The sequence below is a fragment of the Lentzea flava genome, from assembly GCF_014648475.1.
GTDB lineage: Bacteria > Actinomycetota > Actinomycetes > Mycobacteriales > Pseudonocardiaceae > Lentzea > Lentzea flava.
The window spans coordinates 1-44548 of record NZ_BMRE01000060.1; the positions used below are offsets into that span (position 1 = coordinate 1).

Below are 44548 nucleotides of genomic sequence, written 5' to 3' on the forward strand. Positions count from 1 at the left end.
TAAGCTCCTGGCCCAAGCCAGTTGATCAGTTGTGTTGCGACGACCCCTAGAACTCGCCCTGGGAGGGGCCCTTTTCGTTGCGTTACTTGGCGCGCGTGCCCTTCGCCTTCACCAGTTCGGACTCGAAGAGCTCCTCCACGGTCGTGAGACCGCCGGGCGCCGACTTGTCGACCTTGGTGATGTACGACTGCGTGGACGAGGGCCGCCCCACGAGCGAGTAGTGCAGCGGACCGGTCAGCCCCTGGGTGTCCAGGCCGTTGGTGTCGTGGAACGCCTTCAGCACGCCGTCGCGCGAGAGGTCGCCGTTCTTGCACGCCTTCTCGACGACCGACAGGAACACCTTCGCGACGGTGTAGCCGTGGTCGACGTAGAGCGCGGGCTTGTCGTTGGGGTAGTTCTTCTTGAACGCCGCCGCCACCTCGCGCGGGCCGGGCTGGGTGCCGGTGAACGGGGCCACCGACGTCACCACGGACACCTGCTTCTCCACGGCCGCCGCGACCGGCGAGTCCAGCAGGGCCGGGTCGTAGCCCACGACGTTGACCATGAACGGCACGTCCCACTTCATCGCCGCGGCGACGCCCACCGCGGCGGCGGTCTGGGCGGGGGCGGTGCTCAGCACGACGGCCTTGGCGCCCTGGGCCTTCAGCGCGGCGATCTGCTGGGTGAGATCGGCGGTGGTCTCGTTGATGGGCTGCTCGGCGATCTTCATGTTCCACTGCTGGCCGACGAACCGGCTGCCCTCGACCGCGTTGTCGCCGTAGCTGCCCTGGACGAAGACGTGGCCGATGGTGTCGCCGTCCTTGATGACACCGCGGCGCTTGTAGTGGTCGAGCCCGTTGATCACGTCGAGGTCGTACGTGGTGCCGACGATCATCATGTGCGGGTTGCCGAGCAGCGACGCGGCCCACGAGGCGGGCGCGGTCAGGGTGCGGGTCTGCATGATGTCGGGCTCGATGGCCGCGGTCATCGGCGTGCCCGCGAGCTCCAGCAGGCCGAGGATCTGCGGTTCGAGCTCGAAGTAGGCGTCGAGCGCCTTCTGCACGTCGTAGGCGTGGTCCTTCTGCTTGAGCTCGATCCGGCGGCCGCAGATGCCCCCGCGGTCGTTGATTTGCTTGATGTAGAGCTCGTAGCCCTTCATGCGGGTCAGCGCGGACGCCTTGAACGGGCCCGTCATGTCCGTGAGGATGCCGAGCGAGATGGTGTCGGCTGTCACGCCTGGGCCGGTCTTGACCTGGACTTGCGCGTCTTCCTTCGCGCCACAGCCGGCGGCGAGCACGGCGAGCGCTAAGGCGGTGGGCAGTACACGGCGGCGGAAGGGCATGCAGAGTCCTTGTTCGAAAGATCGCAACATACTAAGCGGTAGCTCAGTATTCGTTGATCGGTCACATATTGCCTCTCTATGTGGTACGTGACACAACATTGTTAGGTTCATGTGACTACCGCTCGACTACTCGCTGTGCTAGTTCTTCGGCGCCGAACGAAATGAGATACGGCGTTGTTGATCACTTTTCGGGTATCCGAACGGCATGGCTAATGACGTGATCACGTTGCTGCACCGCCAGCACGAGAACATCCGGACGCTGTTCGCCGAAGTCGAGGCCTCGACGGGGGCTGAACGCACAGACGCGTGGCATCGGCTCGTGCGGCTGCTTTCGGTCCATGAAACCGCGGAGGAGGAGATCGTCCACCCGGCCATCGCACGCGTGAGCGGCGGCGAGCCGATCGTGGACGCACGGATCGCTGAGGAACGACGCGCCAAGGAACTCCTCAGCACGATGAACGACATGGGGCCTGAGGCCGAGGGCTTCGACACGCTGCTCGTGCAGCTGCGTGAAGACGTGCTCGCCCACGCGGACCACGAGGAACAGGCCGAGTTCCCGCTCCTGCGCAAGGTCCACGACCAGGAACGTCTCGAACGGATGGCGAAGGCCGTGGAAGCCGCCGAGGCCATCGCGCCGACCCGCCCGCACCCCGGAGTCGAGGGTCCCGTCGCGAACCTGGCGCTAGGCCCGCTCGTGGCCGTGGTGGACAGGGCCAGGGACGCGATCCGCAAGGTGCTCGGGTGAGGATCGTCGTCACCGGCGGCAGCGGCAACGTCGGCACCGCGCTACGGCGTCACCTCGACTTCGAGGACGTCGGTGTCGACGTGCGCACGCTGTCGTCGTTGCGCGACGCCATCCGCGGTGCCGACGTCGTGGTGCACCTGGCGTGGGCGATCAAACCGACGGACCGCGAGACCAACATCGACGGTAGCGAGCACGTGCTCGCTGCCTGCATCAAAGAAGAAGTGGGACACCTGGTCTGTGCGTCGTCGGTCGCCGCGTACGCACCGGCGGCGCGCTACAGCCGCGTGGACGAGTCGTGGCCGACCACGGGAATCCCCGGCAGCACGTACAGCGCGCACAAGGTGCGGCTGGAGCAGATGATCAGGCGGTATCCGTTGCCGTGCACGGTCATCAGGCCGTGCGGCATCGGGCAGGCCTCAGCGGCTGAGCAGCTTCGACGTTGGTTGCTCAGCCGCTGGCTCTCCCCGAAGCTGTTGCCGTTGCTGCCGATTCCGTTGTGGAACGGCCTGCGCCTGCAGCTCGTGCACTCCGACGACGTGGCGCGCGCGATCGTGGAGATAGTGCGTCTCAAGGCGTTCGGTGCGTTCAACCTCGCCGCCGAACCGGTGCTGACGGCACCGATGATCGCCGACCGCGTCGGCGCCGGCCGTCTCCCCGTGCCGTACCCGCTGGTGGAGAAGCTGGCGGGCGCGACGGCGAAGCTCGGGCTGCAGCCGCTCACGCCCGAGTGGGTCCGGATGGCCGATCAGGCACCGCTCGTGCGGACCACCCGAGCGCACGAAGATCTGAAATGGTGGCCCGAACACGACGCGCGTGATGTGCTGAGCGAAGTCGTCATGGCAATGGGGAGGCGTTCGTGAACGAGGTTGACGCGGTCGTCATCGGCGCCGGCCCGAACGGCCTGGTCGCGGCGGCCCTGCTGGCGGACGCGGGCTGGGACGTCCTGGTCCTGGAGCAGCGCGCCACGCCCGGCGGTGCCGTCACGTCCGCCGAGATCACCGCACCTGGCTTCACGAACGACGTCTACAGCGCGTTCTACCCCCTCGGCCTCGGTTCGCCCGTCATCGGCGCGTTGAACCTCGACGTGCAGTGGCAGCACGCACCGGCCGTGCTCGCCCACGTGCTGCCCGACGACCGCGTGGCGCTGCTCTCTCGTGAAGTGGAGACCACGGCGAAGTCCGTCGGTGCTTTCGCCGACGCGGACGCGGACCGTTGGCACGCCGAGTACACGCGCTGGATGTCCGTGCGTGACGCCGTGCTCGACTCGCTGCTGCGCCCGTTCCCACCGGTGCGTGGCGGCCTGTCTCTCTTGAAGGCCGCGGGTGTGGGAGACGCGCTCCGCCTCGCGCGCATGCTGACGTTGCCCGTGCGCCGCCTCGGCGAGGAACTGTTCGAAGGTGAGGGCGCGCGCGTGTTGCTGGCGGGCAACACGATGCACACGGACCTCGGCCCGGACCAGGCGGGCGGCGCAGGCTTCGGCTGGCTGCTGGCCATGCTCGCCCAGGACGTCGGCAATCCCGTGCCGCGCGGCGGTGCGGGCGAGCTCACGGCGTCGTTGGTGCGCCGTTTCGGTGGTCGCATCGAGACGAACGCGAAGGTGACCGGTGTGCTGCACGCGCGCGGTGTCGCCGTTGGTGTGCGTCTGGCCGACGGATCTGTTGTGCGCGCACGCCGAGCAGTCCTGGCCGACATTCCCGCGCCGTCGCTCTACCAGGACTTGATCGGCGTCGACGCGCTGCCCGCGAAGCTCGCTGAGGACCTGCGGAAGTTCCAGTGGGACGCCGACACGATCAAGGTCGACTGGGCGCTGTCGGGCCCGACTCCGTGGACCAACCCGGAAGCCGCGCAGGCGGGCACCGTCCACCTCGGCGGTGACGTCAACGGCCTCGCCACCACGGCGCACGAGCTGGCGTGCGGCAAGGTGCCGCGTACGCCGTTCATGGTCATGGGTCAGATGACGACGACCGACCCGTCACGCTCGCCCGCCGGCACCGAGGCCGCCTGGGCGTACACACACGTCCCGCTCGGCGGCAAGTGGACCGACGACCGCCTGAAGCGCCGCGCCGACCGCATCGAGCAGGTCATCGAGGAACGCGCGCCCGGTTTCCGCTCGCGCATCGTCAAGCGCTCGGTGCTGGGCCCCGAGCAGATCGGCACGGTCAACGGCGGCACGTCGGCGATCCACCAGCAGCTGATCTTCCGTCCCGTACCGGGTCTCGGCCGCGCGGACACCCCGTTCGACCGCCTCTACCTGGCGGGGTCGTCGGCCTGGCCGGGCGGTGGCGTGCACGGCGCGGCGGGAGCGAACGCGGCACGGGCGGCGCTGGCGCGGTGGGGTGCGGCGGGCGAGGTCTACCGGCTGCTGATGCAGGGGCTGCACAAGGCCCTCTACTGACGGGCGAGCTTGCGGTTCCGCGAGGCTCGCAGGTACCCCATCACCAGCGCCTCCAGGTCGGGATGCGTGCTGTCCCAACCGGAAGGCGCGGATCCGCCGCGCACCAACGCCGTGGTCTGCCGCGGGGTGTGCGAGGAGTCGACGACCACCCCGTCGGTCTCCAGCTCGACCTCCGCGGGCCCCACGACGACCCGGTGATCGCCCAGGATCTCGTCGATGTCGCCCACCACCTGCACGCGCCCCTCGTCGAGCAGCAGCAGGTGGTCGCACACGTCCCCGAGGTCGGTCAGCAGATGCGACGACAGCAGCACCGTCGTCCCCCGTTCCGCGACCTCGGTCATGACGATCCGCAACGTCTCGTCGCGCGCCAGCGGATCGAGATCGGACAACGGCTCGTCGAGCAGCAGCACCTTGGGCAACCGGCCCAGCGCGAACGCGATCGCGACCTGCGTGCGCGCCCCGGCGGACAGGGTGCGCACCTTGGCGTCGGGGTCCACGCCCGCCAGCAGGTCGAGCACCTCGAAGGCACGTGCGGCGGACCAGCGGTCGTTCATCGCCGCACCGGCCCGCATGATCTCGCGGACGGTGAACTGCTCGTACAACGGCCGTTTCTGGGTCAGCAGCGACACGTCGGGATGCATCCGGCCGCGCACCGGCGTGCCGTGCACGCTGACCTCACCGCGCGTCGGCCTGGCGAGACCCGCGATCAACGACAGCAACGTGCTCTTCCCGGCACCGTTCGGGCCGACCAGTCCGGTCACGCTGCCCTCCGGCAGCTCGAACGTGCAGTCGTCGAGCGCGCGCAGGCGGCCGAAGTGCTTCGCCAGCCCCTCCGCCCGCACCGGGCTCGCGTTCATCTCACTCCCAAGTAGACGTCCACAGTGGACATGATGGGAACACTAGTAGTGCGCCCCGCGCACGTCCGTGTAGATCGCGTCGACCTCGTCGGCCGACAGGCCCTCCTCCACCGCGCGGCCCATCCACCGGTCCAGGTCCTGCCGCAGCGGCGCGTCGGCCCGCGCGGCATCGGTGGCGAGCGAGGCCGTGATGAACGTGCCCATGCCCCTGCGGCCTTCGACGAGGCCCTCGTGCTCGAGCTCGCGGTACGCCTTCAGCACGGTGTTGGGGTTGACCCTGGTGGCCTCCACCACCTCCCGTGCGGTCGGCAGCTTGTCGCCGGGGCCCAGCAGTCCCATCCTCATCGCCTGCTTCACCTGCGCGGCGATCTGGAGGTAGGTGGACACCCCGGAGTGCCGATCGATGCGAAACTCGATCACGCCGCCCAGCATAGGTGCCCACCTCTTCCTCCCAGGTCACACCTGCCTGCGCACGGCCCACACCGAACCCAGCACGAACAGCACCGCGAGCCCGGCGAAGATCGACGCTTCGAGCAGGTGCAGAGTGGTCGCCTGCTCGGCGGGGATGATGTCCGCGTACGACTGGGCGAGACCGTTCTTGCGGTAGCAGGCGGCGAAGTCCGTCACCACGGGCTCGTCCCCGCGCGACGCGCAGTTCATCAGCGGCGCCGAGTCGGCCACCACAGCGCCTTTGGCGTCCAGGAAGCCGGAGTCCACCACCAGCGGGCCGGAGTCGGTGAGCGCCGGCTTCGACGGGTCGTCGGAGACGATCCTGGTCGGCGTGATCAGGAACTCCCGCGTCCCGGTGAGCACGAACCGCACCGCGATGAAGAGGCCGAGCGTCAACGACATCGCCACGAGCGTCCGCTTGAACAGCGCGCCCGCGAACATGCCGAACGTGTAGGCGAAGAGCGTGTACGCGACCGGCGACACGCCCTGAGCCTCGAAGGTCGTGAAGTAGAACGGTCCCGTCGCCAGCGGCCCGAGCTCGCCTGCTGCGTCCAGCCAGCTGTGCACCACGACCTGGAACACGATCACGAAGAGCAGCGCGGGCACCGCGGCGACCACGAACTTGGTCGCCATCCAGCGCGTCCGGCTGACCGACTGCGTGAACGCGAGCGCGTGCGTGCCCTGTTCGAACTCCCGCGCGAACAGCGGCGCCCCGACGAAGACGCCCATCAGCGCAGGCGCCGCGATGACCGCGCCCTGGGCGAGGTGCATCTTGTCGAACCAGGCGTTGAGGAAGTCGTTGGAGGCCGGGCCACGGCACGATTCCAGGCCCTTCACCGCGCAGTCCACCAGGTTGCGCGCGGTGAGGTCGGCGACCATTGCGGCCCGCAGCACCAGGACGGCCGCCACCGCCACGACCAGCCCGATCGCGAGCGTGATGAACACCGGGCGCTGCTGACGCCAGACGATCCACGTCATGCCGCCACCTCCTCGCGCATGTGGGCGAGCGCGAGCCGGCTGAGCCGCGATTCCCCGTGCTCCCGCAACAACCGGTCGACGTCACCGGCGAGCCGGACCTGCCCCGACGTCAGCAGCACCAGGTGGTCGCACACGTTCTCCAGCTCCGCCAGCACGTGCGAGGACAGCAGCACGGTGATGCCCTGCGTCCTGGCCTCCTCCACCAGCGTCTGCAGCACGGTCTCGCGCGCGAGCGGGTCGAGGTCGGCGAGCGGTTCGTCGAGCACCAGTAGCCGCGGCCGCTTGCCCAGCGCCAGGGCCAGAGCGACCCGCGTGCGCTGACCGCCCGACAGCGTCCCCACCCGCGCCCCGAACGGCACCTTGGCCTTCTCGACGAGCGATTCGGCGTACTCCTGGTCCCACCCCGGATTGGCGTTGCGGCCGTAGCGCAGCGTCTCGGCCACGGTGAACTGCGGGTACAGCGGCTTCGCCTGCGTCAGGAACGCCACCGCCGGGTGCATCCCCCGCCCGGTCGGCACGTCGCCGAACGCGGCGATCCGGCCGGTCGTCGGGCGGAGCAGTCCGGTGATCATGCCCATCAGCGTGCTCTTGCCCGCGCCGTTCGGCCCGACGAGCGCCACGATCCTGCCCGCCGGAATCTCCAGCGTGCAGTCCCGCAACGCCCAGCCCCGCGAGTACTTCTTCCCCAGGCTCTCCGCCACGACGGGCGGGTGCTCCCTCGGTTCCATGGGAGCAACCGTATCACCCTTTCACTACTTAACTAGTGAAAGGGTGCTGAGCGGCCGCGAGCCAGCGCGTCGAGGCGTCGCAAGGTTTCCCTGTTACGTGGAATCAGCATCATGTCCTGCACGAACGTCGGCAGGAACTTCGACGGCCCGCGTGCCACCTGCTCGCTCATCCGCACCTCGGTGAGCGCTTCCGACCGCGCCTGCAGCGTGAACGTGATCCGCGCGGCGCCCGCCGGCCACAGCCGGGCGTCGAGCTCCAGCAGCCGGGACGGCTCGCAGCGCACGACCTCGGTGGTGTCGTCGATGACCAGCGGCCACGGCCCCACGCTGTGGTGGATGCGCGTGCCGGGCTTGGGCCACCCGGTGTCCACGTCGCGGATGTGCGACGCGCCCACCACCCAGCCCGCGTAGGACCAGCCGTCGGCGAGCACCGCCCAGACGGCGTCGATCGGAGCTTCTACGTCCAGCGAGACTTCAGCCACGCATTCGAGGTACCCGCAGAATCAGGAGGCAATCCGGCGGGTGCGGCGGCTCTCCGCCTTGCGCTGCAGGTGGTCGGCGGTGAGCTCCAGCTCGTAGGTGCGCAGGGCCTGGTAGCGCGGCGAGATCCGGAGGGCGAACGTGCCGCTGAGCCGCTCGATCGCCGACGCCGCGCGATCGAGCCGCCTGCGGGCGGCGTCCAGGCCACCGGCTCGCAACATGCGCAGGCAGTTCTCGGCCTCGCAGTTGTACGAGCGGAGCATCAGCGCCGACCAGTCCTCGACGAGCCTGCGCCCGGTGGCGTCCGACCCGTTGTAGGTGACCTGCCCGCCGCCCTCGACCGCGGCGCCGGTCTTGATCAGCGTCTTCATCTCGTCGTGGATCAGGTCGAGCTGGGCCTGGTGGTCGGCGGCGGCGTCGGTGCGGAAGACACCGGCCCGCTGAAAGGTGAGCTCTTCTTTCAACGGCTGCAGCTCGGCGCGCGCGTTCTTGATCCGGTGCCGCAACGCCATCAGCTCGGCACCCGCGCGGTCGACCTCCTCCAGCGCGCTGGTTTGCGCTGTTCGGGCGTCACCGATTCGAGCGAGCAGCTCTTGCAGGCCTTCCACGGCCCGCTCCAGCTCAGCGATCCGGCGGTTCTTGCGCCCGAGCATGTCTACCTCCCCGAACAGCGACGAAAGGCCCACGACCGTTCCATCGCAAGGAGGAATCCACCGTTATCTCTCGCGCTATGCACTCACACCATCGAGTGAACCCACGAATCGGACGAATCCTTCCGGGTCCTCGCTCGTGGCGGACTGTTGCAAGATCACGCTGGTGGCGCCCGCTTCGGCCACCGACGCGACGAGGTCCGTGACGTACGCACGGTCCCGCGAGTCGGTCTCCACGTAGACGACGATCGGGTGATCACGGGTCGCCCGCGTCTCGCGCACGCGGTCGAGGTCGGCCGACGCGTCGAGGATCGTGCCGTCGCCCACCTGCCCGGCCAGCTCCAGCGTCCTGGGCCCGAGTCCGCCCACGTAGATCGGCATCGGCGCGGCGGGCGGCCAGTCCAGCGCCACGCCGGTCAGCGACACGTACTTGCCCGCGCAGGTCACGTTCTCCCCGGCCAGCAGCGCCTTCAACGCCTCGGTGTACTCGCGCAGCAGGGTCAGCGGCGACGACACCCGCGCGCCCACCTGGCCCATCCAGGTCTGCAGGCCGTGCCCGACGCCGATCGTGACGCGGCCGGGGAACAGCCGGTCGAGCGTCGCCGCCTCCATCGCGGTCAGCGCGACGTTGCGCAGCGGCACCGGCAGCAGCCCGACACCGACCTTCAGCCGCGACGTCCAGGCCAGCGCGGCCGACGCGCAGGCGATGCCGCTCTCCAGGAAGCAGTCCTCCCACAGCCACAGCGAGTCCACACCGGACTCCTCGGCGGCGAGGACGACCGAACGCAGGTTCTCTGGCGGGAGCTGGGGCCGGTAGACAGCGCCGAGTGTGGTCACCCGACAACTACTACCGGCCCGCGGCTCGTCTCAGCAACCGCCGCAGTTGTAGTACGTGACGTCCCAGTGGTTCGACTCGCGGTAGTAGATGTTGCCCGAGCCCGACTTCCACTTGTTGCCGCCGATGGACGTGAACGTCCGGGTGATGTAGTTCGTGACGCAGCTCGACAGCGAGAAGTCGACCTTGTAGCCGTTCCAGTGCGAGTAGGTGCCCGACGCGTGGCCGGTCTCGGTGCCACCGGTGATGTTGAGGGCGCAGCCCGACGCGCGCTTGAACGTCTTGGCGCCCGCGATCGTCGTCTGGTTGATCTGTTCGAACGACGTGCAGTTCGAACGGTTGCGGTCGCTGCAGTTGCCGCTGGAGGACCAGGTGATGCCGGCGGCGCGCAGCTGCGCGGTCGCCTGCGCGTGGGTGTACTTGGCCGGGGCCGCCGACGCGACGGACGCGCCCATCAGCAGAGCCGCGAACATCGCGATCACAGCGGCGATCGTGCGAACGAACATGCTCTCTCCTTATGCCCAAAGGTGCGGCGAAGTTAGGAAGGAGCGGTAAAGAGACGCCTAAACCGGCCTTAGGCCGATCTTTGGCGCCTCCGTGGACAGTCCCGGTCGTCACATCAAGTCGATCGGAGCTACAACGATGCGCATTCGCCACGCCGTCGCGGTGACCGCACTCTCGCTCGGACTGCTGTCCGGCATCTCCGGCGTCGCCCACGCGATGCCCGAGGGTCCCGCCGAGCAGGAAACGCCCATCTCGGAGGAGATGAGGGCCGCCGGATACGGGGGCGTCATCAAGCGGTCCGAGGTCATCAGCCGGGCCAAGGACTGGTGGAACCGCAAGGTTCCGTACTCGCAGAGCTCCTACGCGTGGGACGTCAACCACGGCAAGAAGTACCGCCAGGACTGCTCCGGCTTCGTCTCGATGGCCTGGAAGCTGACCAGCAGCCGCACCACGTCCACTTTGGACGAGGTCGCCACGCGGATCTCGTGGGCGAGCCTCGAGCCGGGCGACATGATCCTGCGCAACGGCCACGTGAAGCTGTTCGAGAAGTGGGCGAACTCGGCCCACACCTCCGTGTGGATCTACGAGGAGGGCAACACCCGCGACGACATGGACCACGAGACCATCTCGATCCAGGCGTTGAAGGACGGCGGCTACGCGCCGTGGGAGTACAAGAAGATCCGCGACTGAGTCAGCTGATCGCGAGGCTCCCCGGAAAGTGCCACTGAGCGCGCCACTGGTGCACCTCTCCGGCTTCACGGGTGCCCAGTCGCGCGAACAGCCCGGCGGCCTCACCCCAGCAGCGGTCCGCGCCTGACACATCCCCCCGACAGGCGTGGACCGCACCGAGGTCTCTGAGCGTTCGTGCCCGCCACAACGGCAGCCCCAGGTCGGACCACGACGCCAGGGCCTCGGTCAGCACCACCTGCGCGCCGCGGTGGTCGCCTGCCGCGAGCCGCCACTCCCCCAGCGTGCGGCGGACGAGCGCCTCGCCGAACCGGTCGCCGACGTCGCGGCAGCCGTCCATCGCGGCGGCCAGCAGCTTCTCGGCTGGACCGAACGAACCCTTGCGGATCAGCACCTTCGCCCACGCCTGGGCGGTGTAGCAGCCGAGCAGCTCGTCGCCGGTGCCCGAGACCATCTCGTGGGCGCGCACGATGTGCTCCTCCGCGAGGTCCAGCTCGCCGCGGGCGCGGTGCACGAGCCCGATTCCCCGCGCTGCGAGCGCTTCGCCTCTTCTGCTCTTGGCCGCGCGATAGGTGGTCTCCGCGAGCGCGAGGGTGTGCAGTGCTTCCTCGTCGTCGCCGAGTTCCCGTTTGATGGAGCCGATTCCGTAGAGCGCGTGCCCGACCCCCTCGGAGTCGTCGGACTCCAGCAGCTCGCGGGCCCTGCCGAGCGCCTCCAGCGCACACGGGTACTCGCCGAGATCGCGGCAGACCATGCCGATGCCGTTCATCGCGACGGCCTCGCCGCGCTTGTCGCCCAGGTTCACGAACAACGTCTGCGCGGTGTCGAACCACGACCGCGCCTCGACCAGGTTGTCGCGCTTGTAGTGCATCTGGCCGAGGCTGCAGCGCAGCACCGCCTCCAGCCTGAGGTCCCCCGTCTTCCACACGGCCTCCAGCGCCGCCATGTGTGTCCGTTCCCAGGCCTCGTACCGGTTCCTGAGCCCGAACCAGGCGAACACCAGCACCTCGGCGAGCTGCGACGCGATCTCCGCGAGCCCGAGCTCCGCCGCGCGTTCGACGAGCTTGGTCAGCAGGCTCTCCTCGCGCGCGAACCAGGCGTCCTTGTCGGCGGGGCGCGCCACCGTGGTGACGACGCCGAGGGAGTCCTGCATGCGCGGCACGGCCAGGAACAGCTGCTCGGTCAGGCCGTCCACTGTGGACAGGGCGGCGACCACGGCTCTCCTGACGAGATCCTCGCGTTGTTCCAGCGGGTCTTCTGCTTCGGCGAGCTCACGGGCGTGCAGCCGCACCAGCTCGTGCATCCGGTAGCGCGCGCTGCCGATGACGTCGAGCAGCCGCGCGTCGACGAGCTGGTCGAGCACGTCCTCGTCGAGCAGGTGCACCCACAGGAAGCTCGGCACCTCGGGCAGCCCGAGGAACCCGAAGATCCGGTAGGCGGCGCGGACGTTCTCGCCGAGCGCCCGGTACGTGAGCTCCAGGCTCGACCGCACCGCCAGGTCGTCCGCGACCAGCTCGTCCAGCCTGCTGCGTTCGTCGGAGAGCCTTCTGACCAGTTTGGACACCGGCCAGTGCGCACGCCCGGCCAGCCGCGCCCCGGTGATCCGCACCGCGAGCGGCAGGTACCCGCACAGCCGGGCCACCTCCTCTGCCTGCTCGGGTTCGGCGGCCACGCGGTCGTCGCCGAGGATGCGTTGCAGGAGGGTGACCGCTTCGTCGCTGCTGAGCACGTCCAGCGGAATCCGGCGCACGCCTTCCAGCCCGCACAGCCGGCTGCGGCTCGTGATCAGCGTCAGGCAGCCGGGACTGCCCGGCAGCAACGGCCGGACCTGCGCCACGCTTGTGACGCCGTCCAGCACGATCACCACGCGCCGTCCGCTGACCGTGGCCCGCCACAGCGCCGCGCGTTCCTCCGCGGACTCCGGGATCCGCTCGCTCGGCACGTCCATCGCGCGCAGCAACGAGTCCAGCGCGCCCGACGGCGAGTGCAGGTCGACGAACAGCTGCCCGTCGGGATACCGGTCCGCGATCCGATGCGCCGCGTGCACGGCCAGCGCCGACTTGCCGACCCCGGCCGGCCCCTCGATCCACCAGACGCCGCCGTCGCTGTCGAGAAGCCTGCTCAGCTCCTTGTCGCGCCCGGTGAAGTCACCCGCGTCGCGCGGCAGGTAGTTGCGCCGGCTGTCCCGCGCCCCCTCCAGCACGTCGCGGTAGAGCTGCTGCAGCTGCTCGCCCGGCTCGACACCCAGTTCGTCGACGAGCACCTTGCGCGTGTCGCGGAACACCCGCATCGCGTCCGCCCGCCGCCCGGCCCTGGCGAGCGCGGTCATGAGCTGGCCCCTGAGCCGTTCCGCCAGCGGGTACTCGGAGACGAAGATCCCGAGCGGGTCGATCAGCTCCGCGTGCCGTCCGAGCGCGAGCTCGGCGTCGACCCACGCCTCGGCGGCCGCGAGCCGTTGCACGTCCAGCGTCTGCGCGAACACCACCGGCGTGCCCCGCCAGAGCTGGAGCGCCTGGTGGAGCGTCTCGGCCTTGGCCTTGAGATCGGCCTGCTCGCCCGCTTCCGCGACCAGCCTGCGGAACAGGTGCAGATCGACGCTCTCGGGCTCGGCGTTGAGCACGTACCCGGCCGCCCGGTGCTCGACCGGCAACCCGGTCCGGCGCAGGCTGCTGATGTGCACCTGCAGCGACTTGCGGGCCTGCGGCGGCGGCTCCTCACCCCAAATGAGATCGATGAGGCGCTCGACGGGCACGATCTTCCCGCACTCGACCGCCAAGACCGCTAGGATCTGCGCGGGCTTCGGCGGCACTGACGGCTCGACCGGCCCCAGAATCCTGACCTCCACTGCGCCCCCACCAGCGTTGAAGATTCACCATGTTTTGAGCGGCATTGCCAAATTTTGACGCAGCCCCGCGTACACGGTTCCACTTTCGAGTGAAGGCCACTCGAATGGACGCAGATCTGGATGCAACCAGACCAGAGTTCACTCCGTCCAGCCCACTTTCAGTGGGCATCAATGTGAACCTTTGTTCTAGTTTCACAAGCTCGCTTTGAGCCTGCCGAACTCCTCCGCGAGCGCCGGCAACTGCCAGTGCGCGTTCAACCCGCTCGGATTGGGCAACAACCACACCCGAGCCCCGCCCACCGTCTCCTCCTGCGGCCCGACCTGCGCTTTCTTGCGGCCGAACGCGGCACGGTACACGGTCACCCCGAGCACGGCGAGAACCTTCGGTGAATACCGCACGACCTTTTCGGTGAGCTCGACAGCGCCCGCTTTCAGTTCGTCAATTGTTAATTCGTCGGCTTTGGCGGAGGGGCGCGCGACGACGTTCGTGATGCCGAGACCCAGGGGCAGCAGCTCCAGCTGCTCGGCGGGCGCGAAGAGTTTTGGGGTGAAACCGGACAAATGCAGGGCGGGCCAGAACCGGTTTCCCGGCCGGGCGAAGTGGTGCCCGGTCGCCTCCGACACCAGGCCGGGGTTGATGCCGCAGAAGAGCACGTCCAGCCCTGGCTTGATCACGTCGGGAATCACGTGGCCAAGCCTACGAGGTGCCACCTACCCTGCCGCCATGACCGGCATGTCGATGACGTGGACCGTCCGCGCGGGCTGGGCCGACGTCGAGGTGGCCGATCACCGCGGCGAGGCCCTGATCACGGCCTCCTACATCTCCCCCGCACCCGAGGACCTCCTCGGCGCCGTGACGCGCCTGCTGCGCGGCGAACCCGAGGCCCGCGTGCGGTTCGAGGCGGAACCGGCCGTGTACCGGTGGGACTTCGAGCGCGACGGGGATTCCGCCTGCGTCCGGCTGGTCGAGCAGCCGAGCACCGAGATCTGGTCGACCCGGCAACCGCTCGGTGCGCTCGCACGGGTCGTGGTCCGGTGCTTCGACTCCGTGGCCGACCGCCAGGGCGAGGACGGGTACCACCGCGAGTGGCGCCGGCCGTTTCCGCGTGCCGAGTTGGAGGGCCTGCGGGCTGCGTGGCGTGCTGCCGAGGCGAGTGGTTCATGAGCCGCCCGCTGCTGTTCCTCGACGTCGACGGCCCGCTGCTCCCGTTCGGTGACGGCGTCGCGGGCGAACCCGGCCTCGCCCGCCTCGACCTGATGCACGGCCCGTGGCTCGCCGCGCTGCCGTGCGACCTCGTCTGGGCCACGACGTGGATGGACGACGCGAACGAGCACCTCTCGCCCCTGCTGGGCCTGCCGCGACTGCCGGTCGCGACCTGGCCGGACGACCCGGAAACCGAGGCCGCGGACGCGCGCAGGGGCCTGCACTGGAAGACGCGCGGCCTGGTCGCGCTCGCCGGCGACCGGCCGTTCGCCTGGGTCGACGACGAGATCACCTCACAGGACCGGACCTGGGTCGCCGAACACCACCCCAACGCCCTGCTGCACCGGGTGAACCCGCGCCACGGCCTCACCGACGCCGACTACCTCGAACTCGACGCCTGGCTCCGCGCCGCCCACCTCACCGGTGGTTGATCGAGAACCCCAGAATCACCGCGGCCGACACCACGACGTGCCCCGGCGCCAGGTCCCCCGCCGACGCCTCACCGCCCGAACCGTGCCCGCGGTAGCCGCCGGAGAGCTTCTCCGGGTCCACGTCCTCGATGTGCACCACGGGCCCCAGCCGCACCCCGGCCGCCTCCGCGTACAGCTCGCCCTTGCGGCGTGCCACCGCCACGGCCTCGCGGCGTGCCTCCGCCCGCAGCTCCGCCTTGTTCGACACGTCGAACTGCACCGCGGCGATCTCGTTGGCGCCGGCCGCGACCAGGTCCACCAGGAGCGACTGCACGTCGTCGAGGTCGCGGGTCTCCACGGCGAACGACGCCTCGCACTCGTAGCCGAGGAACTCGCGCGGCGTGCCGTAGGTGTGGGAGCTGCGCATGTCCAGCTGGGAGCGTTCGACCGCCGCGTCGGGCACGCCGTGGTCGCGCAGCGCCTGGCGCACCGCGCTCACGGCCTCGCTGGCCGCCGCGAAGGACTCCGACGGGGTCTGTTCGATGCGGTTCACCTTGAACCTGGCGCGGACCAGGTCCGGGCGGGCCTTCACGTCCGCCGTGCCGTAGACGGTCACGCCCCAGGGTCTTTCCACCATCTGCGAGTTCAGCACGGCGAAGATCACACCACGCGGGGCTAGGACGCCGCAGGCACTCGGGGGCGAGGCGTCCACATGGTGTAACCGGCGCGGCGCGCGTCCTCCGGCGAGTGGAAGAACGCGTCGCCCTTCATCCGCTTGTAGTACGGCGACTCCGGCGTGTGGAACATCATCGTCCGCGAGTTCGCCTTGATCGCGGGCGGCAGGGCGACCGGCTCCTCCATGATCGACAGAGGCGCCTCGGGCACCGCGGCGGGACGTGTGCGCATGGTCAGCCACGTCAGCAGCACGCCCGCGAGGAACGCGCCCGCGCACAGCAGGAACATCTGGATGAAGAAGCCGAACAACGAACGCTCCTAGCCCGTAGTCGTGAAGTCCTCGTCGACGCGCAGGCCCTCGGCCGCCCGGCGCAGGGCGTCGCTCAACGCCCCCGCGCGGTCCGGGTCCGCCACGCGGGCCGACGCGGTCAGGTGTCCTTTGTGGACCACGCCGGTGAAGTCGGCGACGTCCTGGTCCAGCACCGCTCCCAGCAGAGCGGCGGCGACGGGCGGGGTGACCGGCATGCGCTCGCCCGCGTTGGGGGTGATCACGTCGGTGATGCGGTGGGAGGCGGTCAGCTCGCGCACGGCGTCGACGACGTCCTGGCGTTCGGCGATCGAGCCCGCGGTGCCGGCCAGCACGATCTCGGGCCCGCGCACGGCGAACACCAGGTGGCCGGGCTGGATCTCGGCCGCTGGGCGGAACACCGTGCCCACCGAGGCGAGCAGCATCGGCACTACGAGGGCGCCGACGAAGACGCGCTGCGGTAACTGCACGCGCCTGACCTATCTCATTCGGCCGATGCCATGCCACCGCCTGGAGCAGAACGCCCAGGACAACACGCCCGAATTCACTCGTTCGTGGAGACCGTCAGGGGCACTCCGGAGGCCACCAACCGCCAGTCCGACCGGGTGAACTCGGCGGGGTCCAGCACGCCCGCGGCCTTGACCCAGTCGATCAGCAGCTGACGGATCTCCTGCTGCTGGTTGTGCAGCACGGGCGCCGAGGCGATGTGCGGGAAGTCGCCGCCGCCCGCCTGCCGGTAGTTGTTCACGGCCACCGCGAACTCGAACGAGTCGGACACCGGCTCACCGTCGTACGCCAGCCCCACGATCCGCGAGCCAGGCGGCTGAGCGATGTCGATGTCGTAGGTCAGCGGTGCGGAGAGGCCGTAGGCGATGTCGAAGTTGTAGTCCGGCACGTCCGCGGACACCTCGGCGGCGGTGAAGGGGCCGGGACCGGAGACCTGCCGGAAGTACCGCGCCGACTCCTCCAGGAAGTCGCGCAGCTGCGCCCCGGTCATCCGCACGCCCAGCAAGGTGTTGTCGAAGATGTAGAGCCCGGCGACGTCGCGGATCGACACCTCCCCCGCCGGTATCCGCGCCGCGCGGTTGAACGGCGCGCACAACGAGACCACCGGCAGCGACGTGGACTTCGCGACCTCCAACGCCTGCACGTGGTTGATGAACCCCAGCGCGGGTGTGTCCTCGAACCGCGACCGCGCGGCCGACATGGCCCCCAGACACGTGCCGATGCGCGCGTTGACGTACGTGACGACCTTCTCGTGATCACGCCGCAGCAGCCGCACGATCCGCGGGTCCTCGCCCACCGAAGCGGACGACAGCACGGAGGAGCGCGATTCCACGAGCTCCCAGCGGGAGTCGAACCGGAGGTCGAACTCCATCACCGACAAGCGCTTGCCCCAGAACAGCGGTTCGGTCAGCAGCACCGGCCGCCCGGTCACCTTGTTCGTCACGAACCGCTGCGGGATCTCCACGTGCGCGTGCCCGACCAGCACGGCGTCGATGCCGGGCACGGTCTCGGCGACCAGCTCCGCGCAGTTCTCCGGGAACGGCACCTGATCGCCCAGGGACGACGACAGGTCGGCCCCCGAATGCGCCGCCACGACCACCAGATCCGACTTGGACCGCACCTCCGGCACCCAGTGCAGCGCCTGCTCCACCAGCCCCGGGAACGTCAGCACGCCCTCGACGACAGCGCGGTCCCACACCGCGATCCCTGGGTTGGTGAGCCCGAGAATCCCGACGCGCAACGGCGGCCCGCCCGTGCGCCACACGGTCTTCACCACGTACGGCGGGAAAGCGGGCCGGCCGGTGGCGACGTCCACCGCGTTCGCGCCGAGCAGCGGGAAGTCCAGCTGCCGCTCGAACGTCCTGAGCACCTCGAGCCCGTAGTTGAACTCGTGGTTTCCCAACGCCGCCGCCGTGTACCCGATGGCGTTCATCGCTGCCGCCATCGGGTGCACGTGCGAGCGCGTGATCGGCTCGACCTTCGCGTAGTAGTAGGCGAGCGGTGTGCCCTGGATGGTGTCGCCGGCGTCGAGCAGCAGCGTCCGGTGCCGTCCCACGGCGTCTCGCACTCCGGACACCAGCGTGGAGATCTTCGCGAGGCCGACGTCGTTGTGCGCGTAGTCGTCGAACTCGCGGTCCAGGTAGTAGTCCCAGTTGAAGAGATTGCCGTGCAGATCAGTGGAGCCCATCACCGTCAGTGTGAACGTGCGCAGACCGCTCACCTCCGGTTGTGGTCGGGCCGTGAACCCGACCATAACCACTCACACTTGACCCGGTAACTACCTGGTCGGAGGCGCCTGTTGGCCCTGCTGGCCGCGCTGACCTGGCTCGACGACGCTGGAGGCGACGGTCTTGCCGTCCTCTGTGGTGGCGATCACCGTCACCGTGTCGCCTTTCTCGACACCTTCGGCCACGGTGTCGGCGTCGATCACGTACGTCTTGGTGTAGCCGTCGGTCGACTTCACCTCGATCGAGGTGTCGCTGATCGACGTCACCTCACCGGTCTGGAATTCGCCGTGGCTGGCCGAGCCGGAGCCGAGCCCGAAAACGGGTCCGCGCATGCCGTCGGGCGGTCCTCCGCCCATGCCGCCGGGGCCGCCCATGGCACCGGTCTGCTGGTTCGTGCCGCTGGCCGCGTAGATCGCGACGCCACCGGCCGCGGCGATGCCCACCGCGATGGCCACGGCCGCCACTGTCTTCTTCGCGGTCCAGGCCGGGCGCTGGGGCGCCGGCTGGGGTGCGCCCCACTCCGGAGGCTGTTGTTCGGTCATGGCAGCCACCGTGGCGGCGCCGGCTGTGCCGAACCTGTGCGGGGAATAGGCCTGAGCTGTGCGCCTGCCTCACAGCTGGTACACAGGATCGGCGTTCACGATGGGAGCCGTGCGTGCGATGAAGAACGAACTGCGCAGGCCGGACGGGCAGCCGGTGCGGGTGCTCGTGGTGGACGACGAGTCCACTCTGGCCGAGCTGATGTCGATGGCGCTGCGGATGGAGAAGTGGGACGTCCGCACGGCGCTCGACGGTCAGACGGCGGTGCGGACCGCACGCGAGTTCCGGCCGGACGTCGTGGTGCTCGACGTGATGCTGCCCGACTTCAACGGTTTCGAGGTGCTGCGCAGGATGCGCGCGGACTTCCCCGCGCTGCCCGTGCTGTTCCTGACCGCGAAGGACGCCGTGGAGGACCGCATCGCCGGGCTCACCGCGGGCGGCGACGACTACGTCACCAAACCGTTCTCGCTGGAGGAGGTCGTGCTGCGGCTGCGCGCGCTGCTGCGCCGCACCGGCGTGACCGACGCGGACGCGGGCGCGCGGCTCACCGTCGGCGACCTGTCGCTGGACGAGGAGACCCGCGAGGTGTCCCGCGGCGGCGACTCGATCGACCTGACGGCGACGGAGTTCGAGCTGCTGCGCTACCTGATGAGCAACCCGCGCCGGGTGCTGAGCAAGGCGCAGATCCTCGACCGGGTCTGGAGCTACGACTTCGGGGGTCAGGCGAACATCGTCGAGCTCTACATCTCGTATCTGCGCAAGAAGATCGACGCCGGACGCGCTCCCATGATCCACACAATGCGAGGCGCGGGCTATGTCCTCAAACCTGCGACCTAGAACCCTCCGCGCGAAGCTGGTCGTTGGCCAGATCGTCCTGCTGACGGCACTGTGCCTGGTGATCGGCGGAGTCGCGGTGCTCGCTCTGCACGCGTTCCTGATGGGCAACCTCGACCGCGAGGTCACGAACCTCCGGCCATCACCACCCGGATCGCCGTACGGTCCGCCTGGCATCAACGCGTTCATCGAGCCCGACGGCAGCATCCGCGGCACGATCGACCTGCCCGGCTGGCAGCAGCCGCGCCCGCTCACCGACTACGAGATCGCGGCGCTGGCGGCCGTGCCCTCCGGCCCGCACACGGTGGACCTGGGCGAGGCGGGCGAGTTCCGCGTGGTCACCGACCGCATGAGGGTCAAGGGTCTGCCGCTGGCGCCCGTCATGGGCCTGGTGTGGCAGATGGTCTGGATCCTCGCCGCGCTCATCGTGGCGGGAGCGGCCGCGGTGGCACTGGTGGGCCGGGTCGTCGTCCGGCGCGCGCTCGTGCCGCTCGACCGCGTCGCCGACACCGCGACCCGCGTCTCCGAACTGCCGTTGCACGAAGGAGAAGTCGCGCTCGCCGAACGCGTCCCCGACGAGGACACCGACCCGCACACCGAGGTCGGCAAGGTGGGCCTGGCGCTCAACAAGATGCTCGGGCACATCGGCGACGCGCTGAAAGCCAGGCACGACAGCGAAATGCGGGTGCGGCAGTTCGTCGCGGACGCCTCGCACGAGCTCAGAACGCCGCTCGCCGCCATCCGCGGCTACGCCGAGCTGACCCGCCGCTCCACCGAGGACGTGCCCCCGCAGATCGCGCACGCGATGGGCAGGGTCGAGTCCGAGGCGCTGCGGATGACCTCGCTCGTCGAGGACCTGCTGCTGCTGGCCCGCCTCGACGCGGGCCGTCCGCTGGAGAGCGAGGACGTCGACCTGTCGCGGCTGGTGCTGGACGTGGTCGGCGACGCGCGGATCGCGGGCCCCGACCACAGCTGGAAACTCGAGCTGCCAGAGGATCCCGTCATCGTTCCCGGTGACGTGCAACGGCTGCACCAGGTGCTCGGCAACCTGCTGTCCAACGCCCGCACGCACACCCCTCCCGGCACCACGGTGACCACCGGTCTGTCCGTCCACAACGGACAGGTCGACCTGACCGTGACCGACGACGGACCGGGCATCCCCGAGGGTTTGGCAGTCTTCGAACGGTTCGCGCGCGGCGACTCCTCGCGGTCGCGCGCGGCGGGCAGCACCGGGCTGGGCCTGTCGATCGTGGCCGCCGTGGTCGGCGCGCACGACGGCGAGGTGTCGGTGCACAGCGTGCCCGGCCGCACGACGTTCACGGTCTCCCTGCACACAGCTCGTTCACAGCAAGAGCACACGACCGGCCCAGGCTAGGCCGCGATTCTCGTCCGCATGAGACGAGAACGCCTGGCGCTGGCGGTCCTGCTGATCGCGACCGGCGCGCTGTACCTGTGGCGGCTGGGTGACTCCGGCTGGGCCAACGCCTACTACTCGGCTGCTGCCCAGGCCGGTGCGACGAGCTGGAAGGCGTGGTTCTTCGGCTCGTCGGACGCCTCGAACGCGATCACCGTCGACAAGACGCCCGCCTCGGTGTGGGTGATGGGCCTGTCCGCCCGGCTGTTCGGCGTCAACGCCTGGAGCATCCTGGTGCCGCAGGCGTTGCTGGGCGTGGGCAGCGTGTGGCTGCTGTACGCGACGGTGCGCCGCTGGTTCTCTCCCGCCGCGGCACTGATCTCCGGGGCCGTGCTCGCGCTGACGCCGGTCGCGGTGCTGATGTTCCGCTTCAACAACCCCGACGCGTTGCTGGTGTTCCTGCTGATCGCGGGCGCTTACTGCGTCACCCGCGCGGTCGAGAAGGCCAGTCCGGCGTGGCTCGCGCTCGCCGGGGTGGCCGTCGGGTGCGGGTTCCTGACCAAGATGTTGCAGGCGTTCCTGGTGCTGCCCGCGTTCGCGCTGGTGTACCTGATCGCCGCGCCGGCGAGCATCGGCAGGCGAGTTCTGCACCTGCTCGGCGCGACGGGTGCCATGATCGTCGCGGGCGGCTGGTGGATCGTGGCCGTCGAGCTGACGCCGGACCGCCCGTACATCGGCGGCTCGCAGACGAACAGCGTGCTGGAACTGGCGTTGGGCTACAACGGGCTCGGCCGGATCACCGGTGACGAGGTCGGCAGCGTGGGCGGCGGCCGGGGCTGGGGCACGCCGGGCTGGAGCCGCCTGCTGAGCGCGGAGATGGCCAGTCAGATCGCGTGGCTGCTCCCGGCCGCGGTGGTCCTGTTGATCTCCGGGCTGTGGCTCGCGAAGGGCCGCACCCGCACCGCGCTCGCGTTGTGGGGCGGCTGGCTCGTCGTCACCGCCGCGGTGTTCAGCTTCATGAACGGGATCATCCACTCCTACTACACCGTGGCGCTGGCTCCCGCGATCGCCGCGATCATCGGCATCGCCGCCACGGAACTCTGGGCGCGCAGGCACGAACCCGTTGCGGCGGCGACGTTGTCCGGCGCGGTCGCGTTGAGCGCGCTGCAGTGCTACCTGCTGATCGAGGGGTTCTCCACGGCGGTCGCGGTGATCGTGCTGATGGCGGGGCTGATCGCGGCGGTCGGGCTGGTGCTGTCGATGCGCTGGGCCATTCCCGTCGCGCTCGTCGCCGCGCTGCTCGGCCCCACCACGTACTCCTTCGCCACCGTCACCGTCCCGCACACCGGCGCGTTGCCCGTGGCGGGCCCGGCGAACCGGCGGATGGGCGGCGGCGGACTGCTCGACGCCACGACGCCGGATGCCGAAGTCGTCTCTCTCCTGCAGGACAAGGCCGGTGACTACCGCTGGGCCGCCGCGACGGTCGGCTCGAACAACGCGGCGGGCCTGCAGCTCGCGAGCGGGCAGCCGGTGATGGCGCTCGGCGGGTTCAACGGCACGGATCCCGCTCCGACGCTGGAGCAGTTCCAGGAGATGGTCCGAAGTGGACAGATCCACTACTTCGTCGCGGCCGGCCGCATGATGCGCGGCGAGACCGGCAGCGACGCCGCCCACCAGATCGCCGAGTGGGTCGCCGGGAACTACACCGCGACCACCGTCGCCGGTTCCGTTCTCTACGAACTGGACGCCTCAAGCGCGAAGTGACCTCCCGCTGCTGCCGGCATTGCAGCGCCGCACACGGCCGGTTCCGCCGGCCACCGAACTCGGAAGGGTCCAGTCATGACCGCCACACTCGCGCCCGCGCCCGTCGCCGCACCGCAGCCGCGGCACCGCCGGAGCACGAAACCGTTGCACCGCATCGCGTTCTTCGGCCTGCTCGCCGGCACCGCCGTGCTGTACCTGTGGAACCTGACCGCGACCGGCTACGGCAACGACTTCTACGCCGCGGCGACGCAGGCGGCCTCGCAGAGCTGGAAGGCGTTGCTGTTCGGCTCGCTCGACCCCGGCAACACGATCACCGTCGACAAGCCGCCCGCGTTCCTGTGGGTGAGCGGGGTGTTCGCCAAGGTGTTCGGCTTCTCCAGCTGGACCGTGCTCGCCCCGCAGGCGCTGGAAGGCGTTGCGGCGGTAGCGCTCTTGTACGCGACGGTGAAGCGCACGTCCGGCCCGGCGGCGGCGTTGTTCGCCGGTGCGGCGTTCGCGCTGACTCCGGTGGCCACGCTGATGTTCCGGTTCAACCTGCCGGACGCGTTGCTGGTGCTGCTGATGGTCGCGGCCGCGTACTGCACGGTGCGCGCGCTGGAGAAGGCGAGCCCGTTCTGGCTGGCGCTCGCGGGCACGGCGATCGGTTTCGGGTTCCTCACCAAGATGATGCAGGCGTTCCTGGTGCTGCCCGCGCTGGCGCTCGCCTACCTGATCGCCGCGCCGACGTCGTTGCCGCGCCGGTTGGTCCACCTGCTCGGCGCCGGTCTCGCGGTGGTCGTCTCGGCCGGGTGGTTCATCGCGCTGGTCGAGCTGTGGCCCGCAGCCAGCCGCCCGTACATCGGCGGGTCGACCAACGACTCGTTGTGGGAGCTCGCGATCGGCTACAACGGACTCGGCCGGATCTTCGGCAACTCCGGCGGTGGTCCCGGCGGCGGGGGCATGGGCGGCAACGGGAACATCGGCTTCGGCGGCGAGACGGGCATCGGCCGGTTGTTCGGCGCGAGCATGGGTCCGGAGGTCTCCTGGCTGCTGCCTGCCGCGTTGATCGGGCTCGGTGCCGGGCTGTGGTTCCTGCGGCGGGCGCCCAGGACCGACCGCACGCGTGCGGCGCTGGTGGTGTGGGGTGGCTGGACGCTCGTCACCGGTGCGGTGTTCAGCTTCATGAGCGGCATCACGCACCCCTACTACACGGTCGCGCTGGCGCCCTCGATCGCCGCGTTGGCCGGCATCGCCGGACGCGAGCTGTGGCGGGGCCGAGCGCACTTCCCGGTGCGGATGGCGTTGACCGCGATGGTCGCGGCGACCGGTGTCTGGGGCTTCATCCTGCTCGACCGCACACCCGCGTGGACGCCCTGGCTGCGCTGGGTTCTGCTGGCCGCCACGGCGGTCGCGGTGCTGGCGCTGGTGTTCGGTGTGAACGGGCGCAGGTGGCTCGTGGGTGTGCTGGTGGCGGCGGCGTTGCTCGGCACCTCCGGCTACGCGTTCGCGACCGCGGCGACCACGCACAGCGGCTCGATCCCGTTGTCCGGGCCGCGTTCGCAGCAGGGCGGCGGGATGATGCGGGAAGGCGGCTCGTCCACCGAGGTGGTGCAGTTGCTGAAGGCCACGGACACCGAGTGGGCCGCCGCGACGGTCGGTGCGCAGAGCGCGGCGTCGTTGCAGCTCGCGTCGGGGCGGCCGGTGATCGCGATCGGCGGCTGGAACGGCAGTGATCCCGCGCCGACACTGGACGAGTTCAAAGCCCTCGTCGCCCAGGGGAAGGTGCGGTACTTCGTCGCGGGCGGCCGGGGCGGGCCCGGTGGCGGCAACAGCGACATCGCCGAGTGGGTCGCGGCGAACTTCCGGTCCACCGCGGTGGGCGGGCAGACGCTCTACGACCTGACCGCCGGCGCGTGACCGGCCGGACCTGGTACCTCCGCCGGGATCGCGTCACTCCACAGCAGAGGCACCAGGTCCGCGCCACGCCGCCACAGCCACGGAATCCCCTTCACCACCAACCACGCGACGTGGTGCCACACCGTGAGTTCGCGCCCGCCGGAGCATTCGAGGCTGACCTCGCCGACGGCGTGGCCCAGCACGCGGAGCTCGGCGGCGAACGCGTGCGCCAGCAGGCGGTGGCCGCGTTCGGACGGGTGCAGCCGGTCGACGGCCCACGTCTCCAGGTCGTACGCACCGGGCAGCGTGTGGAGGTCGACGCACCGGACACCGTGCCGCGCGACCACGACGTCGATCACGCGGTTGTAGGAGTCGATGCGGTCCTTCAACACTCGCCGCAGCCGGCCCGGCAGCTTGAACACGCGGCCCTGGTCGTGGAACCGCACTGTCACAACGGAAACGCCCGCATCGGTCAGCTCGCGGCAGATGTGGTCGAGGTCCTCGTGCATCTGCCGCACCGAGAAGTCCGACCGGAGAGTGTCGTTGACGCCCGCGATGACGACGGCGGCGCTGGGCCGGTCGCGCAACGCCTGCGGCAGCTGCGTGCGCCGGACGTCGGCCAGCCGCGCACCGGAGACCGCGTAGTTGCGATAGCCGTTGTCCTCGAACGCGGACGAGAGAATCGGCCCGAAGCCGCGCCAGCCGCCGGGAACGAGGTCGCCGATCCCGACCGCTGTCGAGTCACCGAGTAACACCAGCACGCGGACCAGCATCAGCGTGCCCGGTGATCTCGGAATGACCGTGCGGGAACGGTTCAGCGAAATGCAGGGTAAAGCGGGAGTTCGAGCACCTCGGCGCCGTAGTGGTCGACCAGTGCGCCCACGACCGCGTCGGCGTGCGCGGCGACCGTCTTCTCGCCCAGGATCACCGCGTCGGACCGCAGCCTGACCCACCGGCCCGTCAGCACGACGCTGCGCGGTGGCGCGTTGTCGGCGCTCGGCATCGGCTTGGACAGCGCCCGCCACGTCGCGAGCCACACCCACAGCAGCTGAGCCTCCAGCAGGCGGGGTAAGAGGATCGCGTCGTCGTCCATCTCCGGCCACACCGACCCGACCTCGGCACGCCAGGCGGCGACCATGGCCTCGGACATGCCCGGCGGCAGGCCCCACCCGCACCAGCAGGACGGGAACGGCACGCGCAACGCGGCCGCGTCGAACACGATGTCGCGGACGCAGCCGCCCTCGAAGTCGACGAACCGGACACCGCGCGAGGTGACGAGGTGGTTGTCCGGACAGGACGTCGACGGGCTGAACGCACGGCGCCGCGACGTGCTGAACGCCCGTGCGGCCGCGGCGGCGAACTCGGTGGCCTGCGAGGACGTCTCCACGCCCAGGGTGGACTCGAGCAGCGCCGGTAACCCGGCGATGGCCGCGTGCACGTCGACCGCGATCGGGTCCTGACAGCACTGCGCACCGGCCCTGCGCATCAACGCGTCGAAGTCCGCGTCCCTGCCCGCCGTCGTGGCGTGCAGGCGGCCCATGGCGTGTGCCCACGACAGCAGCCCGCGCTCTGCGGCGCGCGCGTCCTTCGAGTGCAGCTTCTCGGACAACCTCGGCGCGCGGCCCAGGTCTTCCAGCACGACCAGACGCGATGTCACGTCGTGCGCGAACAGTTCCGGTGTGGCGCGCTCCTCGGCGGGAAGCGCGGTGAGGAGCTGGTGGCTGACGGCCTCGTGCGCCCACGGGTCGCGATCACCGCTCGCGGCGGGATACCGCTTCACGACCAGGGTGCGGGGCATCGAGAACGGCGAGGACGCCACTCTGACCCGGATGACGACGGAACGACCGGTACCCCCGAGAGCCTCGGGGTCCTGCAGGCGCACCTGTGCGCCCAAACGCCTGGTCAGTACCCGCTCGGCCGCGTCGACAGCTTCCAGGATCTCAGGTGAAGTCGTCTCCGGAGGGCCCGCGGTGATCTCCACGCTCATCCCCTCCGACCCTACTCCCCATGTCCGTGAGCCGGACCGACGCTAATCCGGCCAGGCTGCGACTACCACCACTCGTTGATAACGGCTCGCGCTGTTTCCGGATCACCCCTTGGACAGTGGACGTGTGGGAACACCATCCGTTGCCCTGCGCCTGCGGATCAACAGAACGAGCGAAGCGGCGATGACAATACCGATCAAGTTGATGCCCAACTGGGCGACGGCGGGGCCGACCCTGTCCCACACTCCGAGAACCGCGGCCAGCGCCGCGTAGCCCGCAGCCGGGACCGTGGTGACCGAGATGAAGACGCCGACGAGCGCCGCCGACTTGGCCGACGTCATCGACAGCATGCCCGCCGCCCCCGCCAGCAGGGCGACGATCAGCGAGAACGGCCCGAACTGGTAGACGAAGTCGACCTGGTGGCCGTTGACCAGCGCCTGTTTGTCGAACAGCCCGCCGAGCTCACCGAACCACGTGAGCACCGACGTGATCACCATGGCCAGCGGGAACCCGATGCCGAGCGCGATCGATGCCCTTTTGACCAGGTCCCAGCGTTTCGCGACGAGACCCACCGCGATGGCGGCGAGCGGGCCGAACTCCGGCCCGACGACCATCGCGCCGACGATCGTGACGGGCGAGTTCGTCGCGACACCCACCGCCGCCAGCAGGCAGGCGATGGTGAGGAACGCCTGGAAGGTGACGCTCGGCCGGGACTCCTCGCCCGACTTCGCGATCAGTTCCTCCCACACGATCACGTCCGAGCCCTCGCCGGGAGCGAGCTCCTCGGCGCGGTCGGCGGCGTCGGACAGCGAGGTGTCGATCGTCTCGATCGTGACACCGCCGGTGTGGTCGATGTGCAGGGCGCACAACGCGCTGACGATCTCGTCGACCGCCTCCCGCGCCACATCGGCGGTGATCAGGTCACCCTCGGGATCGATCGCCGCGCCACGCAGGACCACCAGGTGGGTGGCGCCCGCGTGGTCGCGGAGGATCTTCAGCGCGGCTTCGGACTGGTCCGCCGGGCAGACCACCCGCAGCCGCAGCATCAGCTCTTCTGCTCGGGCTTGAAGTCGACGCCCGCTTCCTTGCGCTGCTGCGGCGTGATCGGCGCCGGAGCCGCGGTCAGCGGGTCGTAGCCACCACCGCTCTTCGGGAACGCGATGACCTCGCGGATCGAGTCGTACCCGCCGAGCAGCATGGTGATGCGGTCCCAGCCGAACGCGATGCCGCCGTGGGGCGGGGCACCGTACTTGAACGCGTCGAGCAGGAAGCCGAACTTCTCCTGCGCCTCTTCCTCGGTGAGGCCCATGATGTTGAAGACCCGCTGCTGCACGTCCGCGCGGTGGATACGGATCGAGCCACCGCCGATCTCGTTGCCGTTGCAGACGATGTCGTAGGCGTACGCGAGCGCGTTGCCCGGGTCTTCCTCGAAGCGGTCGATCCACTCCGGCGTCGGCGAGGTGAACGCGTGGTGCAGCGCGGTCCACTTGCCGCTGCCGACCGCCACGTCGTCGCCGATGTTCTCGACGGCCTCGAACAGCGGCGCGTCCACGACCCACACGAACGACCAGGCGTTCTCGTCGATCAGGCCGACGCGCTGCGCGATCTCGTTGCGAGCCGCGCCGAGCAGCGCACGAGCACCGTTGCGCTCGCCCGCGGCGAAGAAGATGCAGTCGCCGGGGTTGGCACCGACCGCCTTGGCGAGACCGTCGCGCTCGGCGTCGGTCAGGTTCTTCGCGACCGGGCCGCCCAGCTGGCCGTCCTCCTGGACGAGCACGTACGCGAGGCCCTTGTGGCCGCGCTGCTTGGCCCACTCCTGCCAGCCGTCGAGCGTGCGGCGGGGCTGCGAGGCGCCACCGGGCATGACCACGGCACCGACGTACGGCGCCTGGAACACGCGGAACGTCGTGTCCTTGAAGTACTCGGTGAGCTCGGTCAGCTCGAGGTCGAAGCGCAGGTCGGGCTTGTCCGTGCCGTACTTGGCCATGGCCTCGGCGAACGGGATGCGGCGGATGGTGCCGATCTCGTGGTCGGCGAGCTCCTTCCACAGCGCCTTGATGACCTTCTCGGCCAGCTCGATCACGTCGTCCTGCTCGACGAAGCTCATCTCGATGTCGAGCTGGGTGAACTCCGGCTGCCGGTCGGCGCGGAAGTCCTCGTCGCGGTAGCAGCGCGCGATCTGGTAGTAGCGCTCCAGGCCACCGACCATGAGCAGCTGCTTGAACAGCTGCGGCGACTGCGGCAGCGCGTACCAGCTGCCCGGCCTGAGCCTGGCGGGCACCAGGAAGTCGCGCGCGCCCTCTGGCGTGCTGCGGGTCAGCGTCGGCGTCTCGACCTCGACGAACTTCTCCGCGTGCAGGACCTCGCGGGCGATCCGGTTCGCCTCGCTGCGCAGACGCATGGCCTTGGCCGGGCCGGAGCGGCGCAGGTCGAGGTAGCGGTGCTTGAGGCGGGCCTCCTCGCCGACCTCCAGGTGGTCGTCGACCTGGAACGGCAGCGGCGCGGCCTCGTTGAGGACCTCGAGCTCGCTCGCGTAGACCTCGATGGCACCGGTGGCCAGGTCCGGGTTCTCGCTGCCCTCCGGCCTGCGGCTGACCTCACCGGTGACCTTGATGACGAACTCGGCCCGCAGCCGGTGCGCCCGCTCGGCCATCTCGCCCTCGCGGAACACGACCTGGGCGACACCACTCGCGTCGCGCAGGTCGATGAAGATGACACCGCCGTGATCCCGCCGGCGAGCGACCCACCCGGTGAGGGTGACGGACTGCCCGGCGTGCTCGGCCCGGAGTGACCCGGCCTCGTGCGTGCGCAACACGGTGGTGGCTCCTTGTAGACGAAGTCAGCTTTGCCGTCAAGGCTAGCTGGACCCACCGACAGAATTTCACGCAGGGCTTTTCCTGCGCAGATGATCTCGGTTGGCTAGCGTGCCCGGCATGCGGATCGCGCTGGCCCTCGCCGGGATGCTCGTGATGTTCGTGGTGGCCGTCGGGGTGCTGTTCCTCGGTGTTCTCGGTTTCACGCCGGTGAACGCTTGCAGCGGTGCCTGCTACGCGCCGTTCATGATGGCCACGGTCGGGACCGTCGTCATCGGGCTGTCGGCTGCGTTCGCCACTTGGTTCCGGGCGCTGCGCGAGCCTCGCGCGTATTGGCCGTGGGTTGGTGCCGCGTTGATGGTTGGGCTGTACCTCGTGTCGCTCTCGGTGGCGGAGAAGGTGCTGTAGGGCCGTGGACCGACGCCACGCGCATAGCCACCCTCCACCTCGCATCGCTCCCCCCGAGCGAAGAAGCCCTCCAAAAGGAAAAGGCCGCGACCGAAGCCGCGGCCTTCCTCAGAGCTCAACTCACGCGGTAGGCGCGAGGTACAGCAGCCGGTTCGGCGACCCGGAACCGGGGCTCGTCACCTTCGACGGCGTCGACTGCGCGACCAGGTAGGAAGCCACCTGAGCCGGCGTGGCACCGGGGTTGGTCGAGAGGTAACGGGCCGCGGCGCCCGCGACGTGCGGGGTGGCCATCGAGGTGCCCGAGATGGTGTTGGTGGCCGAGTCGCTGGTGTTCCACGCCGAGGTGATGTTGCTGCCAGGGGCGAAGATGTCCAGGACCGAGCCGTAGTTCGAGTACGACGCGCGGGCGTCGGTGTTGGTCGTGGCGCCGACCGTGATCGCCTCGGCCACGCGGGCCGGGGAGTAGCCGGACGCGTTGGCGTTGGAGTTGCCCGCCGCGACCGCGAACGTGACGCCCTTGGCGATGGCGTTCTTCACGGCCGTGTCGAGGGTGGCGTTGGCGCCGCCGCCGAGCGAGAGGTTCGCCACGGCCGGCTTGACCGCGTTGGCGCCCACCCAGTCGATGCCCGCGGCGACACCGGCGAGGGTGCCGGAGCCGTTGTTGTCGAGCACGCGGACGGCGACGATCTTCGCGGCCTTCGCCACGCCGTACTGCGAGCCCGCGATGGTGCCCGCGACGTGCGTGCCGTGGCCGTTGCCGTCCTGGGCGACGTTGTCGTTGTCGACGAAGTCCCTGCCGTTGGACGCGCGGCCGCCGAACGTGGAGTGGCTGACGCGCACACCGGTGTCGATGACGTACGCCGTCACGCCGGAACCGGTCGAGGTGTAGCTGTACGACTGGTTGAGCGGCAGGTTGCGCTGGTCGATGCGGTCGAGCCCCCACGACGGCGGGTTCGTCTGCGTGGCCTGGACGTGCACGACCTGGTCGGCCTCGACGAACTCGACCGACGGGTCGGCTGCCAGGCGCTTGGCCTGCTTCTCCGTGAGCTTCACGTTGAAGCCGCCGAACGAGGTGTACTCGCGCTCGACCGCCGCGCCGAACCGCGAAGCCAGGGAGTGGGCGTTGGACTTGCCCTCCTTCAGCTTCACGATGAAGCTGCCCGCGATCTTCTCGGGCGCGGAGAGGGAGAGGACCTCGCCCTCGGCCGCGTAGGCGGAGGGGATCATCAGGACCGACATGGCGAGGGTCGCCGCGCCGGCACCGGCCAGGAACCGGATCTTTCGCGTCATGTTGCGCATTCCGTTCTTTGCAGGGGAACGAAGCACTTTCGACGCTATGGATCGATCCGGTTCCTGCCAAGGGTGTCCTAAAGATTAAGACGCTCTTGCATTGCCGAAGAATTCACTTTCACAGTGATGGCGGCCAGTAAAGGATACGAGTGACGGGTGGCGTTCCCGGAGTGCCCGTGGTAACCAATGCGCGCTCCACCTGTGCGGGCGTGGCCGCGCGGTTGAACTCCAGGTACCTGGCCGCGACGCCGGCCGCGTGCGGTGCGGCCATCGACGTTCCGCTCAGCGTCGCGGTCGCCGAATCGCCGGCGTTCCAGGCGGACGGAATGCTGACGCCCGGCGCGTAGAGGTCGACCAGCGGGCCGTAGTTCGACGACGACGCCTTCGTGTCGGTCTGCGTCAACGCGCCCACGCAGATCGCCTCGGACACCCGCTGGGGCGAGAAGTTCGACGGATCGGTGTTGCTGCCGCCGGCCGCGACCGTGTAGGACACACCGGACGCGATCGAACGCCGGACCGCGTCGTCCAGGGCCGCGGAAGCACTGCCGCCCAACGACATGTTCGCCACCGCGGGCTTGACCGCGTTGCGCGTCACCCAGTCCACGCCCGCGATCACGCCGGAGATCGTGCCGCTGCCCGACCCGTTCAGCACCCGCACTCCCCACACCGTCGCCTGCTTGGCGACGCCGTGCTTCGTGCCCGCGGCGATTCCGGCGACGTGCGTGCCGTGGCCGTTGTCGTCCTGGGCGATCGCGTCGTTGTCGACGGTGTCCCAGCCGTTTCGCGCGCGGCCGCCGAAGTCCGTGTGCGTCACCCGGAGGCCGGTGTCGATCACGTAGATGTTCACGCCGCGGCCGGTGCTCGTGTAGGAGTACTTCTGGTCCAACGGCAACGCGCGCTGGTCGATCCGGTCCAGCCCCCACGGCGGGTTGAGCTGCGTGCTGTTCGCGTGGACGATCCCGTCACGCTCCACAAGGGACACGTTCGGGTCGGCCTTGAGGTTCTTCACCTGCGCGGCTGTCAGCCGCGCGCTGAAACCGTTGAAAACACCGGTGTACCGGTGCTCCACCGCACCGCTGAACGACGACATCGCGCCGTCCTTCATGACCACGATGTACGAGGACGTGGCCGCGGACGCCGGGGCGACCACGACCGCTGCCGCCAGGGCGGCGACTCCCAGCAGGGCTCTCACTGGCGAACTTCCTTTCTGTGCAGGGAAAACGGCCCCGGCTCACGGGGAGCCGGGGCCGCACATCTGAAGGTGATCAGCTGGTCGGCGGCCAGTACAGGAGCCTGGTCGTCGTGCCGGCACCGGGGTTGGTCACCTTGCCGTTGGTGGCGTTGGAGGTGATCGCGGACGAAACCTGCGCGGGCGTCACGTTGCGGTTGCCCTGCAGGTACCTCGCCACCACGCCGGCGACGTGCGGCGTCGCCATCGAGGTGCCGGAGATGGTGTTCGTGGCCGTGTCACTGGTGTTCCACGCCGAGGTGATGTCGCGGCCGGGAGCGAAGACGTCGACGACGGCGCCGTAGTTGGAGAACGACGAGCGCGCGTCGTTGCGGTCGGTCGACCCGACGGTGATCGCGGACGCCACGCGGGCCGGTGAGAAGCCCGACGCGTTGGCGTTGGAGTTGCCCGCCGCCACCGCGAACGTGACACCACGCGTGATCGCGCCGGCGACGGCGCTGTCCAGCGAGGAGTTCGCGCTGCCACCGAGCGACATGTTCGCCACCGCGGGCTTGACGTGGTTCGCGGCCACCCAGTTGATGCCCGCGTTGACCCCGGCGAGCGTGCCGGAGCCCTGGTTGTTCAGCACGCGCACGGCGATGATGTTCGCGGCCTTCGCCACGCCGTACTGCGAGCCCGCGATGGTGCCCGCGACGTGCGTGCCGTGACCGTTGCCGTCCTGCGCGACGGAGTCGTTGTCGACGAAGTCGTAGCCGTTCTTGGCGCGGCCGCCGAACGTCTGGTGGGTGATCCGGACACCGGTGTCGATCACGTAGGCGTTCACGCCGGAACCGGTGGTGTTGTAGGTGTAGCGCTGGTCCAGCGGCAGGTTGCGCTGGTCGATCCGGTCGAGGCCCCACGACGGCGGGTTCGTCTGCGTGGCCTGGATGCTGAGGATCTGGTCGCGTTCCACGTACTCGACCGACGGGTCGGCCGCGAGTCTGCGGGCCTGCGCGTCGCTCATCTTGACGGAGAAGCCCTTGAACACGGTGTCGTACACGTACCCGATCTGACCGCCGAAACGGGCACCGAGAGTCGCGGCACTCGCGGTGACGCGGTCGTCCTTCAGCTTCACGACGAAGCTGCCGGGGATGTTGTTCGCGCCCTCGAACGTCCGGATCTCGCCGACGGCGGCGGTGGCGGGTGCCGCGAAGGCGGCGATCATGACCGCCGAGCCGAGCAGGGTTGCTGTCTTGCGCATTCTGTCGTCCTGTTCGTCGCAGGGGTGATCAGAACCCAATCGAGACTATGGCGGCGTAATAGGCTCGAGATCTGAACTTTCCGGGTTTCGAACCGGCGCAAAACCGCCGATCGGCTGTACCGCGTTCCCTTTGCTGCCGATAGCCTTCCGAGCTTGACCCCGGGAAACGGAGGGGTGATGCTGACCATTTACCCACCGCGCGAGGAGTTGGCCGACCTGTTGGTGACGGGTCCGTTCGCGGACGCGTTGCGGGTCGCGATCCAGGTGCGGGGTCTCAGTCTGGAACGGCTGCAGCACCGCCTGAAAGTGCGTGGCGCGCCGATCAGCGTGACGGCGCTGAGCTACTGGCAGTCCGGCAGGCGCAGGCCAGAGCGGCCGGAGTCGCTGATGGCGCTCGCCCAGCTGGAGGACGTGCTCGGACTGCCGGAAGCGGCGCTGTCGCGGCTGCTGGGCCCGCCTCGGCCGCGCGGTCGTTCGCGCAGGCGGGAGTTGTCGGCGAGGGCGCCGTGGGACGGCTCCGGGCTCACGCTGACCGCCCAGCACGACCGGGTGGAGGTCGCGCCCTGCGGCGGGGTGCGCGGCGTCCGGTCACGCCAGGTCATGCAGGTGACGTCGGCCGGTGTGGACCGCTGGATCCTGTGCCAGGAAACGGGTTCCTGCCAACCGGCGCTCACCGCGGTCCGCTCGTGCCGGGTCGGCCGCATCGCGCGGGAACGCACCAACGGCGTGCTCGTGGCGGAGCTGTTGTTCGACGAGACGATCTCGCCAGGCGACTCGATCGCGATCGAGTACGAATTGATCTATCCACATCCGACGGTGGAGCACACGCATTTCCGCCGGTTCGCCGAACGGGTGCACGACTACGTGCTGGAGATCAAATTCCCGGCCGAGTCCCCGCCGGCCTCCTGCGAGCAATTCGCGTCCGGTCCCGCCGGGACGGAAATGTTCGGCGGCGCACGCCCGGCCCCGGTCGACTCGTGGGGTTACGCGCACGCCGCCGCGCTCGACTTCGGCCCCGGTCTCTACGGGATGCGCTGGACCGTGGCAGCGAACGCCTCGGGGTCGTCGAGCCAGGGGAAGTGACCCGCTCCCGGCTGGACGACCAACCGCGCGTCCGGGAAGAGCTCGGCGTACTCCCGCGCACGCCGGGGCGGTAGCGCGACGTCGAGCTCACCGGCCAGCAGAAGCGTTGGCGCGTCGAGGGTTTTGAGCTGCGCGCGCACCTGCTCGGGGTCGAACGCGCCGTCGGCGTAGAACTCCGCCGCGGCCTCGGCGTTGCGCGGGTGGTCGTCGAGCGCCCGTGCGGCGTCGTCCCAGCGGCCGTGCCAGAACGGGGCGATCTTCTCGAACGCCTCCGGCGTCACGTTGCCCGCCCAGATCTCCTCGAAGCCCTTGATGGCCTCGGCGTACCAGGGCTCGTCCGCGCGCCGCAGGGCGATCTCCCTGCGGTCCAGGTCGGTGACGTCGATGCCGACCGGGCGCGGGCTCGGTGCGACGAGCACGAGTTCCTCGACGCGGTTCGGGTAGCGCGTCGCGTACAGCAGCGCGAGGGTGGCGCCGGCGGAATGGCCGAGCAGCTTCAGCGCGTCGAGGCCGAGCTGCTGCCGGAACGCCTCCACGTCGTCGACCTGCCGGTCAGCCCGGTAGGTCTCCTTCGGTGCCTCGCCGGACTCGCCGGTGCCGCGCAGGTCGAGCCTGACCGCGTTCTCCAGCGGCAGTCCGCCGAGGTAGGACGAATCCTGCATCGGCCCGCCCGGCAGGCAGATCAGCGGATCCGGTCCGGACGGGCCGTGGTAGGCGAGCCTGATGCCGTCTGGAGTTCTGAAAGTCCCCATGACGGGCAGTGTGTCAGTAGGAGCGCGGCAGCTTCAGCGAGTTTTGCGCGACGAAGTTGAGGACCATCTCCCTGCTGACGGGCGCGATGCGGGACAGCCTGGACATGCCGAGCATCGACGCCAGGCCGAACTCCGACGTCAGGCCGTTGCCGCCGTGGGTCTGGATCGCCTGGTCGACCGCGGCCGCGATGGCCTCGCCCGCCGCGTACTTGGCCATGTTCGCGGCCTCACCCGCCTCCTTGTCGCGGCCCTCGTCGTAGAGCGCGGCGGCCTTCTGCGTCATCAGCCTGGCCAGCTCGATCTCGATGTGGATCTTCGCGAGCGGGTGCGCGAGACCTTGGTGCGAGCCGATCGGGCTGTCCCACACCTGGCGCTGCTGGGCGTAGGTGACGGCCTTGCCGATCGCGAGCCGCGCCGAGCCGGTCGCCATGCTCGCGCCCATGATCCGTTCGGGGTTGAGGCCCGCGAAGACCTGCAGCAGCCCCTGGTCCGGCGAGCCGACGACGGCGTCGCCCGGCAGCCGGACGTCGTCGAAGAACAGCGTGAACTGCTTCTCCGGTGCGACGAGGTCCATCTCGATCTGGTGCCAGGTGAAGCCCTCGGCGTTCGTCGGGACGACCACGAGCACCGGCCCGGTCTTCTGGATGGCGACCACGAGCACGGCGTCGACCTCGTCGATGCCGGAGATGAACGTCTTGGTGCCCTTGAGGATCCAGTCGTCGCCGTCACGGCGGACGTGCGTCCTGAGCTGGTGCGCGTTGGAACCCGCGTCGGGCTCGGTGATCGCGAACGCCATCTTCAGCGTGCCGTCCGCGAAACCGGGCAGCCACTTGGACTTCTGCTCGTCCGTGCCGAACCTGGCGATCACCGTGGCGCAGATCGCCGGCGAGACCACCATGAGCAGCAACGGACATCCCGCCGCGGCCAGTTCCTCGCACACCGCCGCGAGGTCGCCGATGCCGCCGCCACCGCCGCCGTACTCCTCCGGCACGGCGACGCCGAGGTAGCCGAGCTTGCCCGCCTCCTCCCACAGCTCCGTGGTCTTCTCGCCTGCTTTGGCCTTGGCGACGAAGTACTCGGTGCCGTACTTGGCGCCCAGCTCGGACACGGCCTTGCGCAGCGCGATCCGCTCTTCGGACTCGACGAAGCTCACGATTCGTCTCCACTCTTTTCGGCTACTACGGCCAGTACGTCGCCCGCGTTGACCTGCTGGGCCTGCGCGACGAGGAGTTCGGTGACGGTGCCCGCACTGGTCGCGAGCACGCGGTGTTCCATCTTCATGGCTTCCAGCACCAGGAGTTCGGCTCCGGCTTCGACCTGGTCGCCCTGCTGAACGCTGACCCGGACGACCGTGCCGGGCATCGGGGCGACGGTCGCGCCCGGTGCGAGCCTGGTCTCCGGTTCGGGGAAGCGCGGCACGACTTTCAGGCTGACCGAACCGCGCGGTGAGTCGACCTCGACCAGATCGCCGTACCTGGCGACGTGGAACGGTGTGCGCACGCCGTCCAGATCGAGGACCACGGTGTCCGCAGTGGCCTGCTTCGGGTCGTACTCGACCTCGATCTCGGTGTCTGCGAACAGGAACTTCGCCTTCGGCTGCTGCGAACGGACGTTGCGCCAGCCGAGCGGCAGGTGGCCGACCTTGCGACGCGCGGCCTGGGCGAGCGCCGCCGCGAGCGCAAACGGTTGCGGGTCAACGGTCCGGGTGAACTCGTGCTCGGTGAGGAACCCGGTGTGCGTGTCGCCGTCGAGGAAGGCGTCGTGCTCCAGGATGTCGACGAGCAGCCTGCGGTTCGTGACCAGGCCGTGGATCCGGGCGTTCGCCAGTGCCGTCGCGAGCTTGCGGGCGGCGGCGCGGCGCGTCGGTGCGTGCGCGATCACCTTGGCCAGCATGGGGTCGTAGTGGACCGAGATCTCCGACCCGTCCTCGACACCGCTGTCGAGCCTGATGTCGCCAGGCACGTGGAACCGGTGCAGCGTGCCGCTCGCCGGGCGCCAGTCGTGATCGGGATCCTCGGCGTAGAGGCGGACCTCGATGGCGTGCCCGTGCGGTTGCGGTGGTGTCGCCGGGAGTTCGGCGCCTTCCGCGATCCGCAGCTGCCATTCCACCAGGTCGACGCCGTACACCAGCTCGGTGACCGGGTGCTCGACCTGCAGGCGCGTGTTGACCTCCAGGAAGTGGAAGTCCTCGCCCTTCAGCATGAACTCGACGGTGCCCGCGCCGACATACCCGATCGACTCGGCCGCCGCCGTCGCCGCCGCGAACAAACGCTTGCGGACGTCGTCCGTGACCGCAGGGCTCGGCGACTCCTCGACGATCTTCTGGTGGCGGCGCTGGATCGAGCACTCGCGTTCGCCGAGCGCCCACACCGTGCCGTGCGCGTCCGCGAGGATCTGCACCTCGACGTGCCGCGCGTGCTCCAGCAACGGCTCGCAGAACACCGTCGGGTCGCCGAACGCCGACTCGGCTTCCCGCCGCGCACTGGCGAGAGCGTCCGCGAACTCGGTCTTCTCGCGGACGATCCGCATGCCGCGCCCGCCGCCGCCCGCCGATGCCTTGATCAGCACCGGGAACTCGGTGACCGTGTCCGGGTCGAGCTCGGGCAGCGTCGGCACACCCGCGGCCGCCATCCGCTTCTTCGCGGCGACCTTGGAGCCCATCGCCTCGATGGAGTCCGGTTCCGGGCCGACCCACGTCAGGCCTGCTGCCTGGACCTTCCTGGCGAAGCCGGCGTTCTCGCTGAGGAAGCCGTAACCGGGGTGGACGGCGTCCGCTCCGGCCTTGACCGCCGCCTCGACGATCAGGTCGGCGCGGAGGTAGGTGTCGGCCGGTGACGCGCCCGGCAGGTTCACCGCGAAGTCGGCTTCCCTGACGTGCGGGGCGCCGGCGTCCGGGTCGGAGAACACCGCGACCGTGCGGATGCCGAGCGCGTCGCAGGTGCGGATGATCCGGCGGGCGATCTCGCCGCGGTTGGCGATCAGGAGAGTCTTGATCACTGCGTCATCACATCCGGAAGACGCCGAAGCCGTCGGCGCCCTTGATCGGTCCGCTGTGGACAGCGGAGAGGCAGATCCCGAGCACGGTCCTGGTGTCGCGCGGGTCGATCACGCCGTCGTCGTAGAGCTTCCCTGACAGGAACGGCGCCAGCGACTGCTCCTCGATCTGCGCCTCGACCATCTTGCGCATGGCCGCGTCGTGCTCCTCGTTGTACTCCTGCCCCTTCGCCGCGGCGGCCTGCCGCCCGACGATCGACAGCACACCGGCGAGCTGCGCGGGCCCCATCACGGCGGACTTGGCGTTGGGCCAGGTGAACAGGAAGCGCGGGTCGTAGGCCCTGCCGCACATGCCGTAGTTGCCCGCGCCGTAGCTCGCGCCCATCGTGATCGTCAGGTGCGGCACCCGGCTGTTGGACACCGCGTTGATCATCATCGAGCCGTGCTTCACGATGCCGCCCTGCTCGTACTGGGCGCCGACCATGTAGCCGGTGGTGTTCTGCAGGAAGACCAGCGGGGTGTCGCTCTGGTTCGCCAGCTGGATGAACTGGGTGGCCTTCTGCGACTCCTCGCTGAACAGCACGCCGCGCGCGTTGGCGAGGATGCCGACCGGGTAGCCGTGGATCCTGGCCCAGCCGGTGACGAGGCTGTTGCCGTACAAGGGTTTGAACTCGTCGAACTTCGACCCGTCGACGAGCCGGGCGATGACGTCCCTGGGGTCGAACGGCACGCGCTGGTCCTCGGAGACGATGTCGAGGATGCTGTCGGCGTCGAACAGCGGCTCTTCGACCGGGTACGGCTCCGGGCCCAGTTTGCGCCAGTTCAGCCTGGCGACGACCCTGCGGGCCAGCCGGATCGCGTCGGTCTCGTCCTCCGCCACGAAGTCCGCGAGGCCGGACGTCGTGCCGTGCATGGTCGCGCCGCCCAGGCTCTCGTCGTCCGCTTCCTCCCCGGTCGCCATCTTGACCAGCGGCGGACCGCCCAGGAACACCTTCGAGCGGTCCTTGACCATGATCACGTAGTCGGACATGCCCGGCACGTACGCACCGCCGGCGGTCGCGTTGCCGAACACCGCGGTGATCGTCGGGATGCCCGCCGCCGAAAGTCGCGTCAGATCGCGGAACGCCCGGCCGCCGGGAATGAAGATCTCGCTCTGCGTGGGCAGATCCGCTCCGCCCGACTCGACGAGGCTGACCAGCGGCAACCGGTTCTGCAACGCGATGTCGTTGGCCCTGAGGCTTTTCCGCAGCGTGTACGGGTTGCTCGCACCGCCGCGGACCGTCGGGTCGTTCGCGACGATCACGCACTCGACGCCTTCGACCCGCCCGATGCCCGTGACGACACTGGCCCCGACCGGGAAGTCCGTGCCCCAGGCGGCGAGCGGCGACAGCTCCAGGAACGGGCTGTCCTCGTCGATGAGCAGCTCGACCCGTTCGCGCGCAAGGAGTTTGCCGCGCTTGTGGTGCCGTTCGACGTACTTCGGCCCACCACCCGCGAGCGCTTTGGCGTGCTCGGCGTCCAGCTCCGCGATCTTCGCGAGCAGCGCCTCCCTGTTGCCCATCAGGCGAACCCCAATCGTCGTGCCGCGAGCTCGGTCATCACTTCACTCGCCCCGCCCCCGATGCCGAGGATGCGGGCGTCCCGGTAGTGACGCTCCACTTCGGACTCGCGCATGTATCCCATGCCACCGTGCAACTGCACCGCCGCGTCCACGACCTCCGAACAGGCCTCGACGGCGGCGTTCTTGGCGAAGCAGACCTCGGTGACGCAGTCCTCACCGCGGTTGACGCGCGCCGCCACCTCCCTGACGTACGTGCGCGCCAGGTCGATCCTCTGCGCCATCCCGGCGAGCCGGTGGCTCACCACCTGGTTCCTGATCAGCGGTCTGCCGAACGTCTCGCGGTTCCTCGTCCAGTTCACCGTGAGGTCCAGCGCCCGCTGCGCCGTCGCGTAGGCCTCCACGGCCATCGTGATCCGCTCGACCTGGAACTGCCGCATGATCTGCGCGAACCCCTGGTTCTCCTCGCCCACCAGGTTCTTCGCGGGCACCCGGACGTCGTCGAAGTGCAGTTCCGCGGTGTCGCTGCAGTGCCAGCCCATCTTGTCGAGCTTGCGGCGCGTGAACCCGTCCTCGATCACCAGCAACGAGATACCTTTGTAGCCGGGTTCTCCCGTCCTGACCGCCGTCGTGACGAAGTCCGCGCGACACCCCGAGGTGATGAACGTCTTCTCGCCGCTGACGACGTAGAAGTCGCCGTCGCGGACCGCTTTGGTCCGGATGTTCGCGACGTCGGACCCGGCGCCCGGTTCGGTGACCGCCAGGCTGCCGATCTTCTCGCCCCGGATGGCGGGCCTCGCGAACCGCTCCTTGAGATCTTCGTTGCCGCTCTGCCAGATGTGCGGGATCGCGATGCCGAGCGTGAACAACGCCGCCATCAGCCCCGACGACCCTCCACTTTGGATGATCTCCTCGGTCAGCACCACCGAGTCGATCAGATCGCCGTGCTCGAACCCGATGCCGAGCAGGTCCAGCTCGGCTGCCTTCTTGTGCAGCTCGCGCGGCACTTCGCCGTCCCGCTCCCACTGGTCGAGGTGCGGCACGATCTCCTTGTGCGTGAAGTCACGCACGAGCTGCCGGAGCTCCTTGCGCTCGTACAGATCCTTCGTGATCACAGCAGCTCCTCCGGAATCTCGACTTCCCTGCTGCGCAACCACTCGCCCAGCGCCTTCGCCTGCGGGTCGAACCGCGTGCTGCTGGCCACTCCCTCACCGAGCAGCCCGTGCAACACGAAGTTGAGCGCCTTGAGGTTCGGCAACTCGTACCGGCTCACCTGGTCCGCCTCCGGTAGCAACTCCTTGAGCTTCTCCGTGGTGAGAAACCCCTTCAGCCACTCGTAGGCCTCCGGTGTCCGCACCCAGATCCCGAGGTTCGCGTCCCCGCCCTTGTCCCCGCTGCGGGCGCCGGCGATCGTTCCCAGCGGCCTCCTCACAGCAACACCGCCTTCGCGCTGACCTCGTCACGGTGCACGTACGCCGCCTTGTACACCCCGAACGGCGTGCCGTCGCCGGGCGGCGCCGTGACGTGGAAGCCGGGATAGCTCGCCAGCGCCAGCTCGATCGCCGCGCGGCTGAATCCCTTGGCCCGCTTGGGATCCGTCGTCTTGATCGTGACGTGCAGCAGCGCGCTGGCCTGCTCTTCGGTGGCCGCGTCCTTCTGGTCGGTCCGCGCCAGCGTCCACGTCAGGCCGTCGTCCCCGACTGCCTCGTGGAGCTGCCGCTTGACCAGCTCCGCCTTCGCTTCGACGTCGAGCCCGGTGAGGACGAACGTGGTGGAGTTCCGGAAGCCGCCCAACGTGTTGAGGCACACCTTGAGGGTGTCCGGTGGCGGGCTTCCCCTGGTGCCGCTGATTCTCACGCCGCGTTCGTGCTGTTCGAGCCGGATCGTGTCGAAGTGCGTGGTGACGTCCGGCCCGAGGTACTCCGGTGCCCCGATCTCGTACAGCAGCTGGGCCGTGACGGTGTCCACGGTGACCGCCCCACCGGTCCCGTCGTGCTTCGTGATCAGGCACGACCCGTCCTCGTCGATCTCGGCGATCGGAAAACCGGGCCGGGTGGCGTCGATCTCGGTGAAGAACGAGAAGTTGCCGCCCGTGGCCTGCGTTCCGCACTCCAGCACGTGGCCGGCGACGGTGGCTCCGGCGAGGCGGTCCCAGTCGTCGCGCGCCCACCCGAAGTGCGCCGCGGCGGGACCCACGACCAGACTCGCGTCGGTGACGCGGCCGGTGACCACGACCTGCGCCCCTTGGTTGAGGCACTCCGCGATCTCCCACGCGCCCAGGTAGGCGTTGGCGGTCAACGCCTCCGGGAACCGCGCCTTGAGGTCGTCGCCGGTCACATACCCGATCTTGGCGCCGAGCCTGCCGGCCAGGTCGCCTTGATCAAGCTCGCCGAGTTCGCCGGGGCTGAGTTCGCCGAGTTCGCCGGGCTTGAGTTCGCCGAGCTTGCCGGGCCTGAGTTCGCCGAGCTTGCGGGCCAGCCCTTCCGGGTTGAGCCCGCCGGCGTTGACGACGATCTTGACGCCCTTGTCGAGGGCCAGCGCCAGGCAGTCCTCCATCTGGCGCAGGAAGGTCTTGGCGTACCCGAGCTGGGAGTCCTTCATCCGATCGCGGCCGAGGATCAGCATGGTCAGCTCGGCCAGGTAGTCGCCGGTCAGGACGTCGAGGTCGCCGCCTTCGAGCTGCTCGCGCATGGCGGACAGCCGGTCGCCGTAGAACCCGGACGCGTTGCCGATCCTGATCACCGTCGGCCTCCCGCGCCGTGTCCCGCGCTCACCGGCCATCTCCGGCACCGTGCACCCCTCACCGCTCGCCTCCCGCGCTGTGCCCTGCCCTCACCGGCCACCTCCCGCGCCGTGCCCCCCTCACCGGCCGCCTCCGGCGCCGTGCCCCCTCACCGCCGGCCTCCCGCGCCGTGCTCCGCGCTCACCGGCCATCTCTGGCACCGTGCCCGCCCTCATCGCCGGCCTCCCGCGCCGCACCCCGCCCTCACCGGCCACCTCCGGCACCGTGCACTCCTCACCGCCGGCCTCCCCCGCCGTGGCCCTCGCCCTCACCGGCCACCTCCGGGAGGCCCCGCAAAGGCTTGCGCGATCGGCACCCACTGCTCGGCCACCTCACCCGTGGCCTCGATCGCGAGCTCTTTCCGGTTCCGCCGCTGCGTCACCAGCCACGCGAAATCCAGCGCCGGCCCGGAAACCCGGTTCTCGGCCCCTTCCGGCCCCCACGTCCAGGACTCCCCGCCGGGCCCGGTCAGCTCGACCCGGACCTCAGCCTCCGGCACGGCCAACCCGTTGAGCAGGAACGCGAACCCCATGGTCCGCACCCCGAGGTGGCACACGTGCCGAATCCGCGCGGTGGGCTCGCGCACCACGCCGAGCGCGTCGGCGACGTCCTGGCCGTGCGCCCAGGTCTCCATGATCCGCGCGGTGGCCATCGAGGCCGGGCTCATCGGCGGCCCGAACCACACGATCTTGCCCTCGGCCCGCGCGAGGTGCTCCCGCAAGGCCGCGCGGCCGTCCCGCCACAGCTCCAGCAGGTTCGGCAGTTCCGCCGCCTCGGCCGCGGTGCGGTCGACGATGTCGCCGGTGAGCGGTTGCGCCTGGAACGCCTCGGGATCGGTGATGGCGAGGATCGCCGCCTTGTCCGTCCACATGAGATGGCCGATCTGGTGGCCGATCGTCCAGCCCTGGGCCGGGGTCGGCAGCGACCAGTCCGGGGCGGCGGCCACCAGGTCGTCGAGTTCCTGCGACTCGGCGTCGAGATCGGCCAGCAGGTCCGCGATGATCACAGCTGCTCCTCCAGCATCCTCGCCCAGTAGCGCACGACGTGCGCGCGGCGCTTGCCGTCGTCGGCCAGCTGGTTCGCGAGCGCCAGGCCGCGCACCAGGTCCAGCGTTGCCTGCACGGCGTCCTTCACGCCCGGCTTGGCGTCGTCGACGTCGAGCAGCTCAAGGGCGAGGCCGTAGACCTCGCGGCCCAGGCGCGCCTGCAGGTCCAGCACCTGCTCGCGCAGTTCCGGGTCCGTGCGCGCCGCCACCCACAGCTCCAGTGCCGCGGTGAACAGGTCGCTGGCGTGGAAGTCCGCGATCAGCTCCACCACGGCGTGCGTGCTCTTGTCCGTGACGGCCGCCCGGCGCTTCAGCACCTCGACGCTCTCCGCGCCCACGTGTTCCACGGCCGCCGCCACCAGTTCGCCGCGTGTCCTGAAGTGGTGCAGCTGGGCGCCGCGCGACACCCCGGCGCGCTCGGCCACCTCGGTCGTCGTCGTGCCCGACCAGCCTCGTTCCACCAGGCACTCGACCGTTGCCTCCATCAGCTTCCGCTTGGTCTCGCGGGTGCGGTCGGCCTGGCGTTGCCTCGTCTCCACGGGCCCGAGTGTTCCGGGCCACAAACAAACAGTCAAGCCTGCTTGTAAATGTCGCCACTCCGCGAACCGAGCCCAAGCCGCCCGCCCGCCCGCACCTTCCTCCTGCGGTGAGGAAGATGACCATGGTTTCGGGACACCTACTAGATGGTTGATTCCAAGGTCAATGGTCGTAGGCGGTCAGTGATCGTTTGACTGGCT

General features: G+C 69.6%; 43 protein-coding genes and 1 pseudogene. 12 read left to right on the forward strand and 32 right to left on the reverse strand.

Going from position 1 to position 44548, the window contains the following annotated elements; translation table 11 throughout:
- Positions 1-82: 82 nt before the first annotated feature.
- Positions 83-1321, reverse strand: coding sequence for an ABC transporter substrate-binding protein (locus tag IEZ09_RS39305; protein WP_189258934.1), 1239 nt, complete (start codon positions 1319-1321; stop codon positions 83-85).
- A 205-nt stretch (positions 1322-1526) separates the two neighbouring features.
- Here IEZ09_RS39305 and IEZ09_RS39310 point away from each other — a divergent pair, with 205 nt between their 5' ends.
- The 3 genes from IEZ09_RS39310 to IEZ09_RS39320 are packed head-to-tail and all read left to right on the forward strand — an operon-like array spanning position 1527 to position 4461.
- Entirely contained in the window at positions 1527-2066 is a 540-nt protein-coding gene (locus IEZ09_RS39310; RefSeq protein WP_189258935.1) for a hemerythrin domain-containing protein, read from the forward strand.
- Positions 2063-2926, forward strand: a complete 864-nt coding sequence (locus IEZ09_RS39315) for an NAD-dependent epimerase/dehydratase family protein (protein WP_189258936.1) — start codon at positions 2063-2065, stop codon at positions 2924-2926. Before IEZ09_RS39310 ends, IEZ09_RS39315 begins: the two co-directional genes overlap by 4 nt.
- A complete protein-coding gene (locus IEZ09_RS39320) occupies positions 2923-4461 on the forward strand; it encodes a phytoene desaturase family protein (RefSeq protein WP_189258937.1) in 1539 nt (512 codons plus the stop codon). Before IEZ09_RS39315 ends, IEZ09_RS39320 begins: the two co-directional genes overlap by 4 nt.
- Here IEZ09_RS39320 and IEZ09_RS39325 read toward each other — a convergent pair.
- From IEZ09_RS39325 to IEZ09_RS39360, 8 genes are all read right to left on the reverse strand, one after another.
- Positions 4455-5318: an ABC transporter ATP-binding protein gene (locus tag IEZ09_RS39325; protein WP_189258938.1), complete on the reverse strand. Its 864-nt coding sequence runs from the start codon at positions 5316-5318 to the stop codon at positions 4455-4457. The genes IEZ09_RS39320 and IEZ09_RS39325 overlap by 7 nt on opposite strands.
- Before the next feature lie 42 nt (positions 5319-5360).
- Positions 5361-5738 carry a GntR family transcriptional regulator gene (locus IEZ09_RS39330; protein ID WP_189258939.1) on the reverse strand — a complete coding sequence of 126 codons (378 nt, stop codon included), beginning with the start codon at positions 5736-5738 and terminating at the stop codon, positions 5361-5363.
- Positions 5739-5774: 36 nt separating this feature from the next.
- The gene (locus tag IEZ09_RS39335; RefSeq protein ID WP_189258940.1) at positions 5775-6746 is read right to left on the reverse strand and encodes an ABC transporter permease; all 972 of its coding nucleotides are present in this window, start codon (positions 6744-6746) and stop codon (positions 5775-5777) included.
- Complete coding sequence (locus IEZ09_RS39340; RefSeq protein ID WP_189258941.1) at positions 6743-7474, reverse strand: ABC transporter ATP-binding protein; 732 nt, start codon at positions 7472-7474, stop codon at positions 6743-6745. Before IEZ09_RS39340 ends, IEZ09_RS39335 begins: the two co-directional genes overlap by 4 nt.
- Before the next feature lie 32 nt (positions 7475-7506).
- Positions 7507-7956 (reverse strand): SRPBCC family protein, encoded by a 450-nt coding sequence (locus tag IEZ09_RS39345; protein WP_189258942.1) that lies wholly within the window; start codon positions 7954-7956, stop codon positions 7507-7509.
- 21 nt (positions 7957-7977) lie between these two features.
- Positions 7978-8607, reverse strand: a complete 630-nt coding sequence (locus IEZ09_RS39350; RefSeq protein WP_189258943.1) for an SNIPE associated domain-containing protein — start codon at positions 8605-8607, stop codon at positions 7978-7980.
- A 75-nt stretch (positions 8608-8682) separates the two neighbouring features.
- The gene (locus IEZ09_RS39355; protein WP_189258944.1) at positions 8683-9441 is read right to left on the reverse strand and encodes an LLM class flavin-dependent oxidoreductase; all 759 of its coding nucleotides are present in this window, start codon (positions 9439-9441) and stop codon (positions 8683-8685) included.
- A gap of 30 nt (positions 9442-9471) precedes the next feature.
- Positions 9472-9945 carry a hypothetical protein gene (locus IEZ09_RS39360; RefSeq protein WP_189258945.1) on the reverse strand — a complete coding sequence of 158 codons (474 nt, stop codon included), beginning with the start codon at positions 9943-9945 and terminating at the stop codon, positions 9472-9474.
- 136 nt (positions 9946-10081) lie between these two features.
- Between IEZ09_RS39360 and IEZ09_RS39365 the strand changes: the two genes are divergently transcribed.
- Positions 10082-10633, forward strand: a complete 552-nt coding sequence (locus tag IEZ09_RS39365) for an NlpC/P60 family protein (RefSeq protein WP_189258946.1) — start codon at positions 10082-10084, stop codon at positions 10631-10633.
- Between the two features lies 1 nt (position 10634).
- Here the strand turns inward: IEZ09_RS39365 and IEZ09_RS39370 are convergent, their stop codons facing one another.
- Together IEZ09_RS39370 and mug are read right to left on the reverse strand one after the other, a co-directional pair.
- Positions 10635-13475 carry an AfsR/SARP family transcriptional regulator gene (locus IEZ09_RS39370; RefSeq protein WP_308202453.1) on the reverse strand — a complete coding sequence of 947 codons (2841 nt, stop codon included), beginning with the start codon at positions 13473-13475 and terminating at the stop codon, positions 10635-10637.
- A 192-nt stretch (positions 13476-13667) separates the two neighbouring features.
- Complete coding sequence (gene mug / locus IEZ09_RS39375) at positions 13668-14162, reverse strand: G/U mismatch-specific DNA glycosylase (protein WP_229813346.1); 495 nt, start codon at positions 14160-14162, stop codon at positions 13668-13670.
- 37 nt (positions 14163-14199) lie between these two features.
- On the opposite strand from mug, the gene IEZ09_RS39380 reads away from it, so the two are divergent.
- Both IEZ09_RS39380 and IEZ09_RS39385 read left to right on the forward strand, forming a co-directional pair.
- Positions 14200-14640: a hypothetical protein gene (locus tag IEZ09_RS39380; RefSeq protein ID WP_189258949.1), complete on the forward strand. Its 441-nt coding sequence runs from the start codon at positions 14200-14202 to the stop codon at positions 14638-14640.
- Positions 14637-15110: an HAD domain-containing protein gene (locus tag IEZ09_RS39385; RefSeq protein ID WP_189258950.1), complete on the forward strand. Its 474-nt coding sequence runs from the start codon at positions 14637-14639 to the stop codon at positions 15108-15110. The genes IEZ09_RS39380 and IEZ09_RS39385 overlap by 4 nt, the downstream gene beginning before the upstream one ends.
- Here IEZ09_RS39385 and IEZ09_RS39390 read toward each other — a convergent pair.
- The 5 genes from IEZ09_RS39390 to IEZ09_RS39410 all read right to left on the reverse strand — a co-directional run bounded on the left by IEZ09_RS39390 (position 15097) and on the right by IEZ09_RS39410 (position 18847).
- The gene (locus IEZ09_RS39390) at positions 15097-15753 is read right to left on the reverse strand and encodes an SIMPL domain-containing protein (RefSeq protein WP_229813347.1); all 657 of its coding nucleotides are present in this window, start codon (positions 15751-15753) and stop codon (positions 15097-15099) included. The two genes, IEZ09_RS39385 and IEZ09_RS39390, sit on opposite strands and share 14 nt — an antisense overlap.
- An 11-nt stretch (positions 15754-15764) precedes the next feature.
- Positions 15765-16073, reverse strand: a complete 309-nt coding sequence (locus tag IEZ09_RS39395) for a sunset domain-containing protein (RefSeq protein WP_189258951.1) — start codon at positions 16071-16073, stop codon at positions 15765-15767.
- A gap of 9 nt (positions 16074-16082) precedes the next feature.
- Positions 16083-16541, reverse strand: a complete 459-nt coding sequence (locus IEZ09_RS39400; RefSeq protein ID WP_189258952.1) for a hypothetical protein — start codon at positions 16539-16541, stop codon at positions 16083-16085.
- Positions 16542-16615: 74 nt separating this feature from the next.
- Positions 16616-18265 (reverse strand): bifunctional metallophosphatase/5'-nucleotidase, encoded by a 1650-nt coding sequence (locus IEZ09_RS39405; RefSeq protein WP_229813348.1) that lies wholly within the window; start codon positions 18263-18265, stop codon positions 16616-16618.
- A 90-nt stretch (positions 18266-18355) separates the two neighbouring features.
- Positions 18356-18847: a hypothetical protein gene (locus IEZ09_RS39410; RefSeq protein ID WP_189258954.1), complete on the reverse strand. Its 492-nt coding sequence runs from the start codon at positions 18845-18847 to the stop codon at positions 18356-18358.
- Positions 18848-18965: 118 nt separating this feature from the next.
- Between IEZ09_RS39410 and IEZ09_RS39415 the strand changes: the two genes are divergently transcribed.
- From IEZ09_RS39415 to IEZ09_RS39430, 4 genes are all read left to right on the forward strand, one after another.
- On the forward strand, positions 18966-19682 hold the full coding sequence (locus IEZ09_RS39415; protein ID WP_301326385.1) for a response regulator transcription factor: 717 nt from the start codon (positions 18966-18968) through the stop codon (positions 19680-19682).
- Complete coding sequence (locus IEZ09_RS39420) at positions 19660-21054, forward strand: sensor histidine kinase (RefSeq protein WP_189258955.1); 1395 nt, start codon at positions 19660-19662, stop codon at positions 21052-21054. Before IEZ09_RS39415 ends, IEZ09_RS39420 begins: the two co-directional genes overlap by 23 nt.
- An 18-nt stretch (positions 21055-21072) precedes the next feature.
- Positions 21073-22797, forward strand: coding sequence for an ArnT family glycosyltransferase (locus tag IEZ09_RS39425; RefSeq protein ID WP_189258956.1), 1725 nt, complete (start codon positions 21073-21075; stop codon positions 22795-22797).
- A 75-nt stretch (positions 22798-22872) separates the two neighbouring features.
- Complete coding sequence (locus tag IEZ09_RS39430; protein ID WP_189258957.1) at positions 22873-24693, forward strand: ArnT family glycosyltransferase; 1821 nt, start codon at positions 22873-22875, stop codon at positions 24691-24693.
- On the opposite strand, the gene IEZ09_RS39435 is transcribed toward IEZ09_RS39430, so the two are convergent.
- From IEZ09_RS39435 to aspS, 4 genes are all read right to left on the reverse strand, one after another.
- The gene (locus IEZ09_RS39435; RefSeq protein ID WP_229813349.1) at positions 24669-25433 is read right to left on the reverse strand and encodes an SGNH/GDSL hydrolase family protein; all 765 of its coding nucleotides are present in this window, start codon (positions 25431-25433) and stop codon (positions 24669-24671) included. The two genes, IEZ09_RS39430 and IEZ09_RS39435, sit on opposite strands and share 25 nt — an antisense overlap.
- 53 nt (positions 25434-25486) lie before the next feature.
- Positions 25487-26659 carry a hypothetical protein gene (locus tag IEZ09_RS39440; RefSeq protein ID WP_189258959.1) on the reverse strand — a complete coding sequence of 391 codons (1173 nt, stop codon included), beginning with the start codon at positions 26657-26659 and terminating at the stop codon, positions 25487-25489.
- Positions 26660-26761: 102 nt separating this feature from the next.
- Positions 26762-27703 carry a DUF389 domain-containing protein gene (locus IEZ09_RS39445; protein ID WP_189258960.1) on the reverse strand — a complete coding sequence of 314 codons (942 nt, stop codon included), beginning with the start codon at positions 27701-27703 and terminating at the stop codon, positions 26762-26764.
- On the reverse strand, positions 27703-29472 hold the full coding sequence (gene aspS, locus IEZ09_RS39450) for an aspartate--tRNA ligase (RefSeq protein ID WP_189258961.1): 1770 nt from the start codon (positions 29470-29472) through the stop codon (positions 27703-27705). Before aspS ends, IEZ09_RS39445 begins: the two co-directional genes overlap by 1 nt.
- A 118-nt stretch (positions 29473-29590) precedes the next feature.
- On the opposite strand from aspS, the gene IEZ09_RS39455 reads away from it, so the two are divergent.
- Positions 29591-29878, forward strand: coding sequence for a hypothetical protein (locus IEZ09_RS39455; protein WP_189258962.1), 288 nt, complete (start codon positions 29591-29593; stop codon positions 29876-29878).
- Positions 29879-29998: 120 nt separating this feature from the next.
- Here IEZ09_RS39455 and IEZ09_RS39460 read toward each other — a convergent pair whose 3' ends face one another.
- The 3 genes from IEZ09_RS39460 to IEZ09_RS39470 form a co-directional block, all read right to left on the reverse strand.
- Positions 29999-31177, reverse strand: coding sequence for a S8 family peptidase (locus IEZ09_RS39460; RefSeq protein WP_189258963.1), 1179 nt, complete (start codon positions 31175-31177; stop codon positions 29999-30001).
- 109 nt (positions 31178-31286) lie between these two features.
- On the reverse strand, positions 31287-32360 hold the full coding sequence (locus IEZ09_RS39465) for a S8 family peptidase (RefSeq protein ID WP_308202454.1): 1074 nt from the start codon (positions 32358-32360) through the stop codon (positions 31287-31289).
- A 73-nt stretch (positions 32361-32433) separates the two neighbouring features.
- The gene (locus IEZ09_RS39470; protein ID WP_189258964.1) at positions 32434-33597 is read right to left on the reverse strand and encodes a S8 family peptidase; all 1164 of its coding nucleotides are present in this window, start codon (positions 33595-33597) and stop codon (positions 32434-32436) included.
- Between the two features lie 177 nt (positions 33598-33774).
- On the opposite strand from IEZ09_RS39470, the gene IEZ09_RS39475 reads away from it, so the two are divergent.
- A complete protein-coding gene (locus IEZ09_RS39475) occupies positions 33775-34680 on the forward strand; it encodes a helix-turn-helix domain-containing protein (protein ID WP_189258965.1) in 906 nt (301 codons plus the stop codon).
- On the opposite strand, the gene IEZ09_RS39480 is transcribed toward IEZ09_RS39475, so the two are convergent.
- The 9 genes and pseudogenes from IEZ09_RS39480 to IEZ09_RS39520 all read right to left on the reverse strand — a co-directional run bounded on the left by IEZ09_RS39480 (position 34620) and on the right by IEZ09_RS39520 (position 44296).
- Positions 34620-35432, reverse strand: a complete 813-nt coding sequence (locus IEZ09_RS39480; RefSeq protein WP_189258966.1) for an alpha/beta fold hydrolase — start codon at positions 35430-35432, stop codon at positions 34620-34622. The two genes, IEZ09_RS39475 and IEZ09_RS39480, sit on opposite strands and share 61 nt — an antisense overlap.
- 13 nt (positions 35433-35445) lie before the next feature.
- Positions 35446-36585: an acyl-CoA dehydrogenase family protein gene (locus IEZ09_RS39485; RefSeq protein WP_189258967.1), complete on the reverse strand. Its 1140-nt coding sequence runs from the start codon at positions 36583-36585 to the stop codon at positions 35446-35448.
- Complete coding sequence (locus IEZ09_RS39490) at positions 36582-38429, reverse strand: ATP-binding protein (RefSeq protein WP_189258968.1); 1848 nt, start codon at positions 38427-38429, stop codon at positions 36582-36584. Before IEZ09_RS39490 ends, IEZ09_RS39485 begins: the two co-directional genes overlap by 4 nt.
- A 7-nt stretch (positions 38430-38436) precedes the next feature.
- Entirely contained in the window at positions 38437-39987 is a 1551-nt protein-coding gene (locus IEZ09_RS39495) for an acyl-CoA carboxylase subunit beta (RefSeq protein ID WP_189258969.1), read from the reverse strand.
- Positions 39987-41099, reverse strand: coding sequence for an acyl-CoA dehydrogenase family protein (locus IEZ09_RS39500; protein ID WP_189258970.1), 1113 nt, complete (start codon positions 41097-41099; stop codon positions 39987-39989). The genes IEZ09_RS39495 and IEZ09_RS39500 overlap by 1 nt, the downstream gene beginning before the upstream one ends.
- A pseudogene (locus IEZ09_RS39505) lies at positions 41096-42765 on the reverse strand (acyclic terpene utilization AtuA family protein). The gene IEZ09_RS39500 and the pseudogene IEZ09_RS39505 overlap by 4 nt, the downstream one beginning before the upstream one ends.
- 81 nt (positions 42766-42846) lie before the next feature.
- Entirely contained in the window at positions 42847-43038 is a 192-nt protein-coding gene (locus IEZ09_RS39510) for a hypothetical protein (protein WP_189258971.1), read from the reverse strand.
- Positions 43035-43772 (reverse strand): TIGR03084 family metal-binding protein, encoded by a 738-nt coding sequence (locus IEZ09_RS39515; RefSeq protein ID WP_370467787.1) that lies wholly within the window; start codon positions 43770-43772, stop codon positions 43035-43037. The genes IEZ09_RS39510 and IEZ09_RS39515 overlap by 4 nt, the downstream gene beginning before the upstream one ends.
- A complete protein-coding gene (locus IEZ09_RS39520; RefSeq protein WP_189258976.1) occupies positions 43769-44296 on the reverse strand; it encodes a TetR/AcrR family transcriptional regulator in 528 nt (175 codons plus the stop codon). The genes IEZ09_RS39515 and IEZ09_RS39520 overlap by 4 nt, the downstream gene beginning before the upstream one ends.
- Positions 44297-44548 lie beyond the last annotated feature (252 nt).

What these genes read in the sequence shown, in the direction of transcription:
- IEZ09_RS39305 (WP_189258934.1), bottom strand. Translation starts at nt 1,321, where the DNA reads ATGCCCTTCCGCCGCCGTGTACTGCCCACCGCCTTAGCGCTCGCCGTG.
- IEZ09_RS39310 (WP_189258935.1), top strand. Translation starts at nt 1,527, where the DNA reads ATGGCTAATGACGTGATCACGTTGCTGCACCGCCAGCACGAGAACATC.
- IEZ09_RS39325 (WP_189258938.1), bottom strand. Translation starts at nt 5,318, where the DNA reads ATGAACGCGAGCCCGGTGCGGGCGGAGGGGCTGGCGAAGCACTTCGGC.
- IEZ09_RS39335 (WP_189258940.1), bottom strand. Translation starts at nt 6,746, where the DNA reads ATGACGTGGATCGTCTGGCGTCAGCAGCGCCCGGTGTTCATCACGCTC.
- IEZ09_RS39340 (WP_189258941.1), bottom strand. Translation starts at nt 7,474, where the DNA reads ATGGAACCGAGGGAGCACCCGCCCGTCGTGGCGGAGAGCCTGGGGAAG.
- IEZ09_RS39350 (WP_189258943.1), bottom strand. Translation starts at nt 8,607, where the DNA reads ATGCTCGGGCGCAAGAACCGCCGGATCGCTGAGCTGGAGCGGGCCGTG.
- IEZ09_RS39360 (WP_189258945.1), bottom strand. Translation starts at nt 9,945, where the DNA reads ATGTTCGTTCGCACGATCGCCGCTGTGATCGCGATGTTCGCGGCTCTG.
- IEZ09_RS39365 (WP_189258946.1), top strand. Translation starts at nt 10,082, where the DNA reads ATGCGCATTCGCCACGCCGTCGCGGTGACCGCACTCTCGCTCGGACTG.
- IEZ09_RS39380 (WP_189258949.1), top strand. Translation starts at nt 14,200, where the DNA reads ATGACCGGCATGTCGATGACGTGGACCGTCCGCGCGGGCTGGGCCGAC.
- IEZ09_RS39385 (WP_189258950.1), top strand. Translation starts at nt 14,637, where the DNA reads ATGAGCCGCCCGCTGCTGTTCCTCGACGTCGACGGCCCGCTGCTCCCG.
- IEZ09_RS39405 (WP_229813348.1), bottom strand. Translation starts at nt 18,265, where the DNA reads ATGGGCTCCACTGATCTGCACGGCAATCTCTTCAACTGGGACTACTAC.
- IEZ09_RS39410 (WP_189258954.1), bottom strand. Translation starts at nt 18,847, where the DNA reads ATGACCGAACAACAGCCTCCGGAGTGGGGCGCACCCCAGCCGGCGCCC.
- IEZ09_RS39415 (WP_301326385.1), top strand. Translation starts at nt 18,966, where the DNA reads ATGAAGAACGAACTGCGCAGGCCGGACGGGCAGCCGGTGCGGGTGCTC.
- IEZ09_RS39420 (WP_189258955.1), top strand. Translation starts at nt 19,660, where the DNA reads ATGTCCTCAAACCTGCGACCTAGAACCCTCCGCGCGAAGCTGGTCGTT.
- IEZ09_RS39425 (WP_189258956.1), top strand. Translation starts at nt 21,073, where the DNA reads ATGAGACGAGAACGCCTGGCGCTGGCGGTCCTGCTGATCGCGACCGGC.
- IEZ09_RS39430 (WP_189258957.1), top strand. Translation starts at nt 22,873, where the DNA reads ATGACCGCCACACTCGCGCCCGCGCCCGTCGCCGCACCGCAGCCGCGG.
- IEZ09_RS39440 (WP_189258959.1), bottom strand. Translation starts at nt 26,659, where the DNA reads ATGAGCGTGGAGATCACCGCGGGCCCTCCGGAGACGACTTCACCTGAG.
- IEZ09_RS39445 (WP_189258960.1), bottom strand. Translation starts at nt 27,703, where the DNA reads ATGCTGCGGCTGCGGGTGGTCTGCCCGGCGGACCAGTCCGAAGCCGCG.
- IEZ09_RS39455 (WP_189258962.1), top strand. Translation starts at nt 29,591, where the DNA reads ATGCGGATCGCGCTGGCCCTCGCCGGGATGCTCGTGATGTTCGTGGTG.
- IEZ09_RS39460 (WP_189258963.1), bottom strand. Translation starts at nt 31,177, where the DNA reads ATGCGCAACATGACGCGAAAGATCCGGTTCCTGGCCGGTGCCGGCGCG.
- IEZ09_RS39470 (WP_189258964.1), bottom strand. Translation starts at nt 33,597, where the DNA reads ATGCGCAAGACAGCAACCCTGCTCGGCTCGGCGGTCATGATCGCCGCC.
- IEZ09_RS39475 (WP_189258965.1), top strand. Translation starts at nt 33,775, where the DNA reads ATGCTGACCATTTACCCACCGCGCGAGGAGTTGGCCGACCTGTTGGTG.
- IEZ09_RS39480 (WP_189258966.1), bottom strand. Translation starts at nt 35,432, where the DNA reads ATGGGGACTTTCAGAACTCCAGACGGCATCAGGCTCGCCTACCACGGC.
- IEZ09_RS39495 (WP_189258969.1), bottom strand. Translation starts at nt 39,987, where the DNA reads ATGGGCAACAGGGAGGCGCTGCTCGCGAAGATCGCGGAGCTGGACGCC.
- IEZ09_RS39520 (WP_189258976.1), bottom strand. Translation starts at nt 44,296, where the DNA reads ATGGAGGCAACGGTCGAGTGCCTGGTGGAACGAGGCTGGTCGGGCACG.